We start from the raw sequence: 56484 nt of genomic DNA, 5'->3' as shown, positions 1-56484 counted from the left end.
AACCGCCTTCTTCTCGACCACCTCGTTATCTTCGGTCGCTATATCCACTTCAGCGTCACAGTGCCGTCATCGTTGAAAGCCATTGCGATCAAATTCGTATCCGCCAGTAATTCACCCCCATGCAGCCCCGCACCCATGATGCGGCCCACCTTCGGCGAAGGTCGCGCATTCGACTCATGGTTTTACGAGCAAAAAGAGTTTCCAGAGGAATATGCCCAGGCACGTCCTATGCAAACCCCGGACACGCGGCTATCTTCGATATGGCTATAGCTTTGACTGATCTGTACACCGGGACGGTTGCGAAAGGTCGTGCAGAGGTATCAAACCCTGACTACCGTTATATGTGCCGGATCATCGCAGCAATACAGTCGGCTCTGCGCCAGGAATAGCAGTAGGTGGCGGCACAATTAACCTTTTTGGCACCTGATCGCCAAGCTGCTCGCTTACTCAGCGTTCCTGGAGGTCGACTATGGTAGCCGTCCTGTTTACCTTGTATATCCACTACTGCACAGCCCAAGGTTGCGAAACCAAGCCGCTCAGTCAATGGCCCACGCTTGAAGAATGCCTAGCCCAGATCGCGATGTATCACGCAGTTGTGCCCGGAAATTACTCCATGGAATGTAAACAATAAAAATCGGGGCTGGGTCGTCGAATTCAAACAGAGAACACGTGCCCCCTACAGGATGGGCCTTCATTGCTTCAACTACTGCGAAGGAGCTTGGCCGCCAATAAGGACTCGTCGATAACCTGCTGAACGCTCTCAGTGCGCCTTAAAGGCTCCCACTTGTCGTAAGTGTCCACATCGAGTTTGGCTTGCAGAGCCAAGGCATATGGGTCAAATCCGAGCTCAAACGCCGCACCGAATATTGCCACAAGCGTTTGCGCGTAAACGCTTTCTGATCGGATTGTCATATCAGCTCCCTTAGTGGCTTACAGAACCACCTTACAAACCCCCCGAACAAAACAATTCGTTTGGGTTCCAAAAGCAGCATTTAACCCCCCCTTTTGCATACCATACAAATAGCAACGCATTGTTCAATGCTTAAAGTGACAATCGGTCATAACCACTTACCGCTCCTTCCTCTTATCCACACGCCACTTACCAACACGGCGGGACATTCCCTTAAAATTTACGCTGCAGGTACCGACCACCGAGGATCACTCATGCCAGCAAACCAGCACCCAACGATCGACATTTGTCACGGCAACTGTGCGGCGGCTTCGGTGCCGACTGGGAAGATGCAGAGGGGTACGGAAATCCGGCACACCTGCGCATAAAGATGGGCCTAGACTTGCAGGAAGTGGACAGTGAGCGAGTGCGCGCCCCCTACTGCCTCCCCTCATTGGACGTCCGTTACACCGAACTACCTGACGAAGGAGTTCAGGAAGACCATACCGACAAGGTGATTGATTATGTGGGCGCGAATTGGCATTTTGAGGAGGGGCTTTGCAACAGTTTTGCAAATCGCAAACAACAAAAAAGGGCCAACCTTTCGGTTGACCCTTCTAGACCGCCAGCAGGAGCGGATTTTGTTTGGTAGGTACGACTGGACTCGAACCAGCGACCCCACCATGTCAAGGTGACTTCTAGCAACACCTAACCTATTGAATATAAAAGAAAATATCTATTGTATCAACTGGCTAAAAAGCCCAAATATACGCTATAAGAATCAATAGCTTAGCGTTGTATTTTCATACAGTAGTAGCCCCTCACCGGCGTTCTGCCGACCGAACACAACCCCTATTTTTTATAGGCACTCGGAAAAGGTTATTGTAAGCGCATGACACAGCTCCAAAGCGCCGGAAACATGATGCCCACGCCCGATATGCTGTTCGGGGCATCTGAATCCGTGTCGCCAACGCATAAAGCCATCAATGAGCCCCATCGCTGACCTTGAAGTCAGTTCTGAGGGTTTCTAAAGGAAATTGGCCATAGCCCACAGCAAAGCCAGGAACGACCCAGCCAATAACACCAGGAACATGTGAAACTTAAAATTAGTCATGACTCTTATTTCGCAAGGTCACGGCTAATCTATTTATAATATATTCTACGGCGTGTTTATCGGAAAAGTCCGCAGTCCGTAAAAACTTAATAAGTGCATATTCATCAGCAGAAAGTTCAGCAACAGCATACGGCGTTCGTTTGCCCGTCACGACGAACAGCACATCGATAGCCGTAGTAGACAATCGGCTCAGGTAGTCAGCCCTCGGACACCTCATTCCGCTTTCATAGAGTAATTGCGCATTGGGTTGTATGCCACCAATGGCAGCAACGGCGCTCTGGGTCAGGCTACACGCTTCACGCTCGAGTTTTAATCGCATGCCCAGATTCATCAACGCCATTCCCTTGGATATAACAATGGCGCCATTATAATGGCGCAATGACATCACTGATCAATATCCATTTGGATTAACAAAGAGGAACTAAATATCCATTTGAATGCAATAATAACTGCACATATCAGATCAGTTGAGCAGCCAAGAAATGGAGCACCTATAACGGTATAGGGTTCGTAGTGAGATGCTGCATGGGTATCTAGGTCGTTCCCTGAACGCCGCGCCTACGGTCCACGGAAAGACTGTCAGACACTGGTAGAGGAGCGCGGCGGAATTATTGGAGGTGGCGTTAGCAAGAAAATCCACTCTCTGGTTGTCGGAAGTATCGGGAATGAGCAGTGGCGTCACAGTAATTATGGGGTGAAAATCATGAAAGCTGCAGAGCTACGCCAAGCCGGCTCCCCTATAGCTATCATCGGCGAACACCAATGGCAGCGCGCCCTGTTCAAATAAGCGCGAGCGGTGTGGCGATTTGTAAAATCAGGAGCGTGGTTGTGAGCACCGAGATTGCCAGAGCACACATGATTTCCGAGCTTTCTAGGCTCGCGGAAGAGTTCGAGTTTTCTGCAAAAGGCTTGAGCGAGCTAAGGAAAGCTGAAGGGTTAATTGATACAGAATCAACAGACCTGATAAACCAACTTCTTTACACCTCCTCCCAACTGAGGGCTCTTGCTGATGCCGCCGAAAAGGGCAGCGAGGATCAGGGCAAGGCTGAGTAGTTGGCGCGCTGGGGATTTGTAGGAGGTCGAAATGGGACTCAACAGACCAACGCAAGAGCTGAATCGCGAACTCAAAGACGCAGCGCTGAGCCTGGAGCAGGCAGCGTCTGAAGTACTCGAAATTACCAAGAGCTGCGGGGATGCCGATGTTGTCGCTGCGCTAAAGCTAATTGCGAAGCTATATGAGGAAGCAGATCGGCTGGCGGCGCTTGCGGATGAGGTGAAGGCGGGAAGGATTGTGCGGGGGAAGGCTGAATAGCTCGCGATCCTAGCCCAAGCATTTTGGTGGGCGACGTATTCGCGCTAAAAATTGAAAGACAAAGCAATACCCTGCAGAAGGGTTACTGAATGCCGAAGAAACAACCGGAAAGTAAAGTTGCAGCGACTGCTGCTGAAATTGAGCGCTCTATCCAGGCCCTGAACAAAATGGCGGAACGCCTTTGGGGAGATGGTCGAGAGGCTGAGGCGAAAGCTCTCCTCGACGCCTTGGACGCATTAAACCGGGCGCTTGATCGAATCAGGATTGGAGAGAGTCGAAGGATTCTCCATTGAGCGAGGCTGGCGTTGAGGCTAAGGCTAAGGCGATCCTGAAGCCGGTTCAAAGCTTCAATGATGCCGAGGACGTGCTGCTTGGGTAGTGACACCGTGATCGCCCTCGCCTGAATGGCATGGCGCATCTACTCGGGATTGCAGTGATGAAGGCCCGCATCGAGAAGAAGCTCAGCAAGCGCCTGGTAGAAATTGCCCCATCGATATTCGCTGGTGTCTGGATCGACAAAGACGAGCCGAGCGAGCTTGCGTACAAGCAGCGCACCCGCGTGAGCCACGTATATCCCCCGGTAAAACCCAAGGTTACGAAAACCCGATACACCTTGAAATTGTAATGGGGCAGTCGTTGAGGGAGGTTGTACTGGAGTGCCTACGATCTCCTATCGTCTCTCCATTTCTCATCCATTACAAAACGAAGTCCCGGCGGCGCGAACAAGTGGAAGCCAAGGAGCATTGGTCATCAGTCACGCCTGACTATCTGACCAAGGAGTTCACCAAGGCAAGAGACGCCGCGCATGCTTACGATCACATTGGGCCGGCTGAGCGACCCACTTTCCACGAAGTTCGCGCTTTGGGCTCATGGCTTTACGAGCAGCAAGAGTTTCCTGAGGAATACGTCCAGGCACGTCTAGGGCATTCGGATGCGAAGATGACGCGGCATTATCAGGAGGGACACACCGAGAAGACTATCGAATACCAGACCGTCGGAGCAGACTTGAAATACTGATACCGCTGGTTCGTTTTTCCAAAATATTTCCAAAGTTTTTCCAAACGCCAACAACAAAAAAGGGCCAACCTTTCGGTTGACCCTTCTAGACCGCCAGCAGGAGCGGATTTTGTTTGGTAGGCGCGACTGGACTCGAACCAGCGACCCCCACCATGTCAAGGTGGTGCTCTAACCAACTGAGCTACGCGCCTGCTGTGGGTCGGCATTCTACGGATATATGGATTCGTGTCAACACCTTTTTCGCGCTAACTCCATGAATATGCGTATTTTTTACGGATCGTCCTCTGCCTGTGATCTCACCGCTCACTGGTCGAGGTTTTTTTTCTCAGGTAGCATCTCGGCATCCGTAAAAAATATAAAACAGAGGTTGCAGGATGGCGAACACTCCTTACCCACAGTCTTATTACGCAGCGTCTGCGAACGCGGTGCCTGAGCGCCCTCGACTGGAAGGTGAGGTGGAAACCGATGTCTGCGTGATTGGCGCAGGTTATACCGGGCTTTCCAGTGCGCTGTTTTTGCTGGAGCACGGGTTTCGTGTGACGGTGCTTGAGGCTGCCAAAGTCGGCTTTGGTGCATCGGGGCGTAATGGCGGACAGCTCGTCAACAGCTATAGCCGCGACATCGACGTGATCGAGCGCACAGTCGGGCCCAAGCAGGCGCAACTGCTGGGGCAAATGGCATTTGAAGGTGCCGCGATCATTCGTGATCGGGTGGCCAAGTATCAGATTCAATGCGACCTGAAGGATGGCGGCGTGTTTGCAGCCATCACCAACAAGCAGATGGGCCACCTGGAAGCACAGAAGAAGCTCTGGGAGCGATACGGACACACTCAGCTGGAACTGATGGACAAGCGCCGTATTCGCGAGGTGGTGGCCTGTGATGAGTATATCGGCGGCATGCTCGACATGAGCGGCGGTCATGTCCATCCCTTGAACCTCGCGTTGGGTGAGGCTGCTGCGGTGGAGTCGCTGGGCGGTGTGATTCATGAGCAGTCGGCGGCGATTCGAATCGAGCGCGGCGCCAATCCAGTCGTGTATACCGAACACGGTCGAGTCCGAGCCAGGTTTGTCATCGTAGCCGGCAACGCTTACCTGGGTAATCTGGTGCCGGAGCTGGCGGCCAAGTCGATGCCTTGCGGTACTCAGGTGATCACCACCGAGCCGCTGGGTGAGGCGCTGGCGAGGACGCTGTTGCCGCAGGACTATTGTGTTGAAGACTGTAATTACCTGCTCGACTACTATCGACTGTCCGCTGACAAACGCCTTATTTTTGGCGGCGGCGTGGTGTACGGCGCGCGGGACCCGGCCAATATTGAAGCGATCATCCGGCCGAAGATGCTTAAAGCCTTTCCGCAGCTCAAGGACGTAAAAATTGATTACGCCTGGACCGGAAATTTCCTGCTGACGCTGTCGCGTTTGCCACAAGTCGGTCGTCTGGGCGACAACATTTATTACTCGCAAGGCTGTAGCGGTCACGGTGTGACCTATACCCACCTGGCCGGCAAGGTATTGGCCGAAGCGTTGCGTGGGCAGGCAGAGCGTTTTGATGCCTTTGCCGACCTGCCCCACTATCCCTTCCCTGGCGGCCAGTTGTTGCGTACACCGTTGACGGCGCTGGGCGCTTGGTACTACGCCCTGCGGGACAAGTTTGGCTTTTGAGCAGCCTTCCAATAAAAACGGCGCCGAGGGCGCCGTTTTATTATTTCAGTCGGTGCTATTTATCGCGCCTTTAATGCCTTGGTCGCTTCGCCTGCCGCTTGCGCTTGTCCAGCCTGGGTCAAATCATTCGCCGCGTTCAGCCAGCGCGGCTGGTCGACTTGCGCCGGGATCTGCCGTGGACCTTGCACCAGTACAGCCCAACTGCCTGCGTCTTTCCAGGCAGAAGTAAAGCTGCTGAAACTCATCAACTGACGACGGTTCATGCCCGAGTGCAGCAGGACCGTCTGCTTGTTGCGGTTGTAGCCTATCAGCACCGCGTAACGGGGCTCCGCCCACCAGGCCGAGCCATCGGTGTAACGCAGCATGACGGGGTATCCCGCCGACACCTGAGTCAGCAGGTCCTGTAATTCCCCATCGAGGGGATAGACCATAAATCCGTACCCACGCGCCACGGCCTGCATATTTTGCTCGAGCTTGGCTTCGCCACCTGGCAAATGCAGGGGCTTGTCCAGCAATCCAGGCGTGATAATCACCCCTTGTTGCGACAACATGCTGGCCAATACCCCTGGCCCGCTTTGGTAAACGTTGCCTTTGAAGAACGGTACCGAATTGAGCTCAACCCGATCAGGTAAACGCTGGATCCCAGGGGCCACGCTGCCAGCGCAGGCAGTCAGGGTCGATAGAAGGGCAAGGGCCAGGTACATCCGCTTCGAGCGAGCGGCAAGAATTCGAGGTAATACCAGCAGCATTTTCACTCACTTCAACAAGCGCCGGGCAATCCGCGACCCGGCTCGGACCCTGATCATAGGTCGGCTCAAGCCTTCGGCATAGTTCATTTAGTGCGGACTTTTGCCTTACATAGATCAAATCGATCATGCATTGCAGACCATTAGTCAATTGTTGGAAACATGCGCAGTACTAGACTGTCACTCAGATGCACAGAGACGCTGAAAACAGCAGAGGCACGTATGGGCCCGGAAATAACAATTGCAATGCTGATAGCCGCTTGGCTGGCAGTCGCCGCAGCCATGCTGTGGGGGGTGATGCGCATTTCTCGCCGGCATCATCACCGTGAAATCGAACACGAAAACCCCGCGAATATCGAGACCAGGCACGATCACTCCACTTCAAACTCCTTCCGCTTGCGTTGAAAAAGGCCGGTAATGGAAAACTCCACACCGACCCTTGGACTTTCACCCGCAACAAACCCTCACACTCAGACAGCCACGGCCTTCGACTTCGCCTTGAGCTTCGACCTGCGCGACAGCATATTCAGACCTTCGATTACCGCTGAGAACGTCATCGCCGCGTAGACATAGCCCTTCGGAACGTGCGCACCAAAGCCCTCGGCGATCAGTGTCATGCCGATCATGATCAAGAAACCCAGCGCCAGCATCACCACGGTCGGATTGTCATTGATGAACTTCGCCAACGGCTCTGCCGCGACCAGCATCACCACAACGGCAGCCACCACAGCGATCGCCATGATCGGCAAGTGTTCGGTCATGCCCACGGCAGTGATGATGCTGTCGATGGAAAACACCATATCAAGTATCAAAATCTGGCCGATGGCGGCAGCCAAGCCTAGTGTGACGCCTGAAGAGGCCACCTTCTCGTCTTCATGCCTGGCTTCGACGTTGTGGTGAATTTCGGTAGTCGCTTTCCATAACAGGAACAGACCACCGGCAATCAGAATCATGTCTTTCCAGGAGAACACCTGCCCAAACAGTTCGATCACCGGCTCAGTCAATTGCACGATATAGGCGATGGTGCTGAGCAAGCCCAGACGCAGGAACAAGGCCATGCCGATCCCCAGACGCCGTGCTTTGGCACGTTGATGCTCTGGCAGCTTGTTGGTCAGGATCGAGATGAAGATCAGGTTATCGATGCCCAGCACGATTTCCATCACCACCAGCGTCGCCAAAGCGATCCAGGCGGTAGGGCTTGCAGCCAGTTGTAATAGATATTCCATGTGAGTGAACCCTGATTCAGCCTGAAAAATTGAATGAATTTCCGGGGCGTAAGTAGACCCGGCGATAGCGCTGCATTCTAGGGAGACAAACACATCAGAAAAATTCGTATTTTTTCCGTGTATACTTCGGTTTTTACGAATCGGGCTGCTCATGCTTAATTATCGACAGCTGCATTACTTCTGGGTCGTGGCTAAAACCGGCAGCATCGTAAGGGCTAGCGAGCAGTTGAACCTGACGCCGCAGACCATCAGCGGACAGATCAGTTTGCTGGAGCAAACCTTCGGTATCGACTTGTTTCGCCGGGTGGGTAGGCAATTGGAGTTAACAGAGGCAGGTCGCCTTACCCTGCCCTATGCCGAGCAAATGTTTCAGCTTGGAGGTGAACTGGAAGCGCTGCTTCGCGCCCAGCCCAATGAGCAGCAAATCCTGTTTCGCATCGGGGTTGCAGATGTGGTGCCCAAGTCGATTGTGTACCGCCTGATTTCGCCGACCATGCAGCTGGCCGAGCCAATCCGCATCACCTGCCGCGAAGACAAACTTGAGCGCTTGCTGGCCGATCTGGCCATTCAGCGCTTGGACCTTGTGATCTCCGACAGTCCAATGCCTTCGCACATGGACATCAAAGGCTATAGCCAGAAGCTGGGCGAATGCGGGATCAGCTTTTTCGCGACTCAGGCGCTGGCCAAGCGCTATGGGCCGAATTTCCCTCACGGCTTGCAAGGCGCGCCACTATTGATTCCGGGACAGGAAACCGTAATCCGCAACCGCCTCATGCGTTGGTTTGCCGAGCAAAATGTGCAACCACGGATTATCGGCGAGTTCGACGACAGCGCGCTGATGAAGGCTTTCGGAAAATCCGGCAGTGGGATTTTCATCGCCCCGAGCGTGATTGCCGATGAAGTTCAGGTGCAGTACGGGGTGCAAATGATCGGTCAGACCAACGCCGTAACCGAGTCTTTCTACGCGATCTCAGTCGAACGCAAGGTCAAGCACCCAGGCATTGTTGCCATTACCGAGGGCGCTCGACGCGGATTATTCATCCAGTCTGATTAAGCCCAAACAGGTACGGGCTTGGCGGACATCAACAGCAGCGCCAGCAGAATCGACAGCAGGATAATCCCCGCCGCCGCAAACCCCAGACTGCCCAGACCGAAGTTGTCGATTACCTGCCCACCGATGATCGCGCCAATGCCAATCCCCAGATTCGCCCCGGCAATGTTCAACGAAGCCGCAAAAGCGGGCGCATGGGGAGCCGCCTTCATCAACCGAACGTGGCTGACGAGGAACAACGCTGCCTGCGTGATGCCCCAGACGGCTAACGCCAGACCAAGACCAAGCGTCGAATGCATGCTAGGCACCACGGCCACCATGCCGGTGATCATGAACGCACTGAAGAACAGGCTGGCAATCAATGGGTGGTGGTCAACCATGCGCCCACCCAACGAGTTACCCAGCAAGCCGACCGCGCCAAATCCCATCAGACACCAGCCCACCACCGTGCCATTGAACCCGGCCAGACGTTCCAGCATGTCCGCCAGATAGGTATAGGCTGTGAACATGCCACTGAACACCAGCACCGACAACAGCACATGACCGAGCATCAATGGGCTACGTAAAATCTTGAACTGCGCGAGCAATGAAACCGGCTCTTTGTGCTTATTCGTCGTGGGCAGGTAGATCAACAACAGCAATGCTTTGGCGAACGCTACCACCGCCAGGATGGCGAACGCGCTACGCCACCCCCAGGCATCAGAAATCAATGTCCCGACCGGAATGCCGAATACCGTCGCACAGACGATGCCGAAACCAATCTTTGAAATGGCTCGCCCGGCGTATTCCGGACCCACAATATCCACTGCTGTCTCACTGGCCAGCGCCCAAAACACTGGCAGCCCGAGCGCGGGAATCAGTCGCGCCACCGCCATCACGGCAATGTTGGGTGCCAATGCCGCCAACAGGTTGGAAAAACCGAACATGATCAAAATGGTGATAAACAGACGTTTGCGCTCAAAGCGCGAAAAATACGCCGTGAGGAAGGGCCCGAAAGCGGCCACGGTGAAAGCAAACAACGTCACCAACAAACCGGCCTGAGACACCGAGATATCCAGGTCACGGGCTATCGCAGGCAACAGGCCGACGATGATGAACTCTGTGGTCAGTACCGTAAAACCGGCAGCCGACAACAGCAAAATAGGCAACAACATGAACACTCCAGAACAACGAAGCAGATCAAGCCATAAGGACCGATCTGTCAGTAAATACATCTACACGTGACACGGGGCATAAAAAAGCCGCTGCACGAAACATCTCGTGCAACGGCTTGGCGTCAATCCAACAGGTCGCTCAACGAATCAGTACGCGCCCATGTAATCGCGCTTGCCGACTTCAACGCCGTTGTGGCGCAGGATGGCGTAGGTCGTGGTGATGTGGAAGAAGAACTGCGGCAGACCATAACCCAACAGGTAGGTCTGAGCGTCGAAGCGCTTCTCTTTAGGAGTGCCCTGACGCGTGACGATCTCGCGACCTTCCTGGCCATTGATTAGCTCAGGGCTGATGCTACCGATGAAGGCCAGGGTCTTGGCGATCAAGGCTTGCAGGTCGGCGAAGGTTTTTTCGGTGTCGTCAAACTTCGGTGGCTCTATACCCGCCAGACGGGCGGATACGCCTTTGGCGAAATCAGCTGCGATTTGTACCTGACGGATTAGTTGGAACATGTCCGGGAACAGGCGAGCTTGCAGCAAGGCGTCAGGTTCAATGTTTTTTGAAGTGGCATGGGCTTCAGCCTTGGCCAGTACGTCACTCAAAGCAGTGAGCATTTGTTTGAAAACCGGGACGGAAGCGGCGTACAAGGAAATAGTCATGGCAGATCCTGAATTGAAGGTGACGTGATTATAGTCATGGAGGGCGCACGAAAGCGGCTTGTCTTTTATATCACTGAGCCCCTAGGCTAGTTGCCTTCAAACGCCCAGGGAAAGCGCCATGTCTACCGAGCCCGTGTCTACCGACTCCGCCGATAAGCTGCAACTCAACAATGTGGAAGTTCGCATCCTCGGCTGCCTGATCGAAAAAAAGGCCACCAACCCCGAAACCTATCCCTTGACCCTTAATGCGCTGGTCACTGCCTGCAATCAAAAAACCAGCCGCGAACCGGTGACGAGCCTGACTCAGGACCAGGTCGGCCAAAGTCTACGCGCCCTCGAAGGCCGTGGCTTAACACGGTTGGTGATGGGCAGCCGTGCTGATCGCTGGGAGCATCGCGCTGATAAAGCCCTGGAATTAGTGCCTGCACAAGTTATCTTGAGTGGTTTGTTGTTCCTGCGAGGCCCGCAAACGGTCAATGAATTGCTCACTCGAAGCAACCGCATGCACGACTTTGAAGATATCGAGCAAGTCGCCCATCAACTGGAACGCTTGATCGCCCGAGGGCTGGCGACGTTGTTGCCGCGTCAATCCGGCCAGCGTGAAGATCGATATATGCACTCACTCGGTGACCCGGAAGACATCGAGGCTATTCTCGCGGCCCGACAAAATCAGCCCGAACGCGCCGGTGGCGGGTCGGCCTCGACAGAGCGTCTGGACGAACTCGAAGCGCGGATTACGGCGCTGGAAGAGCGTTTGGCAAAGCTTGAATAACCTCGCCCTGCGGCGCACAGAATGGCCTTTGCCAACGCGGCCAAGTCCGCGATAATAGCCGCCGGACACACTTACACAATCTTTACTCACGCGATTCGCAGATTTCTCCGAAACCGCTGTCTTAGTAGTATCCCGTGGCAGTGCCTGAGCGTAACGCAGGCTCGCGACAACGGGGTTGAAAGCCGAGGAATACTCATGATTCGTCACATCCCCAAGGTTGCCTTGTTGTTAGGTGCCCTAGCCATCGCAAGCCAAGCGTCAGCAGACGGGCGAGGTTGGGGTGGTCCAGGTCTAGTGGTAGGCGCCGTGGTCGGGGCCGTCGTGGCGGGTGCCGTGATGTCATCCAACCAACCCCGGACAGTCTATGTGGAACCGCAACCGGTCTATGCACCACAACCGGTTTACTATCAGGCACCGCCGCCACCGGTGTACTACCAGCCGGTCGTAGTGGCTCCAGCCCCGGTTTATTATCGTCCTGGGTATTACGGCCCACCGCCAGGCTACTACGGTCGTCCACATGGCTATTATGGTCATGACAGGGATGAACGAGGCTACCGGGGTGACGGCCCTGGGCGCTGGTAACATTCTGAAAAATAGCCCTGCCCCCAAAAAGGCGGGGCTGTTTTTTTAGCGTCTACATCAGTTCGATGGAGGTCGCTGGGGGGACAGCGTGTTTGCTTGAGTCCGTCATTATTGACGTCATCGTTGTGAGTACGGTGCTCTTCAGCAACGCTTACTCAACGACATCAGCCTTCATAACAATAAGGACGCCCCTATGCCGACTCAGCATCCCCACCATGCGGAGGGATTGTGCACATCGGACAAAGTGTATCGCGCACTGACCGAACTCAAGAGTCTGGAAGGCCATCGTAGCGCAAAGTTTTTGTCCTTGCTGGCACAGAACCTGGTTGAAAAAGGTCTTCTGAACAATCATGAAGTGATGGCAATGCTCGATCAGGTCGTCGACTGATCAGCCCTGGACACGCAACGGCAATAACCGCAACGAACCCCATTATCATCAATGTCCACTATCGAGAGCAGTGATTATCACTCGCTCGCAGGGCGCCGTAGAGTAGCGGCATTGATTGATGGAGGTACTTATGACCAAGGTTCAGATCATGTCGGTAGTCGGTAGCGCAGTTCCAGCCCAGCTCAGAGCGTGTGGCCTGCTTGCCTGCTGGTACCTGGTACAGGAAGGCGAGCCCATAAGCGGCCCCTTCGCCTCCCTGCCAGCGGCCCAGGCCTTGTCCAAGAAGTTCGACACGTGCCAGATGAACGCCTGACGCGGGCTGACTGATTAAATACCCGTTCTAGCGAATCGTGTTGCCCTGACATCGTGCGTTGCTCCGCACATCCCCTTGCCCGCATCTCTGATGTGGGCTTTTTTATGCGCAGCAAAAAGTCTGATCAGAGACGCTCAGCCATTGCCGCATTGACCTGAGTCCGGTGCGCCAGTTTTTGCAGGCGCTTATCCAGATTCATCATGACCACTCGATCTGCACGGCCGCTCTCAAGCTCATCGACCAACTCGTTAGCCACCTGCCGCAGTTCGTGAGCAATCACCACACGGTCATCATTCAGATCACGCTTATGCGATTCGAACAAGCGATGCAGGAAATCCTGAAGGGTATGCTGCAGCCGATGCCTGTCGGTGGCGCGAAGATGCGTCAGGTTAATATTGATTTTTGCCAGCAGCTCATTGAACTCACCGCACAAGTATTGCAGTCGGCGAGCGTACCCCACCTCCCGCTCACGCATTAGTTTGTGCTGGCTCGCAGCGTCCTGCTTTTTCTGAATGCCCGGCACCGCTATCGCGACCATCAAGCCAACAATAAGACCGGTCGCCTGAATCCAGCCCGCCCAATCCGCAGATTTCTGAAAAAAACCAACCCCAAGCAAGAGCACTGCAACCACAGCCGCTACTATTACCAGTGCGAGGTAATCCTTGCTGATAAAACTCTTGGGCATTGCGCGACTCCTGAGTCGTTTGAGAACACGTGGCATTAACCGCACAGGATGCTAATCGGTGTGCTCGTCAGACACCATGTCTATTGCTGGTTTTGGTTAGCAATCGTGGTTTTTTCACCTATAAAAGCGCATTGCTGCTCTAAACCTGAATTCAACCGACAAGACCCATCGACAGCGCCCGGAGCGTGCTCATAAAATGAAGTGTTTGCGTAGAGACCCCGTGTTAAACGGCATATTCCATTATTAGTGAGCCCAGCTCGTGAAAATTCGTCATTCCATTCTGAGCCTATTATTTGTATATACAGGCGCCGCACTCTCTCAGAGCGCGTTGGCAAATGAACCCGCCCCTCTTAATCGCGACCCTTCACAACTTCACCTGGCCTCGGGCAGCTCCATGGTGGTTGACCTGCAAACCGACAAAGTATTGTATTCGAGCAACCCGGACATCGTCGTCCCTATCGCCTCGGTGACCAAGCTGATGACGGCCATGGTGACGCTGGACGCGAAACTGCCCATGGACGAAATGATTCCAGTGTCGATCACCAACACCAAGGAAATGAAAGGTGTGTTCTCCAGGGTCAAGCTAGGCAGTCAGCTAGACCGCAAGAACATGCTATTGATTTCCCTGATGTCCTCGGAAAACCGGGCCGCGGCGAGCCTCGCTCACAGTTATCCGGGTGGCTATAACGCGTTCATCCTGGCGATGAATGCCAAGGCCAAGGCGCTGGGTATGAAGCACACGGTCTATGTCGAGCCCACCGGTTTGTCCATCTACAACGTGTCCACCGCCCGCGACCTGACCAAACTGGTACTCGCCTCGCGCAAATACCCCATGCTGAGCGAACTGAGCACCACCCCCGAAAAAACCGTGACATTCCATAAGCCCACCTACAGCCTGGGCTTTAGCAACACCGACCACCTGATCAGAAAATCCAACTGGAACATCACCCTGACCAAGACCGGGTTCACCAATCAAGCGGGCCACTGCCTGGTGTTGTTGACCACGATGGCCAATCGGCCGGTGTCGGTGGTGATTCTCGATGCATTCGGCAAATACACTCACTTCGCCGATGCGACTCGTTTGCGCAATTGGATGGAAACAGGGAAAAGCAACCCGGCCCCGCAAGTTGCCGTGCAATACAAGATTCAGAAAAACCTGACCATGAGGCAGGCAGGGATTCAGCCGAAAGAGTAATCAAGGATACTTTCGGACTTGCCGACCGTGTTTGTTTCCTCTCCTGAAAGCCCGGGTCAACGGACGGCGCTCCGATGCAATGTTCCTGCAAACCGCAGCAAGAGCTGCTCGTCAATGAAAGCCCGGAACAGTGTGAGGTTCGGGCAAAATGTCGAACAGTACACTACGACTTGAATACCGGCTGCTGGATAGATTGTTTTTTTATCGTCATGAATGGAGATTCACAACCATGCTCTTCAAATGGTTCCTGGCAACACTGCATCTATTGGCATACGGCGTTGCACTGGGGGCGGTACTCAGCCGTGGAAGATCTTTGCGGCGGCTGAGCCGCACCAACCCCTCCAAGCTTAGGGATGTGTTTGTGGCCGACAACTTCTGGGGTATTGCTGTAGCAGTGCTGCTGGTAACCGGAGTGTTGCGTGCATTTGGCGGGCTTGAGAAGGGAACCTTCTACTATCTGCATCAACCGCTGTTTCACCTGAAGATGACGGCGTTCATTGCGATCATCCTGCTTGAAATCGCGCCTATGGTTGCCCTGATCAAGTGGCGCAACGCGTTTAAAAATGGCACCCCGATCGATACCCGGCGCGCCCAGCTGTACTCCAAAATCAGCCACATCGAAGTGGGTCTGATCATCGTCATACTCGTGGCAGCCGCAGGCATGGCGCGCGGAGTGTTTATCAGTTAGCCATCGATGAAAAAAGAGAAGAAAATGACTGCCTTTTAACTTGCGCAAGGCAGCCACATGAAAATCTGCGGTATCGAAATCAAAGGCAGCGAAGCCATTTTCGCGGTCGCCACGCGTCAAAATAACGCGTTTGAACATCTGCCTCTGACCACAAAAAAAATCACCCTTGAGGACGATGACGAGTCGGCGAACGTCAAAGCGTTCGCGGCCCTCGTCGAGGCGTTTGTTCGTGATCACGGTATCGACCACATCGCGATCAAGAAACGCAGCAAAAAAGGCGAATTCGCGGGCGGCCCGACCACCTTCAAAATCGAAGGGATTTTACAGCTCCTGAGTCAGTGCGAGGTGTCCCTCGTTTCGCCGCAAACCGTCAGCGCTCAACATAAAAAACATGACTTTGCACTGGCCACCTCGCTAAACAAATATCAGCACGAGGCCTATAAAACCGCGTGTGCGGCACTGATGAAAGCAGCGGTTTGAGCAGATTTTTTTGATTGTGCGGGGCCGTGCCGACACTGCACCCCCTGCCACTCAAGGCATGCCGGACCGGACTGCCAGCGCCAAGCTTATCCCGATTATTTATACGTATGACGCATCAATGAATGCGAACTATGCATTTCTCAACTCAGCCCCTCTCAGACACTATTCGCTCCTATAACAATCGTGCACGCCAGGTGCATGCATAAAAGTGTCGGGAGACAAGTAGATGGGCTCAACTCAAAGCGTAACAGCGTCCGCCCGTTCCAAAGCAAGTGCGGTTTTCCGGGTAACGTCAGGTAACTTTCTCGAGCAGTTCGATTTCTTCCTCTTCGGTTTTTATGCCACCTATATCGCAGCCGCCTTTTTCCCGGCGAGCAGCGAATTTGCATCGTTGATGATGACCTTCGCCGTGTTCGGTGCAGGGTTTCTCATGCGCCCGCTGGGCGCAGTCATTCTAGGTGCCTATATCGATGACGTCGGCCGCCGCAAGGGACTAATCGTCACGCTATCAATCATGGCCAGCGGCACCATTCTGATCGTGTTGGTACCGGGCTACGAGAGCATCGGCCTGCTGGCTCCGGCCCTGGTGCTGATCGGGCGCTTGCTTCAAGGTTTCTCTGCAGGCGCAGAATTGGGGGGCGTTTCGGTGTACCTGGCCGAGATGGCGACTCCCGGTAAAAAGGGCTTTTTCACCAGTTGGCAGTCGGCAAGCCAGCAGGTCGCGATCATCGTCGCTGCCGGGCTAGGCTTCGCCTTGAACCAGTGGATGCCTTCATCGATGATCGCCGATTGGGGCTGGCGCGTGCCCTTCCTGATAGGTTGCCTGATCGTCCCGTTCATCTTCGTCCTGCGCAGCAAACTTGAGGAAACCGAAGAGTTTTCTGCGCGCACGCACCGCCCGACCATGCGTGAAGTGTTCAATACCTTGATGCAGAACTGGGGGATCGTCGTCGCAGGCATGCTGATGGTCGCGATGACCACCACGGCTTTTTACCTGATCACTGTCTATGCGCCGACTTTCGGCAAGACCGTACTCAACCTGAGCACCGCCGATGCCTTGATGGTGACGCTGTTGGTGGGGGTCTCTAACTTCATCTGGCTGCCTATCGGCGGCGCGCTGTCTGACCGCGTCGGGCGGCGACCAGTGCTTGTGACCATGGCCGCGCTGGCCATTGTTACGTCCTACCCTGCCCTGTCATTTCTGGCCCAGGCACCCAGCTTCGGCCATATGCTGGAAACGCTGTTGTGGTTGTCCTTTCTATACGGCATGTACAACGGGGCAATGATCGCGGCCCTGACCGAAATTATGCCCGTTGAAGTTCGCGTCGCTGGTTTTTCCTTGGCCTACAGCCTTGCCACTGCGGTGTTCGGCGGTTTCACTCCGGCCATTTCCACGGCACTTATCCACCTCACCGGTGACAAGGCAGCACCCGGCTACTGGATGAGTTTTGCCGCTGTCTGCGCGTTGTCCGCGACTCTGTTTCTGTACCGCAGCAAAGCCGTGCAACTGCGCCTTGCAGTGTAATAAGCCTTACTTCCCGGCGTGGAGAAACAGTTTATGAAAGCACAATGTTTGAGATTTGCCGCATGGGTATTGCTCGGCAGCCTGAGCATGACGGCGGCAGTACACGCCGCCGAAATCCACGTGATGACGTCCGGCGGCTTTACCGCTGCTTATAAGGCACTTAGCCCAAAATTCGCCGCAGACACCGGCAATACGCTGGATACCACGCTGGGGCCATCCATGGGCAAGGCGCCTGAAGCCATTCCCAATAGGCTTGAGCGCGGTGAAAAAGCAGACGTGGTGATCATGGTCGGGTATGCACTCGACGATCTGATCAAGCAAGGCAAAGTGATACCTGGCTCGCGGGTCGAGCTTGCAGATTCGAGAATCGGTGCCGTCGTACGTGCAGGGGCGGACACGCCGAAAATCGCGTCCGAAGACCAACTCAAAGCGGCCTTGCTCAAGGCTCGCTCAGTCGCTTACTCCGACAGCGCCAGCGGAGTATATATCCAGGACCAACTGTTCAAGCGCCTGGGAGTCGAAAGCCAATTGCAGCCAAAATCCAAGATGATTGTGAAAACCCCAGTCGCCTCCGTGGTCGCAACAGGCGACTACGAACTGGGCTTCCAGCAGGTCAGCGAACTGCTACCGGTTTCCGGCGTAATCTTCATTGGCAAGATCCCGGAGTCGCTGCAGTCGGTCACGCGCTTCGCCGCAGGGATCCCTGTCGATGCCCAGAATCCACAGCAAGCAAAGGCCTTGCTCGATTACCTTGCATCACCTGGCGTCCAATCGGAGGTGCGTGCGACCGGACTCGATTCCGTCAGCCATAACTGACGGCACGCAGTCTTAATGCACCGCCGTCGGCCCCTGGACTGACGGCGGCAGCGCTTTCATCTCGACAATCAGTCGCTCCAGCTCCAGCGCCGCCGGCGTCAACGTGCGCCCCCGGCGCTTGATCAAGCCAACGCTACGTATCACCTGCGGCGCGGTCAGCGGCACACTCATTAAAATCGGATGTCCGGCGGTCGGCATCGCCATCGCTGGCGCGGCAGCAATCCCCAGGCCCGCCTCGACCAACCCCAGCATCGTCACCACATGCCGTGTTTCGCAGACACTCGGCCGCGCCGGTTTAATGTGAATCAGCGCCTGATCGAGCAGGAAGCGATTGCCTGACGTTTTATCTACCGCAATGTAGTCGTGCTCAAAAAACTCGCTCCACGTCACGGCCTCCCGACTTGCCAGTGCATGGTCACGGCGGCAGGCCAGCACATAGGTATCCTGTACCAATAACTCAAACTCAAGCCCGACATCCAGATTACCCATGAAACTGAGGCCCAGATCGGCTTCGCCACTGACCACCGCGTCGTGTACATCGTGAGCGCTGGCATCAAGCACCCTTACTCTGATTTTTGGGTAGAGCTGATGATAGCGAGCGACCACCCGCGGCATGAAGTAATAGGCCGCCGACGGCACACATGCGATCGTGACATGGCCCAGGCGTGTCGACGCGACATCGCTGATACCCAGTAATGCGTCGTCGAGGTCGTCGAGCAAACGTTCGGCACGCGGTGCGAACGCACGCCCGACCATGGTCAGACTGACACGGCGAGTGGTGCGTTCAAACAGCTTGACGCCCAATGCATCCTCAAGCTTTTCGATACGTCGGCTCAGGGCGGGCTGAGAAATATGAATCGCTTCGGCAGCTTTTCCAAAGCTGCCTTTTTCCACCACGGCGCGGAAAGCCTGGAGATCGTTCAGGTCGAAATTGATAGCCATGGATAACGCACGCCAAGGGGCAATTAATAGGTTGAATACGTCGCGACAGGGAATAGGGTCATGGATGCATGGTTAAATCCGAGACTCGCATCTTGGCGCTGCGTATTGGAAATGCAAGGCCTGGCCCGTGCAGATGAACAACAGCCACGACAGCAGCTCGGGAAGATCAACAGGCGTGCCGATAAAGCGTCCGGTTTTCTCACTGAGGTAGAGCAAGATGGCGCGGAACTCGGGGGTGCTGCTCGCCTTTGCGTTCTAGAACGATTGATTTAGAATAGTTTGGAAACGACAAAGGGGCAACAGCTTTGTCTGCCGCATGCTGAGGAACCGCGAGATGGCTCGACCAAGAGAATTTGATGAAGCCGCAGTGCTCGATGCAGCCGTGCAGTGCTTCTGGGTACGTGGGTATGAAGCCACCTCGATTCGCGACCTTGCCCAGAAAATGGGGATCACGGGCGCCAGCCTTTACAACGCGTTCGGTGATAAACGTTCACTGTATCGACGCGCGCTGGACCACTACCTGGAGCAACGCCTGGTTGAGCGCATCAATCGTCTGGAGAAGCTGCCCCCGCGTGAAGCGATTGGTGCATTCTTTAGCGAAATCATCGAACGGTCCCTGAACGACCCGCAGAACAAAGGCTGCATGCTGGTGAACGGGGCGCTCGAAGCCTCCCCCCTTGACCCGGAGTTCCAACGCGCCATTGCCGAAGTCTTCACACAGATGGAGGCTTTTTTTCGCCGGTGCGTGGTAACGGGTCAGCACACCGGGGCAATTTCCACCTCACAGCCTGCCGATGACTTGGCGCGCCTTCTTCTGGGCGTCCTACTGGGCATTCGCGTCCTCGCCCGCGCACGGCCAGAGCGCGACCTGCTGGAAGGCTTGGTGCGTCCAGCCCTCGCCCTACTCGACCATCACACCACTGCAATGGGAAGCATCCGCCATGATTGAGCTCTATTACTGGCCCACCCCCAATGGCCATAAAATCACCCTGTTTCTCGAAGAGGCCGGGCTGGATTACACCCTCCACCCGGTCGATATCAGTGCGGGCGATCAGTTCAAACCAGAGTTTCTGGCTTTCTCGCCCAACAACAGAATGCCCGCCATCATCGACACTGCACCGGCGGACGGCGGTGAGCCAATAACGATTTTTGAATCTGGCGCCATCCTGATGTACCTCGCGGAGAAGACCGGGCTATTCCTGCCCAGCGATGTTCGCGGTCGTAAAACCGTGTCTGAGTGGCTGTTCTGGCAAGTAGGCGGCTTGGGCCCCATGGCTGGACAAAACCATCACTTCGGCCTCTATGCGCCCGAAAAAATCCCTTACGCGATCAATCGCTACGTCAACGAGACGAAGCGACTGTACGGCGTGCTCGACCGTCGGCTGGCCGGTCGGGAGTTTATTGCCGGCGAGCACTACACCATCGCGGACATGGCATCTTACCCTTGGGTTGTCCCATGGAAACAACAGCAACAGAACCTTGACGACTTCCCCAACCTGCGTCGCTGGTTTGAAGCCGTGCAAGCCCGTCCGGCGACGATACGGGCTTACGCCAAAGGCGAACCCTTCTCTAGCCGCCCTGCCGTCACCGAGGACGGCAAGAAAATCCTGTTTGGGCAAACGGCGCCAGAGCGCCCCTAGGGTCAGTAAACCTATGGACCACAGGAGCGAAGCCAGCCGGTCATCCTCAAACCATCGGCGATGTACTCACCACCCGTAACGCGAGGCCTTCATAAGCGTCCAGGGTGATGGTGAATTCGCCTTGCTCGGTCAGATCCCCCTCGACTCGTTCATTGATGATGTCAACGACCGGGCCGGGGGCGATGTCGGGCAGATGCAAGGTCTCGACGACGGGTTCAGCACTGAAGTTCAGTGCGGTGATCTGGGTGCCCTTCCCGGCTGGCAGTTCGTGAACCATGATCAGCAGACCTGGATGCTGCACGTCAGGGATCAAAATCTGGCGACTGGCGGCGATGTCATACGCGCGCCGCACAGCCAGTATTTTCTTGAGCAGAGAAACAAAGGAGTCCGGCCGCTGCAATTGATCGACCAGGCTGCCGTATAGGGTCTTCGGACGCGGCATGTTGCCGGCCGAAAACTCCGCGTCAGGGTCGAGGTCGACCAGATCGTAAGCCCCCCGATGAATCCAGCGCGTATCGCCGTCCTGCATCAAATGTTGAACCTGTTCGGCCGGCAGTGTCAGCGCGCCCACCAAGTCCCAGCCGGACAAGGCGAAAACCCCCGGCTGCATCGCGTTGTACATCACCAACAGCACATGAATGTGCTGGATCCGCTGAATGTCTGCCTCAGTGATGGCCTCAAGGTCCCGAATGCCCAAGGCGGCCGTGATGATACTGGCCGTGGTGCAGGACACGCCGTTAGTGACGAACTTGAGATTGTAGGGCGCGTGCTCCCCTGCCAGCCGTTCGTACATTTCTTCGCGGATGTGTTCGCGCAAGATGTTTCCGGGGAAGGTCTGCCCCTGATAGTGATAAGTATCGTGGGCGTGCAGCGTCCAGAAGTGCACCAGTTCAAGGGTCAACTCATCATGGTTTTGCAGCGCGTGAATCAGCGACGCAGGATCAATCCCGAACACATGGACCTGACGCAGCATCAGGCGCAAGAACTCAGTATTGCCGGTCAGTAACGCGTGCTGATAAGCCGGTCGGGTAATGAAGTCGTAGGACAGATCGGCACCGCCGTGGGACATGGCGGCGATGTCATCCAGGGTCAGGTTCAGCTCCTGAAAGCTGAACCCTCCGGCTTTGCGAATGGCCCCGCCCAGCAGTTGATTACCGGTGATCGACAACGGGTGACTCTCTGACCAGGCATTGCCTTCAGCCTTGCGCTCGACCCCGAGAAAACCATTGGCGTCGAGACGCAAGACCCGTGCGCCCATGACATCGATGGCATGCAACGCATCGCCGATGATCATCTGTTGTGCGGCAAAGCTTGGGTCCAGCCAATTGAGTGATGGCTGGCCTTCTTTGAAATAGTGCAGATACACCCAGCGCCGGTCCTTTCCGTCCACGCCCTGAACCACCGACGTGGCACTCCAATCGGTATCCTTGATACCCGGCTCGAAGAAAATAACCCGCTGCAATTGCCCCACGATGTAATGCTTGTCTCTGAGACAATCGACGATTTCCGGCGTGAGATTCACCGCATCCCGACCTTGCGGAATGTCAGGTAACAGGTGCCAGTCCTCTTCCCTGATCTCGACCATGTGGTAGAGGCCTGGATAGTCTTCGTAAGCCATTTCAGCCAGACGAAAATCAGCGCCTTTGCCCGTGTGAGAGGGGATCACATCGTCGATGATGACGGCGTTGTGCGCAGCGGCGATGCGGCTCAAACTTTGAAATTGCGCGTCGGTGCCCAACTCTGGATCGATCTCGAAACTGATCCTGTCGAAGTTGCCATCAATGCTGGGTGTACGAAGACGCCCTTGCAAACCACCGGAGGTTTTGAGTGGGCCGTTGTGAATGCCTTCAATACCGATTTCGGACAAGGCGTGCCACAGCGTCTCATCGGCAAGCGCCTCCAACACAGAGCCGCCCTCACGGGTCACAATCGATGCCGGGTAAGCGGTGAACCAGACCGATGCAATGGCCGAAGCATCTCGGGGACGAGTCTGCGCATAAGGCCTCTGCCAGAGCCTGCCCTGCCCCGAATACAATTTGGCGCGCTGCTTGGCGGCATTGAGCATCGACTGCTCAACCAGCCACTCCACATACTGCTTGTCCGGGGTTGTCATCTGTTCAGTCACTCCCTCTTTAAGGTGGATTGGAGAAGAATGCCTAAAGCGATATGAACATCCTTGAACCAATCCTGTCTGCGCTGTTGCCTACTTCTATGAGCGCCTGCAGCGGCAAACGTTGCATCTTTTGCCTATTTCTCCCGTCGCAGTGGATTCGGTGAGGTCGCTCCATCACCCGTTTTTTGGGACCCGCGTCTCAATCAAGCCAAGCTATTTGGCTTTGCGGCGCTTACTGGCGGTCGCGGTCTTGGGTGCGGCTGCACTGCGCTTCTTCTTCCAGGGCGTAGTGCCGCGACCCGCCGGGCTCGCAGGTCCGGCAATGCTCAGGCCCAAGCCAGCACAACGATCCACTTGTTTGCTCATCCAGGCTGACTGTTTGGCCACAAAGTCCTCCAGGCTCATCTCGCCGCTCTGAACCATATCCAGCGCCTGCTCCCAGATGGCGGTGGTTCCGGGATCGGCGATGGCTCGGGGCACGGCGTCGATCAGGCTGAAGGCTGCCGGGGTGGCGGCTAATGCCTTGCCCTGCTTGATCAGATAGCCCCGATTGAGCAATCCCTGAATGATCCCGGCGCGCGTCGCCTCGGTACCGATGCCGGTGGTGTCCTTGAGTTTCTGCTTGAGACGGGGATCGTCTACCAGTTTGGCGACGTTCTTCATCCCCTTGATCAGATCGCCTTCGGTGAAGGGCTTGGGCGGCTGGGTCCAGAGGTCTTTCAGCGTCACGTCCGCTACGTCACACTCTTGCCCTTCGGTCAGGGCCGGCAGAATTTGGGCGGGAGGCGCTTCGCGGCCTTTGGCGGGGGCCACGGCTTGCGGAAGTGCACGCCGCCAACCGGGCTCCACGATCACCTTGCCCACCGCGCGCAACGCCTGCTCGGCGCAATCAAAATCGGCTTGGGTTCGGTCGTATGCGTGGTTCGGCAGAAACTGCGCCAGATAGCGCGCCCGGATCAAGGAGTAGACCGCCCGATGCTTACCTACCAAGCGCCCAAGGTCTATCGTTGCGGCAGTCGGGATGATGCCGTGGTGGGCACTGACCTTCGCGTCGTTCCACGCCCGCGAGCGGCGCTTGGGGTCTACGTGTTTCAGCAGGTCCACCAAGCCCGGATCGGCACGGCCCAAGGCTGCCAGGATCGCTGGCGCTTCGCTGTGCTGGCTCAGCGGCAGATAGCCGCAATCACTGCGCGGGTAGGTAATGACTTTATGGGTTTCATAAAGTGCCTGGGCGATATCCAGGGTTTCTTGAGCGCCAAAGCCCAGTTTCTTGGAGCACACCTCCTGAAGAGTACCCAAATCGAACAGCAACGGCGGTGCTTCGCGCATACGCTCGGTGCGCAACTTGATCACCCGTGCGCTGGCGGCATTGGTCATGGCGGCTGCAGCCTCTTGAGCCAGTACCTGGTTCAAGCAGCGACCGTGCTCGTCACATGTGTCTTCGTGCGCGCGCCACTGGGCGGTTAAATACGTGCCGTCGCAGAGTAGCTGCACATCAATCGCCCAATACGGAACCGGCACAAAAGCGGCAATGCTGCGGTCGCGGTCCACCACCAGACGCAGGGTCGGTGTCTGTACCCGCCCTACCGGCAGCACGCCCTGATAGCCGGACTGGCGCCCAAGCAGGGTGAATAACCGACTCATGTTCATCCCAATCAACCAGTCAGCGCGCGAGCGGCCCAGCGCCGAATGATAGAGACTAAATGTCTCGGCACCGGGCTTGAGCGCCGCCAGCGCCTTGTGGATCGACGCATCGTCGAGGGCTGATAACCAGAGCCGTTGAATCGGCCCGCGATACTGACAGTACTCCACCAACTCGCGGGCAATCATTTCACCTTCACGATCGGCATCCGTCGCAATGACCAGCTCGCGGGCCTCACCGAGCAAACGTTTGACAGCCTTGAACTGGCTTGCGGTCTTCGGCTTGACCAGCATTCTCCACTCTTTGGGTATGATCGGCAGATCGGCCAGGACCCAACGTTTGTACCGGGCGTCATAGGCGTCTGGCGGTGCGGTCTCCAATAGATGACCGATGCACCAAGTCACCGTGACGTTTGATCCCACCCAGCAGCCATCGCCGCGCCTGTTAGCGCCCAGCACCTTGGCAATGTCTTTGGCCTGGGAAGGTTTTTCACACAGGAAGAGCCGCATGGTCGTCATCGTTCATTGCGTCGAGGGGTGAGGTGCAGCATGCGCAGTGTTGGGGGTTGAAGCAACCTTTATCTGTATGGATATACAGCCTTATCCAAATTGGGCCTTGCCCTTGGCGCATGTCTGACGAGCCTCGCCTGCCCACGCGCCCGTTGGCCTGGAGCCTGTTCGGGATCATCAGCGCCGCGAACATCAGGTTGATTGCGCAACTGGCTATATTAAGGTTGATCCACATCAAATACTGCGCCACGACTCGGAACATGCTTGCGTTAAACGGCTATTATCGCTGGCAACTAACGACTTTTTCGCCGGGGTGCATCATGACCAACCAACAGCGACTCATGCTCATTGTTCCTCCTTTGCTGGATAAAACCCCGGCGTTTGAGCGCGCCACAGCATTGGCAAAAGCCAAAGGTGCTGCGCTGCACATTGTTGCCTTTGATTATCTGGAAGGCTTGGCGACCGCCGGACTGGTCAACGAACGGGCACTGGAAGAAATGCGCTACAGCTATGTCGAGCGCCATCGTCAATGGCTGGAAGAGCAAGCGCATCCGCTACGTCATCTGGGCATAGAGGTCACGACAGAAGTGGTGTGGGCTGAACATCCCCTGAAGGAAATGCTTACATACCTGCACGAGATGCCTGTTGATCTGGTGATCAAGGATTTGCAACACGAGTCGTTATTAAAGCGTGCTGTATTTACCACCCTGGACCTGCAGTTGCTTCACGAGTGTCCCTACCCTTTGCACTTCGTTGCAAAGAGCCATAACCCTACGCCTCGCAGAATCGTTGCAGCGGTTGATCTACTCCATCCCGATGATCAGTATTCGGGGTTCAATGACACGATCATTCACGAAGCGTTAAAACTGGGCATTCAATGCAACGCTCAAGTTGATGTGGTGTATGCCTATGACCTGTCGATGATTGATGCGGCGGATTATAGCTACGCCAGTGCCTCGATGATGTTCGATTCAAACCTGACACCGACCACACCGACATTGTACGAACTGGAAAACGTAGCCTTCGATACATTGGCTGAACGCAACGGTGTTCCGGTGGAGAACCGTCACTTTATGTTGGGAAGCCCTTCCAAGGTGTTAGCCCGCTTTGCCGAGAGCCAAGACATCGACGTTATCGTTATGGGCCGGATACACCACCGAAGCTTGGGGCATCTGCTCGGAAGCACGGCAGAGCGCATTCTTTACAAGATGCCCGGCAGTGTATTGATACTCAATCCAGACAGCTCGGTTTAACGGCGTTGGTTGAACGGGCACGAAGGCCCCACTTGACGCATTCGAACCAGATCAGGCTCACGATCGAGACGCCAAGTGCCGCCGCGAGCAACACAGGCGTTGGCGTCACGAACGAAAACAGCCGGCTAATGGCGGGTACGAAAAGCACCCCACACAACATGGCGATCGTTCCCGCCGCGATCCAGCCGAATTGCCGATTGGAGGCACTGCTGCTGTGCCACGAGGTATGGACCCAAGAGCGATTGGCCTGTATCAGGGCGAGGTTCGATAGCACCAGCACGACAAATGTCAGCGCCCGCGCCATGTCATCACGACCGGCATCAGAAGGCACTATTAAGTGCGCACTCGCGTAAGTCCCCAGCAACAACACCAGCAAACCGCCCCCCTGCCACAATCCACGCACCATCAAGGCCCTGTCGAACAGGCGCTGATCCGTCCGCCGTGGCGCAACCTTCATCGCGTCCGCCTCCAGCGCCTCGGCTTCGAACACTACCGAACACGCGGGGTCGATAATGAGTTGCAGGAAGAGGATGTGCACCGGCATCAGCAGCATCGGCAAGCCGATCAATACAGGCAGGATCGACAACCCGACGATGGGGACATGCGCCGCCACCACGAAGGCAATCGCTTTGCGCAGGTTGGCGAACACCCGGCGACCATAACGAACGGCCGTCACGAGTGAGGCAAAGTCGTCGTTCAATAAAACCAGTGCAGCGGCCTCGCGCGCGACCTCGGTGCCTCGCGCGCCCATGGCAACGCCGATGTCGGCGGCCTTCAGCGCCGGGGCGTCGTTGACACCGTCGCCCGTCATCGCGACCACATCGCCCCGAGCGCGGAATGCCCGCACGAGGCGCAGCTTCTGATCGGGCTGCACACGGCAGAAGATGTGCGTGTCGGCAAGGCGCGCAGTCAGAGCCTCATCGCTCAATGTAGCGATTTCAGTCCCGGTGATGACTGGAGCCTCAGCACTCAAGCCCGCCTGCCGCGCTATCGAGATCGCAGTGGCCGGGTGGTCGCCCGTCATCATCACGACGCGTATGCCTGCGGCTTTGCACTCCGCAATGGCCTGCGGCACATCGGGCCGCACCGGGTCCTCCAGAGCAACCAGCCCGAGGAACTGGAAATCGAAGTCGTGCTGCAGTTTCGGCAGCGCCTCTGTATCAAACGTGGCCTGCGCGACACCCAGCACGCGCAGGCCGTCGCTCGCCATCGCCAAGACCTGCCTGGCGATCACAGCACTGCGCGTGGCATCCAGGTGACATAGATCGACGATGGCCTCCGGCGCGCCTTTGGCCGCAATGAGTCGGGCAGGTGAGCCCTTGTCCGGACTTTGCCATACCCGAGACATTGCCAGCATTTCGGGTGATAACGGATAGTCGTCGACGAGCGTCCAGTTGCCATGCAGGTGTTCGGTATTCGCCAACAGGCGCTGGCCGGCTTCACCAATGGCCAACTCCATCGGATCAAACGCACGGCGATGACTCGCCAGCACCGCGTACTCCAGCAGGCCATGCAACTCGTCCTGCAGCGGTGCCGCTCCCCCCGCCTGCGAGGTGTCATAAATTGCCTCTTCGGACCACAGACGCCGCACCGTCATTCGGTTTTCGGTCAGCGTGCCAGTCTTGTCAACGCACAACACCGTCGTCGCCCCCAGCAATTCAATGGCGGGAATGCTACGCGCCAGTACCTTCTCGCGAGCCAGACGCCAGGCACCCAGCCCCAGAAAGAGCGTCAGCACGACCGGCAGCTCCTCGGGCAGGATGGCCATCGCCAACGTAAGTCCGGCCAATAAACCCTGCAACCAGCTACCGAGGATAAGTGCGTGGGTAACGGCGAGGGAAGCGGCCAGTGCCAGGCCGACGAGCGCCACGCGTTTGACAACCCAACGCGTCTCCTGCTGGATCGGTGTGGCCTCGACTACGATCCCCGCGAGCGATTGGCCGATGCGCCCCAGCGCGCTGCGCTCGCCAGTAGCGATAACCCGCCCACGCGCAGTGCCGCGCGTGACCAGCGTGCCCGAAAAGGCCCGCGACAGATCCGCTGTATCCTGTGCGATGGCCCTATCGTCATCGATCACGTTCAAAGGCGACGCATGCTTGTCCACCGATGCCGACTCTCCTGTCAGCAGTGACTCGTCGACCGCGAAGTTCGGTGCGTCGATGAGTTGCAGGTCGGCAGGCACCCGGTCGCCTTCAGCGAGAAGCACGATGTCGCCCAGCACCAGCTCTCTGGCCGCGATCCGGCGTATTAGGCCGTCGCGCTGGACCTGGGCTTGCGGGCTGGACAGATCGCGCAGAGCGTCCAGCGAGCGCTCGCTGCGCCGCTGCTGGACAAAGCTCATGCCCATGACCACAAAGACGAAGCCCAGAAGCATCAAGGCTTCCTGGGCATCCCCCAGCACCATGTAGAGCGCCCCACACGCCAGCAACAGCAGAAACATCGGCTCAGTCGCGACCTGGCGAACCAGACGCAGCACGCTTCGTGGTTGCGAAACCGGCATCTCGTTTGGGCCATCCCGGCCAAGACGAAGTTGGGCCTCACACTCGCTCAGGCCCACCTCAGCAGTGGCGTTCGCCTCCAGAGGCGAGAAATCTTTCATCGTATGTCCTGTTTAACAGGCCTTTCATGATTAAGGTCGGGTCGGGAACACGGATCGACACTCACGACAATAAACACACCCGAAGTCAGCCGTGCGGCGGTCTCGAAACGCGGGTGTCTGTGGGGGGTAGTTGTCGTGCTTGATCTGACCATCCGCTTGACTCTACTCGTGTTCAGAGTTTGCGTCCGTGCGTCACGTGAACATATATCGGGTGACCGTGAGTGGCTTGATTTGGGTCAAAAAAAGCAAGGGTGCATGGAGTAAGTGGACTCATGACTGCGGAGTGCTAAAGTCGGCACTTTCAGAACGAGGAAGCATAATGCGGATGCTCATAGCTGCCCTGACCTTGGGGATGTTGGCGGGATGTACAGCGCCGGCCATGAATGAGGCCAGATCCCAAGGCCCGTACAAGACGTTTTTATCTCAGAAGTCAGGCGAGCTCGTCGCCCAATGTATCCAGTTCGCCTGGCAGGATGAGTCAGTTTTTGGCGTAGAGGGTGATGCGTTTATACATTCCGGTAGCCAGAAAGAACTCACGGTCTACACAAGGGGCTCGGAGTACTTCGTTGATGTGCTCAGTGGAGCGTCCGGCACAACTGTCAATTATTACCAGGCACTGAGTAATTCGATTGCAGAGCGCAGGCTTAGCGCGCTGGCGACCTGCCTCTAAACATTGACGTCAGGTTAAAGGGGATTTAGTTACATCAGATCCCCTGCAAGGAAAATTAAAAGAACGCCCTCCGCTTTACCCCTACCAACCTCGATTTTCAGGCATCGGTCAATGCGACATTCCTCTTAGCGTCCTGTCACATGATTGTCATGTCATTGTTTCCTAATGCGTTTCAAAATATTGCACAGATAAAGGCGTTGACCGCCAGCATCGCAATACTGCCGTTTGAGTAGCTGATCGGCAGTTTGAATACCCCTGTGAACGAGACCCATGATGATCAAGAAACTGCACAAACCCATTGTCGGCGCCATATTGGGCAGCGTAGTGATGTCTGCTCAAGCGGATTTTATCGACGACAGCCATGCCGACCTTACGTTGCTCAATCGCTACCTTAATCAGCAGGGTCGCGGTATAGATGGCAATAACAATCCTAGTAAAGCAGCCAAAAGCTACCGTGACTGGGGGCAGGGCTTTCAGCTCAACTTCAAGTCTGGCTACACCGAAGGCGCCGTTGGCGTTGGTCTGGATGTTGAGGGCTTCTATGGCCTCAAACTCGACTCCGGCGGCGACCTGAACGACAAGAGCAATCAAAGCCGTTACCCTGGTAGCATGTTCCCGCTGGATAACGGCAAGTCCGCCAATGACTTCGCCGTGCTGACCCCTACCCTCAAAATGCGCTTCCTTAAAGATGAGTTGCGTGTGGGCGGGCTGTATCAAAACAACCCGATGCTGGCCAATACCGATGGGCGTCTGTACCACCAGACCAATACCGGGGCGCAGTTGGTTTCCAAGGATTTGTCAGACTTCACCTTTACCGGTGGCGATATCATTCGGACGAAAATCCGCAACGAAACCAACGACAGTGGCATGATCACCGGTGGCGGCGCCAAACTCAGTGATCGCTTCCTCTATGGCGGCGCCGATTACACGGGCATTGCCGACACCACATTGAGCCTGTGGTACTCCAACCTGCAGGATTACTATCAGCAAGCCTTTATCGGTGCCAAGCACATCACTCAACTACCCGTCGGTAGCCTCGCCAGTGATTTCCGTGGTTACCGCAGCCTGGGCATAGGCGGCAACGCCAATGGCGACAGTGACTTTGCAACCAATGGCTACTACGGTAATGGCCTGAGCAAAGGGCGGATCAACCAGTCGACTATTAGCTTGATGGAAAGCTATAGCCTGGCAGGCCACACCTTAGGTTTGGGCCTTCAGAAAAACACCGGCGACAGCGACTTCCCTTATCTGGACTCAGGCCTGAACAGCGGTGACGCCCGTCAGGGACCGGGTGCGGGCGCTGACACCCCAGCGCTGACCAACATGCAATTGAACAAGTTCCAACACGCCGGCGAGCGTACTTGGCTTGCGCAGTACAAGTATGATTTTGGCCAGTTGGGCGTCAAAGGATTGGGCTTCGCAGCCACTTATGCCCATGGTGATCAGATCAGAGTGGCCAGCGGTGGTGACAGCGAATGGGAACGCAACCTTGCGTTGAGCTACCAAGTGCCTGAGGGGAAACTGAAGGGCCTGGGTGTTACCTGGAAGAACGCCAGGGCCAACCCGAGTATTACCGGGCAGACCCTGCAGGACGAAAATCGCTTCTACGTGAGCTATATCGTACCGCTGTGGTAATACACAGCCAGGCATGAACGCTGTCAAGGCGACGTAATCCGGCTTACCCATGCTTCGCGTGGGTAAGCCGCCTTAAAATGAACAGGTTGACTGTTGGCGCAACCGCGAAAACTCCCGCTCGAAAAGCAAGGAATCCTTGAAGAGGCATTCGTCGAATTCAAATCCACTGGGCTTTGCCTCATACTCTGCGCTGAGATATGACGATACCAGCACCTTGACCTCACGAATCCCCCCAAGGAGCCCGATACGCTGATGCTGCCTTCCCCCCTTAAAATCCTTACCAATCCCGCGCGGCTGCACACACAGAAATGGCGTGGGCGCGTTGGCCTGTGCCTGGTTGCCGGTCTCTCGGTATTGGCAGGCATGACGGATGCGATCGGTTTTATGGCAACCGGTGACTTCGTATCGTTCATGAGCGGCAACACCACCCGCCTGGCCGTGGCCATAAGCGAAGGCGACTTCGGGCTTATGCTGCGACTGCTTATCGTCGTTGCCACGTTTATCGGCGGCAATACACTGGGCATTGTCGTAAGCCGAATGACGGGGCGACGCGCCCTTCCCTTGCTGCTGTGCATCGCTGCGTTGTTATCCGCTGCGGCAGCCTTGCCATTGACCGCTCAACTGCCAGCACTGTTGGCCGCTATTATCGCCATGGGCATGCTCAACGCCGCCGTCGAAGAGGTCAATGGCTTCCCTATTGGCCTGACTTACGTGACAGGCGCACTCTCACGATTCGGCAGAGGATTAGGCCGGTGGATGCTGGGAGAGCGAAGAAATGGATGGCGAGTTCAGTTGATACCCTGGACCGGCATGTTTGCAGGTGCGGTGATCGGCGCCCTGCTTGAGCAGCAACTGGGTATGAAAGCTCTATTGTTCAGCGGCTTGCTTTCTGCCGTTTTGGGGTTTGCCGCACTGAAAATCCCACGCCGCTGGCAACTGGCTTATATGCCTAAATAAGGGTAATCAGCACTCCCCCGCTTTTCCAGACTGCGCAGCAGCTTGCAGGGGGCATGGTCATACCATGACGACTCTATTGCCCACGACCTACATTGCCCCAAATAAGGGAACCGGGAAACTTATCCGCACCCTTCTGGTTCAATGTACTCATTAGCATATGACCCGATCATGTTTCCCGGTGCGTAGAGAGCACCTGAAAAAGACCCGCTGTGTAGCGCTTCAACCCTCCTCCGCTTAGCGATCTCTGGATAGAAAGACGTCCATCCGACACTGGCATGAAACCTGCTTTAGTCCTGACAAACCTGTAGAAATCTCCTATAGGACGTCCAGGCGTGGTCACCGACGACCACCTTCCAGTACTGGCGCAGGACGGGTGAACCAGGCAGCGCGGCTTCGGTTAATCACCCCACCACACATCCATGAATACCAGGCAAAGACGCCTGGAGCCGTCACACGGCTCCAGGCGTTTTTTTTGCTTTTTTTTCTGGCCATGCCACGGCAGCGGCTTCGACTGAGGAAAGGTTATGAACGCAACCGCCACCCCGATCAAGAGCGAAACACTGGTCGTCATCGGCAACGGCATGGTCGGCCATCATTGCGTCGAGCAGTTGATCGAGCATGGCGCGCTCGCCCACTATCACGTGCATGTGTTCGGTGAGGAGCGGCAGCGTGCCTACGACCGCGTCCACCTCTCAGAGTACTTCGGCGGTCGTGATGCAGAGTCCCTCGCACTTGGTGAGGCCGATCTGTATGCCCGCCACGGTGTGCAGCTGCACCTCGGCGTGCAAGTGCTCGACATCGACCGCGAGCGCAAGGAAGTAGTCACCAGCGCCGGACGCCAGGCTTATGACCGATTGGTGCTGGCCACCGGCTCCTATCCCTTTGTGCCGCCGATCCCCGGTGCCGAAGGCCGCTCCCGGTTGGTCTACCGTACTCTGGACGACCTAGACGCCATCCGCGAGGCGGCTACCAATGCCCGACGTGGCGTGGTGGTAGGTGGCGGCCTGCTCGGCCTTGAAGCCGCCAATGCACTGAAGTCCCTGGGGCTGGAAGCCCATGTCGTTGAATTCGCCCCACAACTGATGCCGGTGCAACTGGACGCCTCAGGTGGCGAAGCACTGCGGGCACGGATCGAGACCCTGGGCGTCGGTGTGCACCTTTCGCGAGCGACCCAGGAGATCGTTATCGGTGAAGAGTATGCCTACCGCATGAACTTCAACGGTGGCGAATTCCTTGAAACCGACCTGATCGTATTCTCTGCCGGGATCCGCCCGCAGGACGCTATCGGCCGTAGCGCCGGGCTGGACGTGGCACCGCGTGGCGGCCTGGTCGTGGACAATCATTGCCGCACCAGCGACCCCTACATCTTCGCCATCGGCGAGTGTGCGTCCTGGAACGGCAGCATCTTTGGTCTGGTCGCGCCGGGCTACAGCATGGCGCGTAACGTTGCCGCGCAACTCGCGGGTCAGCATTACGACCCCTTTACCGGCGCAGACATGTCGACCAAGCTCAAGCTGCTGGGCGTTGATGTCGGTTCTATCGGCGACGCTCACGCGGCGACTCCCGGCGCCAAGAGCTACCGCTTTATCGACGAGGCCAGCGCCAGCTATCGCCGCCTGGTGGTCTCTGCCGATGGCAAGCATGTGCTGGGCGCGGTACTGATCGGCGATAACAGCTATTACGACACCTTGCTGCAATACGCGCAGAACGGCATAGCGCTGCCCAAGGACCCGTCCAGCCTGATCCTGCCGCTGTCAGACGGCGCACCGACACTCGGTGCCGATGCGCTGCCGGACACCGCCACTATTTGCTCCTGCCATAACGTTACCAAGGGCGCGGTGTGCTGTGCGGTCGACGCAGGTTGCACCGACCTCGGCGAACTCAAGGGCAAGACCAAGGCAGGCACTGGCTGCGGCGGTTGCAGCGCACTGCTCAAGCAGGTCTTCGAGCACGAGCTCAGTGCCCGTGGCGTCGCCGTCGACAAAAGCCTCTGCGAGCACTTCGCCCATACCCGTCAGGAACTGTACGCCCTGGTACGGGTGGAAGGCATCATCAGCTTCGACGAAATGCTCGCCAAACATGGACGCGGCCACACCGGCTGCGATATCTGCAAACCCGCTGTGGGCTCGATTCTCGCCTCATGCTGGAACCAGCCGATCATGGACCCATCGTTGGTGCACCTGCAGGACACCAACGACACATTCATGGCCAACATGCAGAAGAACGGCACCTATTCGATCATCCCGCGCATCGCCGCCGGCGAAATCACCCCGGACAAGTTGATCGCCCTGGGCGCTGTCGCGAAGAAATACGACCTCTACACCAAGATCACTGGCGGCCAGCGCATCGATCTGTTCGGCGCTCAATTGCATCAGTTGCCGGACATCTGGGGCGAACTGATCGAGGCCGGTTTCGAGACCGGACACGGCTACGGCAAGTCATTGCGTACGGTCAAATCCTGCGTCGGCAGCACATGGTGTCGTTATGGCGTTCAGGACAGCGTGAGCATGGCGCTGCTCCTGGAGAACCGCTACAAGGGCCTGCGCGCACCGCATAAATTCAAGCTTGCGGTTTCCGGCTGCACCCGCGAATGCGCCGAGGCGCAGAGCAAGGACGTTGGGGTGATCGCTACCGAGAAAGGCTGGAATCTCTATGTCTGTGGCAACGGAGGCATGCGCCCGCGTCACGCCGAATTACTAGCCACGGACCTGGATGACCAAACCCTATTGCGCTACGTCGACCGGTTCCTGATGTTCTACATCCGTACTGCCGACAAACTGCAACGCACCTCTGTCTGGCGCGAAAGCCTGGACGGCGGCCTGGACTACCTCAAAGACGTCATCATCAACGACAGTCTGGGGCTTGGGGCTGAGCTGGAATCGCAAATGCAACTGGTCATTGACCGGTACGAATGCGAATGGGCAAACGCTATCAATGACCCGGAAAAGCTCAAGCGCTTCCGGACCTTCGTCAACGATGAGCGCGGTGACCCGGATATCCATTTCGTCAAAGAACGAGGCCAGCGCCGCCCGGTGCATGCTAACGAACTCCACCTGATTCCCGTTACCCAGGAGGTGCTCTGATGAGCCAGTCAAACGTCGTCCGTATCAAACCCCGCCACGCTATTGAAAGCCCTGCGCAATGGCAGATGCTGTGCAGCCGCCAAGACCTGGTGGCCAATTCCGGCGTCGTCGCCTGGCTCGATGGCGCCCAGGTCGCGTTATTTCACCTGCCTGACAGTCTGGGCAAGACCCTCTACGCCATCGACAACCGCGACCCAAAGTCAGGCGCCAACGTCATTGGCCGTGGCATCGTCGGCAACCTTAAGGGCGAGTTGGTGATTGCCTCACCCCTGTACAAACAGCACTTTCGTCTCGAAGACGGCAGCTGCCTGGAATATCCAGAGCAGAGCCTGCGTGTCTGGCCCGTACGTTTGAACGGGGATGCCGTAGAGATCGGAGTAAGCGCAGCGCGCTAGCTTTAAACAGTGGAAACAGTCCTGACCCTACGACCTGTGCCGCAGCGTCAGGGCGGTTCGCGGCCACCTATAAGAATGGTAGTGGAGAAACCCGCATGAAGACCGTTGCGCAACTGCTCAAGTTAAAAGCCATCCACAATCAACATGTCCATACCATCGCTCCAGACCAGATGGTGCTAGAGGCGCTGCGGGTGATGGCCGAGAAAAATATCGGCGCTCTACCGGTGATAGAAGACGGTCAAGTGGTGGGCGTAATCAGCGAGCGAGACTACGCACGCAAGATCGTTCTCCAGGGCCGCTCCTCCATCGGCACGTCTGTCAGAGCCATCATGAGCTCGCCCGTGGTGACGGTGAACTCCCACCAAAGTATCGAGACGTGCATGGGGGTTATGACCGATAGCCACCTGCGCCATTTACCCGTCGTGGAAGACGGACAACTGCTCGGCCTGCTGTCCATTGGTGACTTGATTAAAGAGGCGATAGCCGAGCAGGCTGACCTGATCCGGAAACTGGAACAGTATATTCGCGGGCATTAAACTGACCGTTATTCCGACCGATCAAAAAAGAATACAACCGGACCCAACTGACGACAGAGCCGTATTGGGCCTCAGGTCATCATTGGCTAATGTTTGTAGATCATATATTTGCCGCGCCCGGTCTTTTTAGCTTGATACATCACTCTGTCTGCGGCGCGCAGGAGATTATCCGCAGAGCTTTCCCTGTCCCACAGTGCTATCCCGATCGAAACGTCCACGATGCACGATGTGCCGAAAATAAAAAATGGAGTTTTCAGTGCATCGATACATTTAGCGGCGATGGTGCTGACAGCCTCTTCGGCATTGTCCTCAAGGTCACTGAGCAGCAAAACAAACTCGTCACCACCAATACGCGCCAGGGTATCGGACTCTCGCAGAGTACTGGCGAAGCGCTTCGCAACCTGCCGCAACACCTCGTCACCAGCCTCGTGGCCGAGCGTGTCGTTGATATTCTTGAAACCATCAAGGTCCATGAATAATAGGCCGACCTGTGTTTCATCACGGCGCGCGCGCGCTAATACCTGACGAAGCCGCTCAGAAAGATGCGCTCTATTGGGCAACCCCGTCAGCGTGTCGTGATGAGCCATGCGGGTAAGTTCAGTTTGATGGTCGTTGAGTTTGATCAATAAACGATTGAACGCCGATATCAAGTGCCCAACTTCATCATCGCGGACGACAGGCAAGGGTTCGAGCGGCAACTCGTCCCGCGTCATGCGGTCGGCATGCTCTGCCGCATAAAACAAATGGCGGAGGACGAAATACAGCCCGGTAGTGGAGAGAATAGCGAATACCAAAATAGCGAAGACTGCATTTTTAATCAAAAAATGCTGCATCCGCCCCACCGTCGCAAACGCCTCACTGCTCGGCACTCGGCCGACGACAAACCAGCCCGTGCTCGGGACAGACACCATCGCAGCGACCTCTTCAACACCCTGCTCGTTGACCGTTATCCCGGTACCGCGAAAGCCCGCCATGGCCCGATCATGAAGCACATTGACGCCGGGGGGCGGTGTGGGTTTGAGCACACTATCAAGTTCAGAGGAGGCGACAAATAACTTATCTCTCGGGGAGACAAGCAAGAACCCACCCGTAGCATTACCAATTCGACTCTGGAGTAACGAATCAAGAAACCCGGGGGCAGCCAGTGCCGTAACACCCACCAAAACAGCTTGAACCTCACCGTTTTCGCTTCTGACCGGAGCAGAGATCGGCAGAACCGGTTCTTTTGCAGAACGGCCAACCACAGGACGACCGACAAACGAAGCACCGCCTAATCCAGCTTTAATATAGTCACGGTCAGAATAGTTGATCGTCAGTGGATCACGCAGAACAGGATAATCCGCGATTGGAACGCCATTAGGCGTTACCACGAATAGACCTGCCGAGAACAACGTTTGGTAGTCGAAGTGCTCTTTCAGCCATGCATGTAGTTGCTCAGGCTGCGCAAGCAAACGCGTCGGCAAGGCGGCGGCAAGGCGTCCAAGCAAGACCTGGCGCTGAACAATCTTCCCATCAATATCGTGGGCAACATAAGTCGCCAACGCTAATTGTTGGTTTTCCACTACCGCGCTCAAATCCTCACGCAAAAAATGAGTCAGCACGAAATAGCGAACGACTGCACCAGAGATCACAATGCACAGCGCCAGTACCAACAGCCGAGTAACGATGCTATTGAAAATGCGGGGAAGGCTTGTGCGCACATAATATTTTTTTGGCATCTTGGGAGTTTACCCGAGGAGCCGCGTTTTTTGTGCACTGGAACAGGCGCAAAGGCAGAGTTTGCTATCAGTTCGCCATTAACTATCCAGGACTTATGCCCTATGACGGCCTGGATCGAAAACAGAGGCTGCGATGTGGCAATGTATCGCGCCAAAGAGAACCGACGCGATAGCATTGTTCAACCGTTGACAGGTGCCCAGAATTCAGCGATGGCGCACATTAGAACGCATCACCGGGTACACGGACCCATCCTTCCATCAATACGCGAGCACTGCGGCTCATGATGGCCTTGGTCACCGTCCACTCACCATTGACCTGGCTGGCTTCAGCACCCACGCGCAGGGTGCCCGAGGGGTGACCGAAGCGCACAGCGCTACGTGCACCACCGCCAGCTGCCAGGTTCACCAGCGTGCCCGGAATCGCCGCAGCGGCACCAATGGCCACGGCGGCCGTGCCCATCATGGCGTGATGCAGTTTGCCCATTGAGAGCGCACGCACGAGCAGGTCGGCGTCACCGGCAGTCACCCGTTTGCCGCTGGACGACACGTATTCGGCTGGCTTGGCGACGAAGGCGATCTTCGGTGTGTGCTGGCGCTTGGCGGCTTCAGCAATATCCTGAATGAGGCCCATACGCAACGCGCCATAAGCGCGAATCGTCTCGAACATCGCCAGTGCCTTGGAATCGCCGTTAATCGCGTCCTGCAGCTCGGTGCCCGTATAGCCGATGTCTTGCGCGTTAACGAAGATAGTCGGGATGCCAGCATTGATCATCGTGGCCTTGAATGTGCCAACACCCGGCACTTCAAGATCGTCCACGAGGTTACCGGTGGGGAACATCGAGCCGCCCGCGCCCTCTTCGTCGGCTGCCGGGTCCATGAATTCCACCTGCACTTCGGCAGCGGGAAAGGTCACGCCGTCGAGTTCGAAGTCACCGGTTTCCTGGACAGCACCATCGGTGATAGACAGGTGCGCGATGATGGTCTTGCCGATATTGGCCTGCCAGATGCGCACGGTCGCCATGCCGTTGTGCGGGATGCGACTGGCGTCAACCAGACCGCTGCTGATGGCGAACGCGCCGACGGCGGCAGACAGGTTGCCGCAGTTGCCGCTCCAGTCAACGAACGGCTTATCGATGGACACCTGACCGAACAGGTAATCGACATCGTGATCGGTTTTTTTGCTCTTGGACAGGATGACCGTTTTGCTGGTGCTCGAGGTTGCCCCGCCCATGCCGTCGATCTGTTTGCCGTAAGGATCCGGGCTGCCAATCACGCGCAACAACAGTGCATCGCGCGCCGCGCCGGGGACCTGTGCGGAGACGGGAAGGTCTTGCAGGTTGAAAAACACACCTTTGCTGGTACCGCCACGCATGTAGGTGGCGGGGATCTTGATCTGGGGTACGTAAGCCATAGAAATAGTGTCCTGATAAGACTCAGGCGCAACGTTGCCGTCGCGCCTGAGTATGTTGCTTAGACAGCTGCCGTCGATTCAAGGAAGTCCTGAGCGAAACGCTGCAGGACACCGCCAGCCTCGTAGATCGACACTTCTTCGGCTGTGTCGAGACGGCAGGTGACCGGCACCTCGACACGCTCGCCGTTCTTGCGATTGATCACCAGGGTCAGCGTGTTACGCGGGGTACGCTCGCCGATGACGTCGAAGGTTTCGGTGCCGTCGATGCCCAGTGTCTTGCGATCAACGCCCGCCTTGAACTCCAGTGGCAACACGCCCATGCCGACCAGATTGGTGCGGTGAATGCGCTCGAAGCCTTCAGCCGCGATGGCTTCCACGCCAGCCAGACGTACGCCCTTGGCAGCCCAGTCACGGGAAGAGCCCTGACCGTAGTCAGCACCGGCGATGATGATCAGCGGCTGCTTGCGCTCCATGTAGGTCTCGATAGCTTCCCACATGCGCATGACCTTGCCTTCTGGCTCGACGCGGGCCAGCGAACCCTGTTTGACCTTGCCGTTTTCCTGAACCATCTCGTTGAACAGCTTCGGGTTGGCGAACGTGGCGCGTTGCGCGGTCAAGTGGTCCCCCCTATGAGTCGCGTAGGAGTTGAAGTCCACCTCTGGCAGGCCCATCTTGGCCAGGTACTCACCGGCCGCGCTGTCGAGCATGATGGCGTTCGACGGCGACAAGTGGTCGGTGGTGATGTTGTCCGGCAGCACCGCCAGCGGGCGCATACCCTTGAGCGGACGAGCGCCAGCCAACGCACCTTCCCAGTACGGCGGACGGCGGATATAGGTGCTCATTTCGCGCCAGTCGTACAGCGGTTTTACTTTGGGACCGGTGTCTTCCTGGATAGCGAACATCGGGATGTAGACCTGGCGGAACTGCTCCGGTTTTACCGAGGCCTTGACCACTGCGTCGATCTCTTCGTCGGTCGGCCAAATGTCCTTCAGGCGAATTTCCTTGCCGTTGGCATCCAGGCCCAGCACATCCTTCTCGATGTCAAAGCGGATGGTCCCGGCAATAGCGTAAGCCACCACCAGCGGCGGCGAAGCCAAGAATGCCTGCTTGGCGTACGGATGGATCCGCCCGTCAAAGTTACGGTTACCCGAGAGTACCGCGGTGGCATACAGGTCGCGATCGATGATTTCCTGCTGGATCACCGGATCCAGCGCGCCAGACATGCCGTTACAGGTGGTGCAAGCGAAAGCCACGATACCGAAGCCTAATTGCTCCAGTTCGCTAGTCAGGCCGGCTTCATCCAGGTACAACGCAACGGTCTTCGAACCGGGCGCCAGGGAAGACTTGACCCAAGGTTTACGGGTCAGCCCCAGCTTGTTGGCGTTACGCGCCAGCAGGCCAGCGGCGATGACGTTGCGTGGGTTGCTGGTGTTGGTGCAACTGGTGATCGCCGCGATGATTACCGCACCATCCGGCATTTGCCCAGGCACCTCATCCCAATGGCCGGCGATGCCTCGGGCCGCGAGGTCCGAGGTGGCCACACGGGCGTGGGGGTTGCTCGGGCCCGCCATGTTGCGAACCACCGAGGACAGATCAAAGGTCAGCCCACGTTCGTATTGGGCGCCCTTCAGGCTGTCGCCCCAAAGGCCGGTCAGTTTTGCGTAACTCTCGACCAGTTTCACCTGCTCGTCTTCACGGCCGGTGAGCTTGAGGTAGTCAATGGTCTGCTGGTCAATATAGAACATCGCTGCGGTGGCGCCGTATTCCGGGGCCATGTTGGAGATGGTCGCGCGATCACCAAGAGTCAGCTTTGATGCCCCTTCACCGAAGAACTCCAGCCAGGCGCCGACTACCTTTTGCTGGCGCAGGAACTGAGTCAACGCCAGCACCATGTCAGTGGCGGTGATGCCCGGTTGCAATTTGCCGGTGAGTTCGACGCCGACAATTTCAGGCAGGCGCATCCAGGAGGCACGGCCGAGCATGACGCTTTCGGCTTCAAGGCCACCGACACCGATGGCGATCACGCCCAACGCATCGACGTGCGGGGTGTGGCTGTCGGTGCCGACGCAGGTGTCGGGGAACGCCACGCCATCACGCACTTGGATCACTGGAGACATTTTCTCCAGGTTGATCTGGTGCATGATCCCATTGCCCGGCGGGATCACGTCGACATTCTTGAAGGCTTTTTTGGTCCAGTTGATGAAGTGGAAGCGGTCTTCATTGCGACGATCTTCGATGGCGCGGTTCTTTTCGAACGCCTTGGGATCGAAGCCGCCGGACTCAACGGCCAGGGAGTGGTCGACGATCAATTGGGTCGGCACGACCGGGTTGACCAGCGCGGGATCGCCGCCTTGGGAGGCGATCGCATCACGCAGGCCGGCGAGGTCGACCAGCGCCGTCTGACCGAGAATGTCGTGACACACCACACGGGCCGGGAACCACGGAAAGTCGAGATCGCGCTTGCGCTCGATAAGCTGGTTCAGCGATGCGGTCAACGTAGCCGGGTCGCAACGGCGTACCAGGTTCTCGGCCAGCACGCGCGATGTATAAGGAAGTGTGTCGAAGGCCCCAGGCTTGATTCCGTCCACCGCCGCGCGCGTGTCGAAATAATCCAATCGGGTGCCGGGTAAAGATTTGCGGTATTCAGTGTTCATGGCGTTGGGACTCAATCACGGAATGTTCAGGGATGGGCGGGGAGCACCGAAGATCACGGTCCACTCCCCTTTTCCCAATCAGCGTTGTTCGATGGGCACGAACTTGCGCTGTTCGACGCCGATGTATTCGGCACTCGGGCGGATGATGCGGTTATTGCCACGCTGTTCGAACACGTGAGCGGCCCAGCCGGTCAGGCGTGAGCAAACAAAGATCGGCGTGAACAGCTTGGTCGGGATACCCATGAAGTGGTAGGCCGAGGCATGGTAGAAGTCAGCGTTCGGAAACAGTTTTTTCTGTTCCCACATGGTTTTGTCGATGGCTTCGGACACGGGGTACAGCACGGTGTCGCCCACCTCATCGGCCAGTTTTTTCGACCAACCCTTGATCACTTCGTTACGCGGGTCGGACTCTTTATAGATCGCGTGACCGAAGCCCATGATCTTGTCCTTGCGCTCAAGCATGCCCAGCGTGCCTTTAACGGCTTCTTCGGCAGAACCGAAGCGCTCGATCATTTCCATCGCTGCTTCGTTGGCGCCGCCATGCAGCGGGCCGCGCAATGAACCAATGGCTGCGGTGATGCAGGAATACAGGTCCGACAGCGTCGAGGCACAAACCCGTGCGGTAAAAGTCGAGGCATTGAATTCATGCTCGGCGTACAAAATCAACGAAACGTCCATCACCTTGCGGTGCAGTTCGCTCGGTTTTTTATCCAGCAGCAGGTGCAGGAAATGCCCGCCGATGGACTCTTCGTCCGTCACGCAATTAAGGCGTACGCCGTCATGACTGAACCGATACCAGTAGCACATGATGGCTGGGAACGCCGCCAGCAGGCGATCCGTGACGTCATGCTGCTGCGCAAAACTCGCTTCTGGCTCCAGGGTGCCGAGCATCGAAGCACCGGTACGCATGACGTCCATTGGGTGGGTCTCGGCAGGAATGCGCTCAAGCACTTCCTTCAAGGCTTGCGGCAGATCACGCAAGCCTTGCAGCTTGTTCATGTACGCCGAAAGTTCGGTCTTGGTCGGCAGCTCGCCGTAAAGCAGCAGGTAAGCCACTTCTTCAAAACGCGCCTCGGCGGCCAATTCACGCACGTCGTAACCACGGTAGGTCAGGCCGGCTCCGGCCTGCCCAACAGTGGACAATGCGGTCTGCCCCGCCACCTGGCCTCGCAGGCCAGCCCCACTCAACACTTTTGCTTCAGCCATTGCTTTCTCCAATCTTGAATTTATTTGGGAATCGGCAATCCGGTCCAGACGACGTTACGCCTGGACCGGCACCCAGAATCACTTCTTCTGCGCGAACAACGCATCGAGTTTCTGCTCGAAGATGTGGTAATCAATGGCGTCGTAGAGCTCCATACGGGTCTGCATGGTGTCGATGACATTCTTCTGCGTGCCGTCGCGGCGAATCGCGGTGTAGACGTTCTCTGCAGCCTTGTTCATGGCGCGGAACGCTGACAACGGGTAGAGCACCAGAGAGACATCGGCCGACGCCAGCTCATCAGTGGTATACAACGGTGTAGCACCGAACTCGGTGATGTTGGCCAGGATCGGCGCGCCAACCTGGGCAGCAAACAGCTTGTACATCGCCAGCTCGGTGATAGCTTCCGGGAACACCATGTCAGCGCCCGCTTCAACGCAGGCCGCAGCCCTTTCCAGTGCCGACTCCAGCCCTTCGACGGCCAGTGCATCGGTACGCGCCATGATCACGAAGCTATCATCGGTGCGCGCATCGACGGCGGCCTTGATACGGTCGACCATCTCTTGCAGGGACACGATTTCTTTGTTCGGGCGATGACCGCAACGCTTGGCGCCGACCTGATCTTCGATATGGATTGCCGCTGCGCCGAACTTGATCATCGACTTGACCGTACGCGCCACGTTGAACGCGGAAGAGCCGAAACCGGTGTCTACGTCCACCAGCAATGGCAGGTCGCAGACGTCGGTGATACGACGCACGTCGGTCAGCACGTCATCCAGGCCAGTGATACCCAGGTCCGGCAAGCCGAGCGAACCTGCTGCCACGCCGCCACCCGAGAGATAGATGGCTTTGAAACCGGCGCGCTTGGCCAGCAGTGCGTGGTTGGCATTGATCGCGCCTACCACTTGCAATGGATGTTCGCTGGCGACGGCATCACGGAAACGTTGACCGGGAGTAGTTTTGGCGGTACTCATTTTTCACCTCGGGCTGTCGGTTGGGGAGCGGCCTGATAATGGCGCTCGATGTTGCGTTTGGATGCGCTGATATGGCGGCGCATTAACAGTTCGGCCAGTTCGCCGTCACGCTCGGCAATGGCATCAAGAATACGGTGGTGTTCGGCAAACGCCTGACGCGGACGATTGGGCGTCGCAGAGAACTGGATGCGGTACATGCGCACCAGTTGATAAAGCTCGCCACAGAGCATTTGGGTCAGCGTGCGGTTGCCGCTGCCTTGAATGATCCGGTAATGGAAATCGAAATCGCCTTCTTGCTGGTAGTAGCCCACACCGGCCTTAAAAGCAGCATCTTGTTCATGGGTATCGAGGACGCGGCGCAATTCGTCGATCTCTTCGACGGTCATGCGTTCGGCGGCCAGACGACAAGCCATGCCCTCCAGCGATTCGCGAATTTCATACAACTCGATGAGCTCGGCGTGGCTCAGGGAAACCACACGAGCGCCCACATGGGGGATACGCACCAACAAGCGTTGCCCTTCGAGGCGATGGATCGCTTCACGCAGCGGTCCGCGGCTGATGCCGTAGGCGCGCGCCAGCTCTGGCTCGGAAATCTTGCTGCCGGGTGCTATCTCTCCACGCACGATGGCCGACTGGATACGCCGGAACACATGCTCGGAGAGGGTACCGGACTCCTCGCCTACAACCTGGGTTTCTGCAAGAACTTCCATTACATTGTCGACACATTGGCAATTAGATGGCGGAAAACTACGACCAATCCCCATAAATGTCAAATGTCATTAGACTATTGTCGACAATGCGCCACGCCAACACCGAGACCTGACCTAGATCATGCACCGACTTCAGTCAAGGCCGTGCCGACGGTTATCGAGAGGGCTTCGGGGCTTCGTTTTGCAACGTCGCCGCCTCAGAAAACCCTACACGGGGCAACGCCAAAACGGACGGATCTACAGGTTGATTCAGCGCCCGCAGCACTGGAGAGTCGTACCCGTATACGTCAGGTTTAAACGTCACTCGACCATCATCACTCAGGCCCACTGTCCAATAGGCCAGCAGCACAGGCACCTTCACAGGGAGCCTGATATTTTCTGTAATGCCGTTGGCCAGTTGAGCCTGAATACCGGCGGCGTTCCAGCGACCCGGGTCGTTAAACAACAACTCGACCAACTGAAGCGGGTTTTCAACCCGGATACAGCCTGAACTCGTCGCGCGGCGTGCCTGGGCAAATAACTCGCGATGCGGCGTGTCGTGGAGATACACCGAATACTCATTTGGAAACCGTATGGCAACCTGACCAAGAGAGCTGTCCGGGCCTGCATCCTGGCGCAGTGTGATGCCGCCAGGGTTATGCCAATCAACGGTTGATGGATTCAAGACAGTCCCTTGACGGTCAAGGACACGAATACGGTTTGCGTCAAGGTAATGAGGGTCCTTTAGAATCTTGGGAAGAACATCATTAGTGAGAATGGTCGGTGGAACTGTCCAGGTGGGGTTAAACGTTATGTGCGTAATTTCGGATTGAAATACCGGCGTGCTGCGGAAGGGTTTACCGACCTGCACACGAGAACGCCAGATAACCTTGCCGTCACGGTAGAATGCAATCTTGTACCCGGCGATATCAACAACGACGAACGTGCCCTGAAGTTTATACAATAGCCAACGCGCGCGTTCTATGTTCACGCGGACTTGGTCTATACGCGCACCTATGGGTATATTCAGCGCCGCAAGTGTCGCCGCACCGGCAATGCCATCCACGGGAAGGTAGTGCTCGGACTGAAACCGTTTAACCGCCGCTTTAACGACGTCGTCGTAGTCAGTCCGGGTTGCCACTTGCTTGTCCAGATAACCCCCTGCCGCCAAACGGGCCCGCAACGCCAAGACTGAAGCACCGGCAACGCCTGGCTTAAGTGCCTGCCCGACAGGAATCAGTGACCAGCCACCTGAGTCTCGAAGCCGGCGCAGTTGCGCCAACCCCTCTCGCAGCCGGCTGTAAATCGCATTTTGTGGCGGCGCCTGTTTGAATGCGCGTGCGACGTCATGGTTTTCGACGGCAACAAACAATTCTTTGAGATCGTCACGAGGGTCGACACCGACCGGGTCGAAGTTCCAGTGTATTTCCAAACGCGAGGGGTCGACTTTGCCGCGCCGCAACTGGAGCAGCGCTGCGATGTAGGCACGGGTAGCCGCAATATCAAACATCGCGCGTTGCGTTGGGGACGGCGTCGCTGCATGCATCGACGCGGCTGCCCTGGATAGCTCATCAATACGGAAATCACGGGGATCCAGGCCGTCTGCCTGAATGTCGTTCAGACTTTTCAACAGCTGCGCGACGTCGCTAACGTTCGTCCAGGCCGCACGAAAGCTTCGTTGAGCATAAAAATCGATGACCGCACGACCGACCTCCAGCCGTTGGTGACGGGGTGGGGTGACGGGCAGAGGGGAAGAAGGCGTTACGCCCGACGGGGCGAGCGCGGCCTGGATCGTCTGTGCCACCTCGTCGGCTGGCGCAACGTCACTGACGCTGTGTGCTAAGGTTGTCGCCGAAACAGGCAAAGGCTCTGCCGTCGCTGAGTTGCTTATCAGGACTCCCATAAAAAAGACGCGGCTTAACATGGATAAGTTTGATAGTTGCAGCATGGACGTCCTTAGTTTCTCGTATCAATGGAAAGCTAGCATTCCTAACACTGCTAGGCTCGTATAAATAGCCATGAGACAACCCACATGACGCTCGACCGCTTTGGCTGTTTAATGGCCTTCATGCTTCTGATATCCCTCTCTGCCGAGGTAGCGTACGCCGATTCGCTTGAGGTCGCGCTGGTCAAAGCCGCGCCCGACGCTAACGCCAAGGTTATTGCGTTGGCTGTCCATGCCTCTCAGTGCAGACGGGCACAAGGCGAATCGCCTGCGCAAAGACTCGCCGTCATAGATTACTCGCTGCCCTCCACCGAACAGCGACTGTGGGTGTTTGACCTGCAACGCCGCACATTACTGTTTCATGAACTGGTTGCGCACGGCCGAAACAGCGGCGAAAACATGGCCCGTCAATTTTCCAACCAGAATCAAAGCATGGCCACCAGCCTGGGGCTGTACAGAACGCGTGCGACCTACCTCGGCCATAACGGTTACTCATTGCGCATGGAAGGGTTAGAACCCGGCTTCAATGATAATGCCCTTGACCGAGCGATTGTGATTCATGGGGCACCGTATGTCAGCGGCGATCTGGCGCGTTCGAACGGCCGTATTGGCAGAAGCTTAGGTTGCCCGGCCGTGCGGCCAGCGATTGCTCATCAACTCATCGACTCGATGAAAGATGGCCAGTTACTATTTTCTTATTACCCCGATCCGCGCTGGCTTAACTCGTCCTTGTTTATCAATTGCGATAACGCCACCGTGGCGGAAGCGTCAAAACCGGTTAGAACGTTTCAATAAGTTGACGCGGGATAGCGTGGGACAGTACTGCCATCCCCGCCCTACCCCGCGTATGCCACAACAGCCTGCGTGCTACTTCACCAGCACCACCGGAACCGATACCTCGTGAATGACCCGGTTCGCTACCGAACCCAGCAGCAATCCGCCGAAGCTGCCCAAGCCTCGCGTCCCCATGACCACGGTATCGCACCCCAACTGTTTGACTGCCTCATTGACCTGCTCCGCCACATTGCCGAGGGCCGCGTGGGTTTCATGGGCAACGCCAGCCGCCGACAGTAAAATCGCGGCCTCTTCAAGTACGCTATTGGCCTGGGTCAGAAGCCCTTCGTTAACGTCTTCGACCATTCGGCTCGTAAAGTAGTCCCCGTAGATAACCGGCCCATATTGTGCGTTAAGAACATGAATCTCCAAGGGCCGAGCACTGTCGCGAAAGAGATCAATCACGTACTGCAGAGCACGTTTCGAAGGCTCCGAGCCATCAAAAGCAACCAGAATTTTATGCATTTCAAATCTCCCTTAATGTGTGAAACAACCATAGACCATTTCCCTCAGCGACAGATCCACACCAAGACGACTTGAACGGATGAAACCCTGACACCGATCTTCGACACAGAAATTCCAGGCCACCCGGCCAGGGCTGACGTGTGTGTCGGGGGTAGAAAGTCTCTATGAGTACCTGCGTTGCACATGAGCACTGGCAAGACCAAATTCCCGCCCACAAATGGATTGCGCAATAAATTGACAGCTGCCCGCCAATCCATGATATAAAAATATTATCATCGTGAGTATAGATAGAAATATACCATTTTTACGGATTGCTCAATGAAGACAGTGAAACAACGTTTGCTCGATAGCCTCGAACAATCAACCGCCTCCGGGCGAGCTATCGCCAACTACATGCTGGCTAATTTAAACGAGTTGCCATTCGAGACGGCCGCGAGCATCGCGACCAAGGTTGGCGTCGGCGAAATGTCTGTGGGCCGGTTTTGTCGCTCTATCGGCTATATCCACTTCAAAGAGCTGAAAGCCGATCTTAAAGGCAATATCGGCGACAGCCCTTGGCTGGTTGGTGATCGGCTCAGAGAGTTCGCCACACGAGCACAGTCAGGGAACGACCAGCTCGCCTCCAGCCTGGAGTTTGAAATCAGCACAATGGTTCGCGTTTACGAGATGGCTCAAAGCCCCGAGTTCGAACGCTTCGTAAAGCGTCTGGCGACCCAAGAAACCGTCTACTGCGCGGGATTTCAAACAGAGCGGGGCGTTGCATCGATTCTTGCACATCAGTTGCAATATCTACGCGACGGCGTGCATCTGGTCGATCAGGCCGCTGGCAATTTCGTCGACGTGCTGCTAACCGATCCTTCCAAAATCATGTTGGTCATCATCGACACTCGTCGATATTCGCGCCAAAGCCTGTTATTGGCGACTGCAGCTCAGGCTCGCGGCATACCGGTGACCATCATTACCGACACCTTTTGCGATTGGGGGCCGTCGGTTGCCAGCGAGGTTTTCGCCGTACCGACTGAGCTCAACCACTTTTGGGACTCTCTGGGCCCACTCGTCTCTCTGGTGCAGTTGGCGATAAATGGTGTCTTCGGGCAATTGGGCGCCACCGTCGAGGATCGCTTGAGCCAGATTTTTACCTGCTACAACACGTTCACCGGATACGTAGGAACGCCTCAGGAAGACTAATACCGAGTAAACCAACCCACCGACGGGTCAACGCGGGGAGCGCACATCATGAATGTAATCAAAGGCAAGTTTTACGGGTCGCTGTTCGCTCTCAGCTTCATCTGCGCCGGAGGACTGCTATCAAATGCCGCTTCGGCAGACACCGAAGCGACCTTTGTGCTGCCATCTTCCCAAGCGGGTGCGCCATCTCTGGACCCGATCCGGAGCTCCCTGGTAACGCTGGTCGATGGCCTGATCTATGACCGTTTAGTGGACCAGGGCGCGGATCAGCAATTTCATCCGCATCTGGCGACAAGTTGGGAAACCACGGCAGATGGCATGAGTTGGGTCTTCCACTTGCGCGAGGGCGTCACGTTCCACGACGGTGAGCCCTTCAACGCTCAGACCATTGCCTGGTGGATTCCGAAATTTTCCGGAACCGAAAATGCTTACCTGGTCAGCGCCATCGACAAAGTTGAAGTCGTCGATGACCACACTGTGCATTTCGTCATGAAGCATCCCGACGCCAACCTCCTCTACAACCTGTCGAGCGGTTTTATGGGGGTTCCCAGCCCCAAGGCCTATGACAAGGCGGGCACTGATTACGGCGTGACGGTTGCCGTCGGCACGGGTCCGTACAGGCTTGAAAGTTTTGCTATCGGTTCCGAAGCGGTAGTGGTTCGTAACCCCGCCTACACGTGGGGCGGCGCCCTTTCCGCGAACAAAGGACCGGCAAAAATAGACAAACTGACCTTGCGTGAAATTGCCGACTCCTCGACGGCCTTCCTCGAGTTCAAGACCGGAGGAGTTGACCTGGTGATTGATGTCCCAAGTGACATCCTGGCGCAGTACAAAACATTGGACAACGCAACGATTGAAAGCCAGTCCGGCTTCGGCATTTACTACATGCCAATCAACACCACCGTCGAGCCTTTTACCGATCTCAGGGTACGCAAGGCCGCGGCCCTCGCCATCAACCAACAGGAGATCGTCGACAATCTGTTCGGCGGCAAGGGACGAGCCGCGCACAACTTTCTGATTTCTTCACTGCCGGAATCAAAGGTCGATCCCAAGTTCAATATTTCCCATGACCCTGCACAAGCCAAGGCCTTGCTCGAAGAGGCAGGCTGGAAGGTCGGATCTGACGGAATCCGTATAAAAAATGGCACGCCCTTGAGCGTGACGTTAGTGACGCAAAGCGATACCGAGTTCAAACGCCTGACAGAAGTCATCCAGGCACAACTGAAAGCCGTAGGCATCAACGCAAAAATCTCGGTTTTCGATACCAGTTCGATTCGCGCCGAATACAAGAAGGGCACACAACAACTGGCGGTGCGCAGCTATGGCTGGAACAACGCAGACATCCTCGATTGGTTCTTCAGCGCCGAACGCCTCGGCTACCCCAATGTTTCGATGTGGAAGGACGCCAAGGCGGAGGAGCTGCGAACCAAGGCGTTGACCGGTTCGCGCACACAAGAAGAGCGAACCGCTAATTTTCTTGCTTATCACGAATATGTGCTCAGCCAATATCCCTTCGCCCCTATCTACGAGCCGGAACAGAGTTTGGTCTTCGACAAGGAACACTTGGTACTGCCGGGGAAGATCGATGGGCCACAATTTTCAGCCCAGAGCGTGCTTGATATCGCCATCAAGAAATAAGGATCAGAACATGACGGTGCAGAGACGACTGACATGGTGAGCTATTTCATTCGGAGGCTGCTGGCGATGATTCCGGTCTTTTTCATCGTTTCCGGCGTCGTCTTCCTGATCGTTCATCTGGTGCCGGGAGACCCGGTCGACAACATGATGAGCGTGGGAGCGTCGGTAACCCAGCGAGCGGAAATCATCGCTCGCTACGGCCTGGACCGCAGTCTGACCGAGCAATACTTCACCTGGCTGAACAATATCGTTCACGGCGACCTGGGGATGGCAATCGTCATGCGTCGCCCGGTGGCCGACCTCATCATGAGCAATCTCGGCTACAGCCTGGCGCTGGGCGGCTGGGCATTAATGTTCTCGGCAGTGGCAGGAGTGCTGGCGGGAACGATTGCCGCATCTTTTCAGAATCGCTGGATTGATCACAGCCTGATGGGGGTGTCGTTGCTGGGTTCGACGATGCCCACTTTCTGGCTTGGCCTCTTGATGATCATGCTGTTTGCCGTCGAACTCGGTTGGGTGCCGGTGTCTGGCGCACGTCACTGGACCTCGTTGATTTTGCCCGCGATTACCGTTGGGCTAAGCGGCATGGCGCTGGTTGCGAGGGTGACACGCATTTCCATGATTGAAATTGCCCGCGAGGACTTCGTAATGCTGCTACATGCCAAGGGCCTGTCTCGCTGGACGATCCAGATACGCCACATCCTGCGTCACGCCCTCATTCCAGTGGTCACGATCCTGAGTTTACGCATCGGTCTGATCGTCGGCGGCTCGGTGACAGTGGAGTATGTATTTGCCCGGCCAGGGCTGGGCTCACTTTTAATCCGGGCCCTGGCGCAGCGCGACTACCCGCTGATACAGGGCTGCCTGCTGTTCCTCGCCATCGCCGTCATGCTGGGCACGCTGCTGGGTGATCTGCTGCAAGCGGCGATGGACCCGCGTCAACGTGAGGAAGCCGCCCAATGACCGCCCATTCTTCCGCCGTCTGGAGGAGCATCACGGTGTTGATGCCGACGTTCAGCTCGGCCATCTCGGCTGTCGCTCTGCTGATTCTGATCCTCATTGCCTGCGCTGCGCCCTGGGTGGCGCCCTACCCCTACGATCTGCAACATCTCGCCATCGCCACCCAGGCTCCGTCTACCGCCCATTGGTTCGGCACCGACGAGTTCGGCCGGGACGTACTGTCGCGCGTCATCTTCGGCGCCCGGACCTCACTCAGCGTGTCACTGATTGCCATTAGTCTTTCGGTGACGGTTGGCATTCTGATCGGCGCCATTTGCGGCTACGTAGGCGGGCGAGTGGATCGCGCGGTGATGTCTGTCGTCGACCTGACGTGGAGCTTTCCAGAAATCGTGCTGGCACTTTTGATCGTTGCAATCATCGGTCCCGGCTCGTCCAGTACGATCCTTGCCATCAGCATCGCCTACCTGGCGCAGTTCACACGTCTTACCCGCACCCAGATCAGAAGCCTGAAACGTCAAACGTTCGTGGAGGCAAGCTTGAGTCTGGGCGCGGGACCGACGCATATCATCCTGCGTCGGCTGCTGCCGAACGTGGTGGCCCCGGTCATCGTCGTAGCCATGTTGTCGACCGGCAACGCCATTCTCCTGGAAGCGACCCTTGGCTTTTTCGGCATGGGCGTTCAACCGCCGGTGCCCAGCTGGGGAGCCATGATGAGCACTGGATCGGCGCAATTGTTTAGCGCGCCGTGGGTCATTCTGTTGCCCGGTGCGTTCATCGCCCTCTCTGTCATTTTCATCAATCTTTTTGGAGAGGGTGTCTTGCATGCCTTGGATATCAAGGCTCAAGCGAGGAGTCACTAGGCCCATGCTATTGACCATTGAAAATCTGAAAATTGGTTTCGGTCCGTTCGAACCGCTGTCTGGAGTCGACCTGGACCTCGACAAAGGTGAGATTCTTGGGCTCGTCGGTGAATCCGGCTCTGGCAAATCGATGACTGCGATGAGCATCATGGGGCTATTGCCGCTGATGGGGGGACGGGTCAAGGCCGGCAGTATCCGGTTTGATGGCACGGAACTCACTACCCTGGACGAACGTAGCTATCGCGCATTGCGTGGCGGGCGGATCGCCCTCATCACGCAAAACCCCATGACTTCACTAGACCCCGTGGTTCGCGTCGGCAGGCAAATCGACCAAGTGGCGCAACTGCATCTGCACCTCGACCGTAAAGAAGCCAAAGCCCGATCGGTCGAGTTGATGGAGCGCATGCGCATCCCGGACCCGGCGCTTGCCTACGATTTGTTTCCACACCAACTGTCTGGCGGAATGCGCCAGAGAATCGTAATCGCCATGGCCTTGGCCGGTGATCCAGAGCTGCTGATCGCCGATGAGCCGACCACCGCGCTGGATGTGACCGTCCAGGCCCAGATCATCCAGCTTCTGGTCCAGCTCGTTCGCGAACGCGGCCTTGGGCTGGTGTTGATCACCCACGACATGGGAGTCGTGGCGCAAACCTGCGACCGGGTCGCCGTGATGTACTGCGGGCAAGTGATCGAATACGGCTCGGTGACGACCATTTTCGATCACCCGCGACACCCTTACACCGGCGCGTTGATCGGCTGTATTCCTCGGCCAGGCATGCTGCCTGGAACCCTGACGGGAATCCCTGGCGTGGTGCCTTCGGCCGGCAACATGCCTAATGGTTGCCGCTTTAATACCCGCTGTAACAGGGTTATGGATGTATGTCGCCAATCAATGCCCACACCCATGAATGAGGCCGGACGCAGCGTCTCTTGCTTCCTGCACACCGCAGGACAGTTGCCATGAAGCCGATCCTCTCAGTACGCGGTCTCGGACGAACCTTTACCAGCGGCGGAGGCATTCTCAAGCCCCGACGTCACTTTCGCGCCGTCAGCGATGTCTCGTTCGACGTGCAACGCGGGGAAATCCTGGGCGTCGTCGGCGAGTCCGGTTGTGGAAAGTCGACCCTTGCCCGCCTCATCATGCGACTTTTGACGCCCACCTGCGGCGAAGTGCTGTTTGACGGCACGGATATCGCCAGCCTTACGGTACGGGCCTTACGGCCACTGCGGCGTCAATTCCAGATGGTTTTCCAGGACCCTTATTCCTCGATCGACCCACGCCAGAAAGTGCGCGATACGTTGCTTGAACCGTTTCAGGTGCAGGGCATCCACCTGTCGTCGGCACAGGCCAGCGCCAAAGTCGATGCGCTCTTGACGATGGTCGCCCTGCCGCTGCACCTGGCTGGCAGCTATCAACATCAGATGTCCGGTGGACAGAAGCAACGGGTAGGCATCGCCCGGGCGCTGGCGCTCGATCCATCGCTGATCGTGCTCGATGAGTCGACAGCCTCCCTTGACGTGTCGATCCAGGCGCAAGTGATCCGTCTACTGCAGGATCTGCGCGATCGACTCGATCTCACCTACATGTTCATTTCCCATGACCTGGCGCTGGTGCAGTATTTCTGCGATCGCACCCTAGTGATGTACCTCGGCCGCGTGGTCGAGGTCCTCCCTCGGGGCGCCACACCGATCCACCCCTATACCAAGGCGCTGATGGCCAGCGTTCTGGTTCCCGACCCGCACCAGCGACACGAGATCGTGCGGATCACCGGCGAAATCCCGAGTGGCTACGATGTACCACTCGGTTGCGCCTTTGCAGGGCGCTGTCCAAAAGTACAACCGCGTTGCCGAGAAAGCCTGCCCATCCTTCGAACCCAGACTGGCGACCATGCCGTGGCGTGCCACGTTCATGAATCGACTTTCCTTGCCCCGGAGCTCTAAATGTCATTCAAAGTCCTCACCGCCGAATTCATGCACGAATCGAACACCTTCAGCACCCGTAAGACCGGTCTGCCAGAGTTTCGGCGCGAGACCTTGATGCTGGGCGAGGAAGCTGTGAAGAAACGTGGCGAATCCAATACCGGACTGGCGGGTGCGCTGAGTTGCGCTGCCGAATTCAATTGGGACATGCACCATGTCGTCAGCGCCTGGAGCGAGCCCTCAGGCCCGGTAACAGTCGAGGCTTATGAATACCTGACGAGGTTGATTGTCGACGCCTCCAGGGCGCAAAAATTCGACGGTATTCTGTTGTGCCTGCATGGCGCCATGGTTGCCGAACATACCGACGATGGCGACGGTGAGCTTCTGGCGCGATTGCGCGCAGTGGTCGGCCCTGATCTACCTATTGCTCTTACACTGGACCTGCACGCCAATGTGACCGAACGCATGTGCGCATTGGCGCAAATTCTTGTTTCCTACAAGACTTATCCGCATATCGACCTTAAGGAGACCGCCTGCCACGCTGGAAACCTGCTGCAGCGAACCATGACGGGCGAAATCAAGCCGCGTACTCTGCGTATTCATCTGCCAATGCTCGAAGAGGCCAATGGCGGGCGTACTGACACGGGACCGATGGTCGAGCGCATCGCCAAGGCCCGAGCCTGGGAAGCAGAACAGCCTGGGGCGTTCGCAGTCAGCATAAACGGCGCATTTCCAGAAGCCGATATTGCCGAAGTCGGGCCTACCGTGCTCGTCACCTATGAAGGCAATGAGCGCCTGCATCGCGCCTTTGCCCAAAGCCTGGCAGATGACATCTGGAACCGCCGCGACGAAGTGATCAATACCTATTACACCGTGGACGAAGTGGCGAAGATCGCCCACGCTTACCCCCGTCAAAACGGTCCATTGATTGTCGCTGACTATGCCGACAATCCGGGAGCGGGTGCTTATGGCGACTCCACTGAGCTGCTGCGTGCCCTGCTGGCTGCCGGGGTAGAGGACGCCTGCTTCGGCCCGATGGTCGATCCAGAGGTCGCCGCGACTCTGTGCGAAAAGGGTGTAGGAACCACGGTCACGGTAACAGTCGGAGGAAAGAGCGATGCCCGTTTCGGCGGCGAACCGCTGACCGTGACCGGACGTATCCTGCTGGTCAGCAATGGTGATTTCATCGGCGATGGACCGATGATCGGCGGCCTGGAACAGAGCTTCGGACCGAGCGCGGTGCTGGTGGTCGACGGCATCGAAATCCTTGTCACCAGTGCTGCATTGCAAATGCTGGATCTCCAGCAATTTCGCGCCTTTGGCATCGACCCGGCAGCAAAGCGTGTCGTCGCGCTGAAGTCGATGCAGCATTTCCGAGCCGCTTTTGAGCCGATTGCCAGCAGCGTGCTGGTCTGCGACAGCGGTGCACTCTGCACATTGGATTATGGACGCCTGCCCTTCAGCAAAATACCGCGTCCGATCTACCCGCTAGACCGCGAAATGATCCGCACTACACCACCGCGCTCCGGAGTTTAATATGTCTCAGATTTTTGACGTTGCCGTCATCGGTGGCGGAATTGCCGGTGCTTCTTTCGCCTATAGGGTTGCGGGTCAGCGCTCGCTGATCCTGCTCGAACGCGAAAATCATGTCGGCTATCACTCCACTGGCCGCTCGGCTGCGGAGTTTTCCAGTCAGTTCCAAAGTCCATGGGTCGGCACCCTCGCCGAAAACTCCTACGACTTCCTGGTCAACCCCCCAACCGGCTTCACAGATATCGATCTTCT

The 56484-nt window shown here is 56.8% G+C and carries 55 protein-coding genes, 2 tRNA genes and 2 pseudogenes (2 of these 59 running past the window's edge); 38 read left to right on the top strand and 21 right to left on the bottom strand.

The features are described from left to right. Window positions 1-12, top strand: a pseudogene (locus tag QN399_RS09900) (group II intron reverse transcriptase/maturase) (its annotated part extends 135 nt beyond the left edge of the window); the annotation flags it as partial. 687 nt (window positions 13-699) lie between these two features. Here the strand turns inward: QN399_RS09900 and QN399_RS09895 are convergent. After that, complete coding sequence (locus QN399_RS09895; RefSeq protein WP_330200890.1) at window positions 700-912, bottom strand: hypothetical protein; 213 nt, start codon at window positions 910-912, stop codon at window positions 700-702. 284 nt (window positions 913-1196) lie between these two features. Here QN399_RS09895 and QN399_RS09890 point away from each other — a divergent pair, with 284 nt between their 5' ends. Continuing rightward, window positions 1197-1541 (top strand): hypothetical protein, encoded by a 345-nt coding sequence (locus tag QN399_RS09890; protein WP_330200889.1) that lies wholly within the window; start codon window positions 1197-1199, stop codon window positions 1539-1541. Here QN399_RS09890 and QN399_RS09885 read toward each other — a convergent pair. Next, window positions 1536-1604 (bottom strand) — tRNA-Ser (locus tag QN399_RS09885). The genes QN399_RS09890 and QN399_RS09885 overlap by 6 nt on opposite strands. A gap of 391 nt (window positions 1605-1995) precedes the next feature. After that, complete coding sequence (locus tag QN399_RS09880) at window positions 1996-2388, bottom strand: helix-turn-helix transcriptional regulator (RefSeq protein WP_330200888.1); 393 nt, start codon at window positions 2386-2388, stop codon at window positions 1996-1998. 171 nt (window positions 2389-2559) lie between these two features. Between QN399_RS09880 and QN399_RS09875 the strand changes: the two are divergent. From QN399_RS09875 to QN399_RS09850, 6 genes and pseudogenes are all read left to right on the top strand, one after another. Continuing rightward, window positions 2560-2790 (top strand): annotated as a pseudogene (locus tag QN399_RS09875) (NAD-dependent DNA ligase); the annotation flags it as partial. Window positions 2791-2831: 41 nt separating this feature from the next. Then, window positions 2832-3056 (top strand): hypothetical protein, encoded by a 225-nt coding sequence (locus QN399_RS09870; RefSeq protein WP_322178658.1) that lies wholly within the window; start codon window positions 2832-2834, stop codon window positions 3054-3056. Between the two features lie 31 nt (window positions 3057-3087). Then, entirely contained in the window at window positions 3088-3315 is a 228-nt protein-coding gene (locus QN399_RS09865) for a hypothetical protein (RefSeq protein WP_219062022.1), read from the top strand. 89 nt (window positions 3316-3404) lie between these two features. Continuing rightward, window positions 3405-3608 carry a hypothetical protein gene (locus QN399_RS09860; RefSeq protein WP_219062023.1) on the top strand — a complete coding sequence of 68 codons (204 nt, stop codon included), beginning with the start codon at window positions 3405-3407 and terminating at the stop codon, window positions 3606-3608. Window positions 3609-3751: 143 nt separating this feature from the next. Beyond that, window positions 3752-3940: a hypothetical protein gene (locus tag QN399_RS09855; RefSeq protein WP_322178656.1), complete on the top strand. Its 189-nt coding sequence runs from the start codon at window positions 3752-3754 to the stop codon at window positions 3938-3940. Window positions 3941-4041: 101 nt separating this feature from the next. Then, on the top strand, window positions 4042-4332 hold the full coding sequence (locus QN399_RS09850) for a tyrosine-type recombinase/integrase (RefSeq protein WP_322178655.1): 291 nt from the start codon (window positions 4042-4044) through the stop codon (window positions 4330-4332). Window positions 4333-4446: 114 nt separating this feature from the next. Here the strand turns inward: QN399_RS09850 and QN399_RS09845 are convergent. Continuing rightward, window positions 4447-4523: transfer RNA gene (locus tag QN399_RS09845), tRNA-Val, on the bottom strand. A 183-nt stretch (window positions 4524-4706) separates the two neighbouring features. On the opposite strand from QN399_RS09845, the gene QN399_RS09840 reads away from it, so the two are divergent. Beyond that, window positions 4707-5990, top strand: a complete 1284-nt coding sequence (locus tag QN399_RS09840) for an FAD-binding oxidoreductase (protein ID WP_322178654.1) — start codon at window positions 4707-4709, stop codon at window positions 5988-5990. Window positions 5991-6049: 59 nt separating this feature from the next. On the opposite strand, the gene QN399_RS09835 is transcribed toward QN399_RS09840, so the two are convergent. Then, window positions 6050-6739, bottom strand: a complete 690-nt coding sequence (locus QN399_RS09835) for a PA2778 family cysteine peptidase (protein ID WP_322178653.1) — start codon at window positions 6737-6739, stop codon at window positions 6050-6052. 219 nt (window positions 6740-6958) lie between these two features. Between QN399_RS09835 and QN399_RS09830 the strand changes: the two genes are divergently transcribed. After that, window positions 6959-7141, top strand: coding sequence for a hypothetical protein (locus QN399_RS09830; RefSeq protein ID WP_322178652.1), 183 nt, complete (start codon window positions 6959-6961; stop codon window positions 7139-7141). 65 nt (window positions 7142-7206) lie between these two features. On the opposite strand, the gene QN399_RS09825 is transcribed toward QN399_RS09830, so the two are convergent. After that, window positions 7207-7962, bottom strand: coding sequence for a TerC family protein (locus QN399_RS09825; RefSeq protein ID WP_330200887.1), 756 nt, complete (start codon window positions 7960-7962; stop codon window positions 7207-7209). A 151-nt stretch (window positions 7963-8113) separates the two neighbouring features. Here QN399_RS09825 and nhaR point away from each other — a divergent pair, with 151 nt between their 5' ends. Then, window positions 8114-9016, top strand: coding sequence for a transcriptional activator NhaR (gene nhaR, locus QN399_RS09820; protein ID WP_322216925.1), 903 nt, complete (start codon window positions 8114-8116; stop codon window positions 9014-9016). Here nhaR and QN399_RS09815 read toward each other — a convergent pair. Further along, a complete protein-coding gene (locus tag QN399_RS09815; RefSeq protein ID WP_330200886.1) occupies window positions 9013-10167 on the bottom strand; it encodes an MFS transporter in 1155 nt (384 codons plus the stop codon). The two genes, nhaR and QN399_RS09815, sit on opposite strands and share 4 nt — an antisense overlap. A 147-nt stretch (window positions 10168-10314) precedes the next feature. Beyond that, window positions 10315-10824 (bottom strand): DUF1993 domain-containing protein, encoded by a 510-nt coding sequence (locus QN399_RS09810; RefSeq protein WP_322178648.1) that lies wholly within the window; start codon window positions 10822-10824, stop codon window positions 10315-10317. 118 nt (window positions 10825-10942) lie between these two features. Here QN399_RS09810 and QN399_RS09805 point away from each other — a divergent pair, with 118 nt between their 5' ends. From QN399_RS09805 to QN399_RS09790, 4 genes are all read left to right on the top strand, one after another. After that, the gene (locus tag QN399_RS09805) at window positions 10943-11596 is read left to right on the top strand and encodes a DUF480 domain-containing protein (protein WP_330200885.1); all 654 of its coding nucleotides are present in this window, start codon (window positions 10943-10945) and stop codon (window positions 11594-11596) included. Between the two features lie 195 nt (window positions 11597-11791). Further along, window positions 11792-12178 (top strand): hypothetical protein, encoded by a 387-nt coding sequence (locus tag QN399_RS09800; RefSeq protein WP_322178646.1) that lies wholly within the window; start codon window positions 11792-11794, stop codon window positions 12176-12178. A 193-nt stretch (window positions 12179-12371) separates the two neighbouring features. Further along, window positions 12372-12566 (top strand): hypothetical protein, encoded by a 195-nt coding sequence (locus tag QN399_RS09795; RefSeq protein ID WP_322178645.1) that lies wholly within the window; start codon window positions 12372-12374, stop codon window positions 12564-12566. Between the two features lie 130 nt (window positions 12567-12696). Continuing rightward, window positions 12697-12879 carry a hypothetical protein gene (locus tag QN399_RS09790; RefSeq protein WP_322178644.1) on the top strand — a complete coding sequence of 61 codons (183 nt, stop codon included), beginning with the start codon at window positions 12697-12699 and terminating at the stop codon, window positions 12877-12879. 124 nt (window positions 12880-13003) lie between these two features. On the opposite strand, the gene QN399_RS09785 is transcribed toward QN399_RS09790, so the two are convergent. Continuing rightward, complete coding sequence (locus QN399_RS09785) at window positions 13004-13564, bottom strand: hypothetical protein (protein WP_330200884.1); 561 nt, start codon at window positions 13562-13564, stop codon at window positions 13004-13006. 259 nt (window positions 13565-13823) lie between these two features. Between QN399_RS09785 and pbpG the strand changes: the two genes are divergently transcribed. The 5 genes from pbpG (at window position 13824) to QN399_RS09760 (ending at window position 18268) form a co-directional block, all read left to right on the top strand. Continuing rightward, on the top strand, window positions 13824-14759 hold the full coding sequence (gene pbpG, locus QN399_RS09780) for a D-alanyl-D-alanine endopeptidase (protein ID WP_322178642.1): 936 nt from the start codon (window positions 13824-13826) through the stop codon (window positions 14757-14759). A gap of 229 nt (window positions 14760-14988) precedes the next feature. Further along, window positions 14989-15447 carry a DUF2214 family protein gene (locus tag QN399_RS09775; protein ID WP_322183095.1) on the top strand — a complete coding sequence of 153 codons (459 nt, stop codon included), beginning with the start codon at window positions 14989-14991 and terminating at the stop codon, window positions 15445-15447. A gap of 57 nt (window positions 15448-15504) precedes the next feature. Continuing rightward, window positions 15505-15927: a DUF3010 family protein gene (locus QN399_RS09770; protein WP_322178641.1), complete on the top strand. Its 423-nt coding sequence runs from the start codon at window positions 15505-15507 to the stop codon at window positions 15925-15927. Window positions 15928-16153: 226 nt separating this feature from the next. After that, window positions 16154-17452: an MFS transporter gene (locus QN399_RS09765; protein WP_322178640.1), complete on the top strand. Its 1299-nt coding sequence runs from the start codon at window positions 16154-16156 to the stop codon at window positions 17450-17452. 33 nt (window positions 17453-17485) lie between these two features. Further along, window positions 17486-18268, top strand: a complete 783-nt coding sequence (locus tag QN399_RS09760; RefSeq protein WP_322216933.1) for a substrate-binding domain-containing protein — start codon at window positions 17486-17488, stop codon at window positions 18266-18268. A 12-nt stretch (window positions 18269-18280) separates the two neighbouring features. On the opposite strand, the gene QN399_RS09755 is transcribed toward QN399_RS09760, so the two are convergent. Next, on the bottom strand, window positions 18281-19210 hold the full coding sequence (locus QN399_RS09755; protein ID WP_322178638.1) for a LysR family transcriptional regulator: 930 nt from the start codon (window positions 19208-19210) through the stop codon (window positions 18281-18283). A gap of 334 nt (window positions 19211-19544) precedes the next feature. Between QN399_RS09755 and QN399_RS09750 the strand changes: the two genes are divergently transcribed. After that, entirely contained in the window at window positions 19545-20159 is a 615-nt protein-coding gene (locus tag QN399_RS09750; RefSeq protein ID WP_330200883.1) for a TetR/AcrR family transcriptional regulator, read from the top strand. After that, window positions 20152-20850: a glutathione binding-like protein gene (locus QN399_RS09745; RefSeq protein WP_322178636.1), complete on the top strand. Its 699-nt coding sequence runs from the start codon at window positions 20152-20154 to the stop codon at window positions 20848-20850. Before QN399_RS09750 ends, QN399_RS09745 begins: the two co-directional genes overlap by 8 nt. A 46-nt stretch (window positions 20851-20896) precedes the next feature. Here the strand turns inward: QN399_RS09745 and treS are convergent, their stop codons facing one another. Next, window positions 20897-22963 (bottom strand): maltose alpha-D-glucosyltransferase, encoded by a 2067-nt coding sequence (gene treS / locus QN399_RS09740; RefSeq protein WP_322178635.1) that lies wholly within the window; start codon window positions 22961-22963, stop codon window positions 20897-20899. Between the two features lie 213 nt (window positions 22964-23176). Continuing rightward, entirely contained in the window at window positions 23177-25114 is a 1938-nt protein-coding gene (locus QN399_RS09735; RefSeq protein ID WP_330200882.1) for a DNA topoisomerase III, read from the bottom strand. A gap of 320 nt (window positions 25115-25434) precedes the next feature. On the opposite strand from QN399_RS09735, the gene QN399_RS09730 reads away from it, so the two are divergent. Beyond that, window positions 25435-26367, top strand: a complete 933-nt coding sequence (locus QN399_RS09730) for a universal stress protein (RefSeq protein ID WP_322183093.1) — start codon at window positions 25435-25437, stop codon at window positions 26365-26367. Here QN399_RS09730 and QN399_RS09725 read toward each other — a convergent pair. Then, on the bottom strand, window positions 26345-28966 hold the full coding sequence (locus tag QN399_RS09725) for a cation-translocating P-type ATPase (RefSeq protein WP_322216946.1): 2622 nt from the start codon (window positions 28964-28966) through the stop codon (window positions 26345-26347). The two genes, QN399_RS09730 and QN399_RS09725, sit on opposite strands and share 23 nt — an antisense overlap. A 319-nt stretch (window positions 28967-29285) precedes the next feature. Between QN399_RS09725 and QN399_RS09720 the strand changes: the two genes are divergently transcribed. From QN399_RS09720 to QN399_RS09695, 6 genes are all read left to right on the top strand, one after another. Continuing rightward, window positions 29286-29636: a hypothetical protein gene (locus QN399_RS09720; protein WP_322178632.1), complete on the top strand. Its 351-nt coding sequence runs from the start codon at window positions 29286-29288 to the stop codon at window positions 29634-29636. A 273-nt stretch (window positions 29637-29909) separates the two neighbouring features. Beyond that, entirely contained in the window at window positions 29910-31271 is a 1362-nt protein-coding gene (locus tag QN399_RS09715; RefSeq protein ID WP_322178631.1) for an OprD family outer membrane porin, read from the top strand. A 252-nt stretch (window positions 31272-31523) separates the two neighbouring features. Then, the gene (locus QN399_RS09710) at window positions 31524-32228 is read left to right on the top strand and encodes a YoaK family protein (protein WP_322178630.1); all 705 of its coding nucleotides are present in this window, start codon (window positions 31524-31526) and stop codon (window positions 32226-32228) included. 524 nt (window positions 32229-32752) lie between these two features. Continuing rightward, entirely contained in the window at window positions 32753-35311 is a 2559-nt protein-coding gene (gene nirB, locus QN399_RS09705) for a nitrite reductase large subunit NirB (protein WP_330200881.1), read from the top strand. Next, the gene (nirD, locus tag QN399_RS09700) at window positions 35311-35706 is read left to right on the top strand and encodes a nitrite reductase small subunit NirD (protein WP_330200880.1); all 396 of its coding nucleotides are present in this window, start codon (window positions 35311-35313) and stop codon (window positions 35704-35706) included. Before nirB ends, nirD begins: the two co-directional genes overlap by 1 nt. A gap of 95 nt (window positions 35707-35801) precedes the next feature. Further along, entirely contained in the window at window positions 35802-36242 is a 441-nt protein-coding gene (locus QN399_RS09695) for a CBS domain-containing protein (protein WP_330200879.1), read from the top strand. Window positions 36243-36328: 86 nt separating this feature from the next. Here the strand turns inward: QN399_RS09695 and QN399_RS09690 are convergent, their stop codons facing one another. The 7 genes from QN399_RS09690 to QN399_RS09660 form a co-directional block, all read right to left on the bottom strand. Then, window positions 36329-37960: a diguanylate cyclase gene (locus QN399_RS09690; RefSeq protein ID WP_323566078.1), complete on the bottom strand. Its 1632-nt coding sequence runs from the start codon at window positions 37958-37960 to the stop codon at window positions 36329-36331. Window positions 37961-38180: 220 nt separating this feature from the next. Then, a complete protein-coding gene (gene prpF / locus QN399_RS09685) occupies window positions 38181-39371 on the bottom strand; it encodes a 2-methylaconitate cis-trans isomerase PrpF (protein WP_330200878.1) in 1191 nt (396 codons plus the stop codon). A gap of 59 nt (window positions 39372-39430) precedes the next feature. After that, the gene (gene acnD / locus QN399_RS09680) at window positions 39431-42025 is read right to left on the bottom strand and encodes a Fe/S-dependent 2-methylisocitrate dehydratase AcnD (protein ID WP_322178623.1); all 2595 of its coding nucleotides are present in this window, start codon (window positions 42023-42025) and stop codon (window positions 39431-39433) included. 78 nt (window positions 42026-42103) lie between these two features. Beyond that, complete coding sequence (gene prpC, locus QN399_RS09675; protein ID WP_322178622.1) at window positions 42104-43231, bottom strand: 2-methylcitrate synthase; 1128 nt, start codon at window positions 43229-43231, stop codon at window positions 42104-42106. 78 nt (window positions 43232-43309) lie between these two features. Further along, entirely contained in the window at window positions 43310-44200 is an 891-nt protein-coding gene (prpB, locus tag QN399_RS09670; RefSeq protein ID WP_322178621.1) for a methylisocitrate lyase, read from the bottom strand. Beyond that, the gene (locus QN399_RS09665; RefSeq protein WP_322178620.1) at window positions 44197-44910 is read right to left on the bottom strand and encodes a GntR family transcriptional regulator; all 714 of its coding nucleotides are present in this window, start codon (window positions 44908-44910) and stop codon (window positions 44197-44199) included. Before QN399_RS09665 ends, prpB begins: the two co-directional genes overlap by 4 nt. Before the next feature lie 154 nt (window positions 44911-45064). Beyond that, on the bottom strand, window positions 45065-46837 hold the full coding sequence (locus tag QN399_RS09660) for a L,D-transpeptidase family protein (RefSeq protein WP_330200877.1): 1773 nt from the start codon (window positions 46835-46837) through the stop codon (window positions 45065-45067). Window positions 46838-46921: 84 nt separating this feature from the next. Between QN399_RS09660 and QN399_RS09655 the strand changes: the two genes are divergently transcribed. Then, complete coding sequence (locus QN399_RS09655; RefSeq protein ID WP_322178618.1) at window positions 46922-47629, top strand: murein L,D-transpeptidase catalytic domain family protein; 708 nt, start codon at window positions 46922-46924, stop codon at window positions 47627-47629. Window positions 47630-47701: 72 nt separating this feature from the next. Here the strand turns inward: QN399_RS09655 and QN399_RS09650 are convergent, their stop codons facing one another. After that, complete coding sequence (locus QN399_RS09650; protein ID WP_322178617.1) at window positions 47702-48133, bottom strand: universal stress protein; 432 nt, start codon at window positions 48131-48133, stop codon at window positions 47702-47704. A gap of 318 nt (window positions 48134-48451) precedes the next feature. Between QN399_RS09650 and QN399_RS09645 the strand changes: the two genes are divergently transcribed. The 8 genes in view from QN399_RS09645 to QN399_RS09610 are tightly spaced (at most 48 nt apart) and all read left to right on the top strand, a layout consistent with a single transcriptional unit that may run on beyond the window. Next, window positions 48452-49321 carry a MurR/RpiR family transcriptional regulator gene (locus QN399_RS09645; protein ID WP_322178616.1) on the top strand — a complete coding sequence of 290 codons (870 nt, stop codon included), beginning with the start codon at window positions 48452-48454 and terminating at the stop codon, window positions 49319-49321. A 48-nt stretch (window positions 49322-49369) separates the two neighbouring features. Next, window positions 49370-50959 (top strand): ABC transporter substrate-binding protein, encoded by a 1590-nt coding sequence (locus tag QN399_RS09640; RefSeq protein WP_330200876.1) that lies wholly within the window; start codon window positions 49370-49372, stop codon window positions 50957-50959. A gap of 33 nt (window positions 50960-50992) precedes the next feature. After that, window positions 50993-51922 (top strand): ABC transporter permease, encoded by a 930-nt coding sequence (locus tag QN399_RS09635; protein WP_323566049.1) that lies wholly within the window; start codon window positions 50993-50995, stop codon window positions 51920-51922. After that, the gene (locus QN399_RS09630; protein WP_322216972.1) at window positions 51919-52779 is read left to right on the top strand and encodes an ABC transporter permease; all 861 of its coding nucleotides are present in this window, start codon (window positions 51919-51921) and stop codon (window positions 52777-52779) included. Before QN399_RS09635 ends, QN399_RS09630 begins: the two co-directional genes overlap by 4 nt. Before the next feature lie 4 nt (window positions 52780-52783). Next, complete coding sequence (locus QN399_RS09625; protein WP_322178612.1) at window positions 52784-53743, top strand: ABC transporter ATP-binding protein; 960 nt, start codon at window positions 52784-52786, stop codon at window positions 53741-53743. Beyond that, a complete protein-coding gene (locus tag QN399_RS09620) occupies window positions 53740-54720 on the top strand; it encodes an oligopeptide/dipeptide ABC transporter ATP-binding protein (protein ID WP_322178611.1) in 981 nt (326 codons plus the stop codon). Before QN399_RS09625 ends, QN399_RS09620 begins: the two co-directional genes overlap by 4 nt. After that, window positions 54721-56235 (top strand): M81 family metallopeptidase, encoded by a 1515-nt coding sequence (locus QN399_RS09615; RefSeq protein WP_330200875.1) that lies wholly within the window; start codon window positions 54721-54723, stop codon window positions 56233-56235. A 1-nt stretch (window position 56236) separates the two neighbouring features. Further along, window positions 56237-56484: the 5' portion of an FAD-dependent oxidoreductase gene (locus tag QN399_RS09610; RefSeq protein WP_322178609.1), read on the top strand. The gene runs 892 nt beyond the window's last position; 248 of the gene's 1140 nt are visible here — the first part of the coding sequence; it begins with the start codon at window positions 56237-56239; its stop codon lies off the right edge, out of view.

Origin of the sequence: Pseudomonas sp. 10C3 (genome assembly GCF_036346185.1) — a bacterium.
Classification (GTDB): domain Bacteria; phylum Pseudomonadota; class Gammaproteobacteria; order Pseudomonadales; family Pseudomonadaceae; genus Aquipseudomonas.
This window is presented reverse-complemented; position numbering and strand designations above follow the sequence as displayed.

Bases quoted from the DNA above. Each gene is read 5' to 3' on its own strand.
- QN399_RS09625 (WP_322178612.1), top strand. From the start codon at position 52,784: ATGCTATTGACCATTGAAAATCTGAAAATTGGTTTCGGTCCGTTCGAA.
- QN399_RS09775 (WP_322183095.1), top strand. From the start codon at position 14,989: ATGCTCTTCAAATGGTTCCTGGCAACACTGCATCTATTGGCATACGGC.
- QN399_RS09790 (WP_322178644.1), top strand. From the start codon at position 12,697: ATGACCAAGGTTCAGATCATGTCGGTAGTCGGTAGCGCAGTTCCAGCC.
- QN399_RS09815 (WP_330200886.1), bottom strand. From the start codon at position 10,167: ATGTTGTTGCCTATTTTGCTGTTGTCGGCTGCCGGTTTTACGGTACTG.
- QN399_RS09640 (WP_330200876.1), top strand. From the start codon at position 49,370: ATGAATGTAATCAAAGGCAAGTTTTACGGGTCGCTGTTCGCTCTCAGC.
- QN399_RS09715 (WP_322178631.1), top strand. From the start codon at position 29,910: ATGATCAAGAAACTGCACAAACCCATTGTCGGCGCCATATTGGGCAGC.
- acnD (WP_322178623.1), bottom strand. From the start codon at position 42,025: ATGAACACTGAATACCGCAAATCTTTACCCGGCACCCGATTGGATTAT.
- prpF (WP_330200878.1), bottom strand. From the start codon at position 39,371: ATGGCTTACGTACCCCAGATCAAGATCCCCGCCACCTACATGCGTGGC.
- QN399_RS09695 (WP_330200879.1), top strand. From the start codon at position 35,802: ATGAAGACCGTTGCGCAACTGCTCAAGTTAAAAGCCATCCACAATCAA.
- QN399_RS09615 (WP_330200875.1), top strand. From the start codon at position 54,721: ATGTCATTCAAAGTCCTCACCGCCGAATTCATGCACGAATCGAACACC.
- QN399_RS09665 (WP_322178620.1), bottom strand. From the start codon at position 44,910: ATGGAAGTTCTTGCAGAAACCCAGGTTGTAGGCGAGGAGTCCGGTACC.
- nirD (WP_330200880.1), top strand. From the start codon at position 35,311: ATGAGCCAGTCAAACGTCGTCCGTATCAAACCCCGCCACGCTATTGAA.
- QN399_RS09810 (WP_322178648.1), bottom strand. From the start codon at position 10,824: ATGACTATTTCCTTGTACGCCGCTTCCGTCCCGGTTTTCAAACAAATG.
- nirB (WP_330200881.1), top strand. From the start codon at position 32,753: ATGAACGCAACCGCCACCCCGATCAAGAGCGAAACACTGGTCGTCATC.
- QN399_RS09735 (WP_330200882.1), bottom strand. From the start codon at position 25,114: ATGCGGCTCTTCCTGTGTGAAAAACCTTCCCAGGCCAAAGACATTGCC.
- treS (WP_322178635.1), bottom strand. From the start codon at position 22,963: ATGACAACCCCGGACAAGCAGTATGTGGAGTGGCTGGTTGAGCAGTCG.
- QN399_RS09720 (WP_322178632.1), top strand. From the start codon at position 29,286: ATGCGGATGCTCATAGCTGCCCTGACCTTGGGGATGTTGGCGGGATGT.
- QN399_RS09750 (WP_330200883.1), top strand. From the start codon at position 19,545: ATGGCTCGACCAAGAGAATTTGATGAAGCCGCAGTGCTCGATGCAGCC.
- QN399_RS09860 (WP_219062023.1), top strand. From the start codon at position 3,405: ATGCCGAAGAAACAACCGGAAAGTAAAGTTGCAGCGACTGCTGCTGAA.
- nhaR (WP_322216925.1), top strand. From the start codon at position 8,114: ATGCTTAATTATCGACAGCTGCATTACTTCTGGGTCGTGGCTAAAACC.
- QN399_RS09635 (WP_323566049.1), top strand. From the start codon at position 50,993: ATGGTGAGCTATTTCATTCGGAGGCTGCTGGCGATGATTCCGGTCTTT.
- QN399_RS09795 (WP_322178645.1), top strand. From the start codon at position 12,372: ATGCCGACTCAGCATCCCCACCATGCGGAGGGATTGTGCACATCGGAC.
- QN399_RS09835 (WP_322178653.1), bottom strand. From the start codon at position 6,739: ATGCTGCTGGTATTACCTCGAATTCTTGCCGCTCGCTCGAAGCGGATG.
- QN399_RS09620 (WP_322178611.1), top strand. From the start codon at position 53,740: ATGAAGCCGATCCTCTCAGTACGCGGTCTCGGACGAACCTTTACCAGC.
- QN399_RS09745 (WP_322178636.1), top strand. From the start codon at position 20,152: ATGATTGAGCTCTATTACTGGCCCACCCCCAATGGCCATAAAATCACC.
- QN399_RS09645 (WP_322178616.1), top strand. From the start codon at position 48,452: ATGAAGACAGTGAAACAACGTTTGCTCGATAGCCTCGAACAATCAACC.
- QN399_RS09855 (WP_322178656.1), top strand. From the start codon at position 3,752: ATGAAGGCCCGCATCGAGAAGAAGCTCAGCAAGCGCCTGGTAGAAATT.
- QN399_RS09800 (WP_322178646.1), top strand. From the start codon at position 11,792: ATGATTCGTCACATCCCCAAGGTTGCCTTGTTGTTAGGTGCCCTAGCC.
- QN399_RS09770 (WP_322178641.1), top strand. From the start codon at position 15,505: ATGAAAATCTGCGGTATCGAAATCAAAGGCAGCGAAGCCATTTTCGCG.
- QN399_RS09785 (WP_330200884.1), bottom strand. From the start codon at position 13,564: ATGCCCAAGAGTTTTATCAGCAAGGATTACCTCGCACTGGTAATAGTA.
- QN399_RS09765 (WP_322178640.1), top strand. From the start codon at position 16,154: ATGGGCTCAACTCAAAGCGTAACAGCGTCCGCCCGTTCCAAAGCAAGT.
- QN399_RS09630 (WP_322216972.1), top strand. From the start codon at position 51,919: ATGACCGCCCATTCTTCCGCCGTCTGGAGGAGCATCACGGTGTTGATG.
- QN399_RS09805 (WP_330200885.1), top strand. From the start codon at position 10,943: ATGTCTACCGAGCCCGTGTCTACCGACTCCGCCGATAAGCTGCAACTC.
- QN399_RS09710 (WP_322178630.1), top strand. From the start codon at position 31,524: ATGCTGCCTTCCCCCCTTAAAATCCTTACCAATCCCGCGCGGCTGCAC.
- QN399_RS09880 (WP_330200888.1), bottom strand. From the start codon at position 2,388: ATGTCATTGCGCCATTATAATGGCGCCATTGTTATATCCAAGGGAATG.
- QN399_RS09730 (WP_322183093.1), top strand. From the start codon at position 25,435: ATGACCAACCAACAGCGACTCATGCTCATTGTTCCTCCTTTGCTGGAT.
- QN399_RS09650 (WP_322178617.1), bottom strand. From the start codon at position 48,133: ATGCATAAAATTCTGGTTGCTTTTGATGGCTCGGAGCCTTCGAAACGT.
- QN399_RS09725 (WP_322216946.1), bottom strand. From the start codon at position 28,966: ATGAAAGATTTCTCGCCTCTGGAGGCGAACGCCACTGCTGAGGTGGGC.
- QN399_RS09865 (WP_219062022.1), top strand. From the start codon at position 3,088: ATGGGACTCAACAGACCAACGCAAGAGCTGAATCGCGAACTCAAAGAC.
- QN399_RS09755 (WP_322178638.1), bottom strand. From the start codon at position 19,210: ATGGCTATCAATTTCGACCTGAACGATCTCCAGGCTTTCCGCGCCGTG.
- QN399_RS09660 (WP_330200877.1), bottom strand. From the start codon at position 46,837: ATGCTGCAACTATCAAACTTATCCATGTTAAGCCGCGTCTTTTTTATG.
- QN399_RS09655 (WP_322178618.1), top strand. From the start codon at position 46,922: ATGACGCTCGACCGCTTTGGCTGTTTAATGGCCTTCATGCTTCTGATA.
- QN399_RS09825 (WP_330200887.1), bottom strand. From the start codon at position 7,962: ATGGAATATCTATTACAACTGGCTGCAAGCCCTACCGCCTGGATCGCT.
- QN399_RS09840 (WP_322178654.1), top strand. From the start codon at position 4,707: ATGGCGAACACTCCTTACCCACAGTCTTATTACGCAGCGTCTGCGAAC.
- QN399_RS09690 (WP_323566078.1), bottom strand. From the start codon at position 37,960: ATGCCAAAAAAATATTATGTGCGCACAAGCCTTCCCCGCATTTTCAAT.
- QN399_RS09760 (WP_322216933.1), top strand. From the start codon at position 17,486: ATGAAAGCACAATGTTTGAGATTTGCCGCATGGGTATTGCTCGGCAGC.
- QN399_RS09830 (WP_322178652.1), top strand. From the start codon at position 6,959: ATGGGCCCGGAAATAACAATTGCAATGCTGATAGCCGCTTGGCTGGCA.
- prpC (WP_322178622.1), bottom strand. From the start codon at position 43,231: ATGGCTGAAGCAAAAGTGTTGAGTGGGGCTGGCCTGCGAGGCCAGGTG.
- QN399_RS09895 (WP_330200890.1), bottom strand. From the start codon at position 912: ATGACAATCCGATCAGAAAGCGTTTACGCGCAAACGCTTGTGGCAATA.
- prpB (WP_322178621.1), bottom strand. From the start codon at position 44,200: ATGAGTACCGCCAAAACTACTCCCGGTCAACGTTTCCGTGATGCCGTC.